Consider the following 57,200-nt stretch of genomic DNA (forward strand, 5'->3'; position numbering starts at 1 on the left):
GCGCCGAGACGCGGGGTAGAAACGCATTGGCACTCCGCCCGGAAGGACCGAAATGGGCGGATGAGCAGTCGATCAAGCGGGTTTTTCAACGAAATCGGCCCATTGCGGACATCCAAACATCTCCTCGGCAATCACCAGTCCGACGTGCTCCTAGCCATCGAACTTAATTTGCAATTACCGTCGAGGCTGGATCGGGGTTCACTGATGTCGTCGGCAGAGGCAAAAACCGCTTTGCCACCACGTGGGCTATCAGAACGCGTCCCGTCAGCAAGACCGAACTGCCCCAGGAACGTCAGTGAGCTATAGTAACGCGATGCTGGCGCATCGCGAGGAAGATTCTCTTCGGATGAAGCTCTAAGGAACCCCCAAATCGGACGTCCATCCGGATCGAGCACGTCTCGCGATTTTGTGGTCGTGCCGCGCTCGAACAGTTGCTTGCCAAGCGGAGTATGCTCGACGAGTTCACCAATAGAACAGGCGTAATCCAGCTTGTTGGTAGTCGTAACGAAGCGGTAGAACCCCACGCCAAACCCAAAGAAGTAGGTTGCGCCGTCACTCGAGCGGAACACAGCCATTCCAGTGTTATATGGCTTCTGCTCGACTTTAATCCGAAGTGGGCGGTGTTCGCTCAAAAGTCTGGTAGGTTGAGAAATAATTAGTCCCTCATCCATCCCCAGCCCCCATCGGACTTGATAAGTGACCGTATAGTCCGTCTCAGGAAGTGCAACGGTCGACGAGCTGGTCGTCAGCGCACTGAGAGCCCAGTAAAGCGCTATGAAGATGACTAGCATTCCTATGACGGAGAGCATTATGCGACGCATGACATCTCGCGAACTTTTTGCCATTGCAGCTAAAGATAGAGCCTCATGGGCTTGATGCAATGTCCACTTCTGGCGCACTCCTGCCATCGAGGCCGCCGCGGCGGCTCGCAGAACCGCCTGCGGCGGTTGGTCGATATGGGAGGAAAACGCCGCTTACGAAGAAGGCGTCGTTGAAGGATTCGAACGATGCGCGCTACGCCCGCACGCTCTCCTCTTTCGCATATTCAGCCTTCGACGCCGCACTGGCGTCCGCCTGCTTGCGCCGCGGTGTTGGCCTCCGGCGGATCAATCCCGCCTAAACCTCGATCATTGGTCGCGTGAAGTTCTCTCGCCGCTACGGCATAAACGTCCACGAGGCCGCATCCGTTACCATCGCCCGACGGGCGATGGGCTGCTCCGAGAGGCTACCCCGCTCCAACGATGGCACCGTTACGGTGCCGCCGAACGGCTCTGTCCATGTCACCCTCGACCTACCCGTGAGGAATGGTTCGAGGCATGTATGGACGGAGTGGAACGGACTGAACAGGGAGTGCCACAAGAAGGCGCTTGCAGCGCAGAGATCGTCGGGGCGAAAGCCTCGACCCGGAAGGCGACCCAAGACGTCGACCGGGCGGAACAGAGCACCGCTTCATAGTCTTTCGGCAGAGGCGGGACGTTCCTACCGGATGCCGCTTCAGTCGCGCGATCCAGGGACTGATCGCGCGCAAGGAAGAGTTTCCTGAACTATCAGTCGTCGCCGTGGCTGAGGCACGCGTGTCAACCATTCGTGACGAATACCCGCAAAATGAGCCAGTCCAACTCCTAACTGAAAACAGAATAAAACCCCGCCAAAAAATGACGGGGTTTGTCAGAGGTCAGAAGTCCGCAGCGCAAAGCCGAGGGACGCAGTTAGACCGGAATCGGCTCGGCAACGAGAGCTTCGTTAAATTTGTTGACGAAGTCATGCTCCTTGGAGCCAGGATTGTCGCGGAGCATCTGGATCGCATCCACGTAAATTTCCTCTTGGTCTGTCGCGAGTTTGGCCATTGTTTCTTTGATAAAGGCGTCGAGCGGCATTGCTCGCGGATCGCCACTCTTCTTGATCAAGTCGGTGTCGACCCACGGCGGAGCGATCTCCTGCACTTTCACCGACGTTTCCCGGAGCGTGAATCGCTGCGACATCGAGTAGGAATGAAGCGCGGCCTTCGTCGCCGAGTACACAGCATTGTAAGCCAGTGGCACGAACGCGAGTACCGAGGTGTTGTTTATAACGACGGCTGAGGGCTGCGCCTTCAGATGCTCGATCAATGCCGAGGTCATGCGGATCGGGCCGAGGAAGTTCGTCGTGACGACGTTCTGCATGGATCGTTCGTCCATCGGGCCAGATGCGTCGTCGAAGGGCATGATCCCGGCGTTATTGACCAGAACGTTGAGCGCTGGGAAATCGGCAACGATCTTCTTTGTCACCGTTTCGATACTCTGCGGGTCGGTGATGTCCATCTCGTAGGCGGCCATGCCGGGGTGTGCTTTGATGGTCTCGTCGAGATTCGCCTTGCGGCGTCCCGAGATGATAACTTGGTTCCCGAGCTTGTGGAACGCCTCGGCAAGGCCGCGCCCAATCCCCGAACCGCCACCGGTGATGAATATCGTGTTGCCGGTCATTTTCATTGTCATTCTCCTTGGTTAGGTTTTTCAGAGGAAGAGCCGCACTGAGCGGCCCCGTTTATTGGGCGGGCGACGTGCTGGAGACCGCAGTTCTCGTGGCGAAACCGCAAAGGAGTATCAGGCCGACAGCCTCGGCTAAGGCGGCGGCGAGACCGAGGTCGCCTACTTGGCCCCGAGAGACGACAACCGCGCCTACCGCGCTGCCAAGAGCGAAGCCGGCGTACATCGACGACGTGTTGAGAGACAGCACGATCGAGGCGGAGGCTTGGCCGCCAGTCTGGATCAGGTGAGACATTTGGGCTGGGAAGAACCCGAATACTGTTACGCCCCAAACTGCGACGGAAATCACGATCGGGATCACAGCCTGGCTCGGAGACAGGAAAAAGGCGGTGAACGAAAGCACCAGGAACGCGCCGATCAGAATGACCAGACTACCTACCATCACGACTTTGGCACCCAGCTTGTCGCTAAGCACTCCCCCCGTGAAAATGCCGATGGCCGCGCCTACACCCCACAGGCAGACGATAAAGCTGATGCCATCCGGGCCAAAGTTCGCGACGGACTGGAGGTACGGTGCGATGTAAGTCCATACGGTGTAGGCGCCGATCGCCCAGAACAGCGTTATGGCAAGGCCGATCAGGATCGGCGGGCGTTTCGCGACGGCGACCCTGGCAGCGAGACCTGGCACGGATATCCCGGCCCCGGCCGACCTGTCGAGGCCTACAACAAGACCGACAACAGCTATCATTGCGAGGATGCCTACGCCCAGGAATGTCACGCGCCATCCGAGCGCATTACCCACCAACGATCCGATGGGCAGTCCCAGCGCAATCGCGATAGTCATCCCGCCGTTCACGATGGCCAGCGCCCGGCCTCGCTTTTCCGGCGCGACCAAGACGCTGATCAGCGCGTTTGCGTTTGGAGTGTATAGACCTGCCGCGATAGCCAACAATATACGGGCCGCGAAAATGCCCCAGTAGCCACTCGACTGCCACGCCACGAGGTTGGCCAAGGCGAAGAAAGCCATCGTCGAAATCAACAGTTGACGCCTATCCACTCTTCCGAAGAGCGTCGTCAGTATCGGCGAACTGAACGCGAGGGTGAGCGTGAACACAGTGACCAGCGTTCCGAGCGTCGCGACAGACAGCTGCAGATCCATGGCCATACTGGGGAGAAGGGGGACAATCATGAACCCCTCCGTACCGATCGCGAATGTACCGAGCGCCATGACCCAGGCTGGGGCGAGGGATTGATTTCGAACTTCTACAGCCATCGATCGACGTCTCCAATGATCTATTGCCTTTTAATCCGACTGGTCGTATTATTCCGTCAATGCAGTTTATTTTTGCCTTGCCGCTCCGAAACGGCCTTGAAACTGGTTCGGCTCGTTCATAATCAAGTGCTGCAGGAGATTGCGATCGTGACAACTATTAGACAGAAGCTCGTTGACGCCGCCCAAGAGCGGTTCAATGCGTTGGGCTACAGCGGTTGCGGAGTACAGGAAATCGCCGACTACGCAGGTGTCCCAAAAAGCAATTTCTACAACTACTTCAAGAGCAAAGAGCGGCTGGCCCTCGAAGTTCTCGAAGGATATGTCGCATCGTCCAGACGAGAAATATTGTCTGATCCGATCCTGTCTCCCTTGGCACGGATCAAGGCCCATTTCGAATTCTTCATTTCGAGATACGAGAAGAACGGATTCGATAGAGGCTGCCTTATCGGCAACCTTGCCGTAGAGAGTTCGGATAACGTGCCCCTCCTCCGGACAGCGCTTAGAGAGGCACTGACATCGTGGACGCACTTGCTCGCAGAGGTCATCGAAGAGGGGCAAGCGCGCGACGAGATCAAACCCGGATTGGACCCGGTGGAGATGGCGCGATTCCTGATCAATAGCTGGGAGGGGGCAGTTTTGCGCATGAAGCTCACGCGGGACCGCCGGCCTCTGGACGACTTCATGTCAATTGCAATGGGGCTTCTTAACGAGCGAAGTGCGCTTTCGACGTGATTCACTTAGATTTATCGCTAGTCATGAACGGCAAAGCACTTGTGGGTCACCGATGTCCACCCGGAGACGCAATGATTGGCCTAGCCTTGCCCGGCACAATTTTCATAGGTCTCGGCCGAAGCAACCGCAGCGATATCTGCCACCACTGAAAGTGCTAGCGACGATGCATCCCGTGCCTTGTCGAATATGCCGATGGGTGCTTTGATTCTTGAGATCTCTGCGTCGGTAAATCCCAAGTTCAGGAGGCTTCGACGACGCCTGTCATGCGTGCGACGGCTTCCAAGCGCGCCGATGTAGAATGCTGGCGATCTCAGTGCGGCTTCCAACGCGGGAAGCTCGGCATCCAAGTCGTGGTCCAGCAGGGCTACTGCGGTGAACATGTCCAGCGGCAAATCTGCGACAGTTTGCCCAAAGGATTTTCCAGCCAGTTGGACCTCGTATCCGGCTGCCCGAGCCACCAGGGCAACGGCGTCGGCTTCCAGCCGGTTGCCCGAGACCACGATCTTGGTGGGAGGGCGGTATGACCTCATGAATCCCACCGGAAGCCACTCAGTCTTCTCTGCGGAAGCCTCCACGAGAGTTTCCGCCTCCGGTCTGTACAGGAGCGCCGCGACCTGTCGCGCTGCCAAGAGATCCAAGACCCGATCGATTGGCTTGATATCCTTGAGGATATGGATGGAAAGCCGTATGCCGCCCCCGCACGGCAAGACGATGTCGAAGAACGGGGAGCCTTCGCCGAGAAGGAGGAAACGGTCGTGACCAACCTTGAGCGCCTCGACCGCCTCTGCTGCGACGGCCGCCTCGGTGCAACCTCCAGAAACGAAACCGCAGTACAGCCCGTCAATCCGAACGCTCATCTGGGCGCCGAGCGGTCGGGCAGCCCCTCCCCGTATATCCACCAGCGTTACCAGGGCTACAGGGATGCCCGCCGCGAAGGAGTCCCGTGCATGGCGCAATATATCGAATGGACTATCGGTCACGAACTGGACACGGGGTCTTTCCTGTTCGGCTATCTGATACTGAGCGTTCATCGATACGGCCTCGTTGAAAGAAACTGCGCAATTGGCCCGCGCGTGAATTCCGCGCGGGCATTCTTGATTTCATCTGCAATCAGCGCGCTTCGGAAACCTGCTTGGCTGTGACGGTTCCCTTGCGCCCGCTGAAGTGCTCAACGACGTAGTTCGACAAGGCGGCGATGTCCTCATCCGTGTAGATCTTCGAGAAAGACGGCATAGTTTTTCCTGGAGCCGCCTCATGATCGGACGACCCTTGCAGGACGACCCTCACCACGTTGCTAGCGATCGGATCGCTAAGGGCATGACCGCCAACGATCGCGGCTCGCTCATTGAACTGCCCTTCCCCGTTCCATCCATGACAGCTCGCGCAAGCGCCGGCGTAAATCTGCTTGCCGATTTGAGTGGTTGAGGAGGTAGGCGTCGACGTAGCCATAAGCTCTCCGTCTTCGCGCCGCACTGCTTTGAGATCAGGGTCTCCCGAGACCGCGGGCACCGTACGGAGGTATGTGACAATGGCATCGATGTCGGATTTGGGCAGCTTGCTCAGGCTGAGATCGATAGCTTCGCGCATCGGGCCTGCGGCAACACCATGATCCTTGGCGTGCCCTGCCGACAGCATTTCTGCGATCTGCTCGTCGCTCCAGCTTCCAAGGCCGAATTCCTTGTCTGAAGTGATGTTCCAGGCCTTCCAACCGTCGACGTCGCCACCGGAAAGGGCGACACTCTGCTTTCTTTGAAACATCAGTCCGCGCGGCGTATGACACTCGCCGCAGTGAGCAAGCGCTTCAACGAGATATGCTCCATTGTTCCACATCTTGTCCTTGCTTGGATCCTCTTCGAACTGGCCCCGCGGAAGAAATAGAAGCTTCCACCCGCGCATCAGAGGTCTCTGATTGAACGGAAACGCCAATGCGTTTTCCGGTGCGGGTTCGGCTACTGGGGTCAGCGTTGTCAGGTAAGCTTTGATCGCAAGAACATCGTCTGTCGAAAGAAGCGCGTATGAGGTGTAGGGGAAAGCCGGATATAGATCTTCACCGTGCTTGCCGACGCCGGAGCGCATAGCCCTAACGAATTCGGCGTCACTCCAATCTCCGATCCCCACCGCCTTGTCGGGCGTGATGTTGGGAGAATAGATTGTCCCGAAGGGAAGCTTGAAAGCCAATCCCCCAGCAAAAGGCTTGCCGCCTTTCGTGGTGTGACATGCTGCGCAGTCGGCCGCTATCGTCAGATATTCTCCGCGAGCGATGAGTTCCGCCCCCGTTGGCTGGGCCTTACTCGCCTGCACATTCGGAAGCGCGTGAGGCCAAAAGAAAAAGAAGACCGCTCCCAGGAGGGATGCAACCAAGATAGAACAGATCCCGATAATGTATTTCCGCCAGCGTGCCATAGGTCTGTATTCCTTCTCGATCCCGTCTCTGCAGACGCGTCACTCGTGTCAAAAAATCTGTCACGCGAACAATCCCGGTGACCGACCAAGAGCCGCTTCGACGTTTGAATTGCAAAGGGACCAAATTTCAGAGCTGTGAGATTGCACAATCCTGCACTCTCATCATTGAAGGCGCTTTGTTTCTGCCTTCCGGCCCCAACGGCGGATTGATGCAAAAAATGGCGATCCCTGCTCGGTCTGGGAGGGGGGCCAGGAGCAGGGATCGCAAGGTCGTAGCCATGGCGGATGGACTACGACTAGAAGGCGACGGAGACACCTTCGAGGAGAGGCGGCCGATGGGAGGAGGAGGTCGACCATGTTTCCTCGCCTGTATTTATAAAGCCTCAAGCTCCGGCTATTTTCTTGCAAGATTCAATTTCCGAACGACGCGTTTTTGTACCATCCGGTCCTGCTTTGCTTGAAAACGTCGGATTCGAGGTCGTCGTTTCCCAAACCTTTTGTTTTTCGACCAGGTCTTCGATGCCTCAGCGCCTACCATCCTTGGTACGAGCCTTCGAGGAAAGCACCGGCTGTGAAGCCGATGCTGGTGGCGCGCGCTAATTCGACAATTCGAACACAACGTTTTCGCTAAAATGGACGGGCGACGCGGATGAGTGCATCTCAATACCAAAAACCATAGTCGCTTACCGACGCACTGTTCTAGGAGACGATTTAATGAAGATCACCTACCATGTGGGCCAGCATGACGGCGGATACGCCTATCGCCTGGACAACGTCTGGTCGGAACCATTCGCCACCCACCAGCAGGCCCTCAACGCTGCCAAGGGCGCGGCTCAGCGCCAGCACCTAGAGGGTCGCGACGCAGAGATCAGCTATCAAACCGCAGACGGCACCTGGCGGAGCGAACACGCTCTTGGCGGCGACAGGCCGGAGACTGCGGTAGTTGATGACACTTGAGCCTGATCACTGCGAAAAGCCCGTCGAGTTTTGCTCAAAGGGCTTTCGAAACTTGTTCGGCTATCCGGATTTTGATGTGGAAACGCACTTCGCTGGCGCATCCCCACGTTGAACTGTCAAAATTCGGACTGCTTCGTCCGGCCTCGCCGGCGCCGCGCGGAACACAAGTCCCGGCCGGCGGCGTCGACGAAGGCGGACGACCGCATGCCCGAGAGACGCGAACGTCCCGTGGACATCGGAATCACGACTGCCTTTCGGCACGTCGGGATGCGGGCGGCGGTAGCCAATCTTCGCCGCTTTGATTGTCCGATGGACGTCCGCCCAGCTCCCGGCATCGACGGGGAGCGGCAAATCCTTCCGTAGGCTTGCCACCGTCCCTTCACCGAAGGCCGGCAAGACGTCCTTTGTTCCAGCCAGTCGCGCTATGCCGCGTCTGGCGATCTCTGCTGCCGACGCGCAGGTGTCGGGTGCCTCGAAGGCAAGGTTTCCGATGGTGGAGGAATATCCTCCCCAGACCTCGAGCACTTCGATGCCGGCAAGTCGCGCGCGACGCTGAAGCATCGCTACGAAGATCGTCCTTGCCCAGTAGTTCAGGAGGCGATTGAGAGAGCGGTTCCTTCCGCTCGATCTCAACTTCCCCAATCCCCTCTCCACGGTGATGACGCTGCAGCGGGGCTTGCGTGCTAGACCGATGGCGCGGTCGACAACGGCAGCCAGTGTCTCGCGCGTCAGTTCCGGCGACGAATCCTTCGGCAGATCTAGCTTGACGAGGCAATGCTCCAGTAGCGTCGAACCTTCGAGCGCCGAAGGATTCGATGTTTTCTCAACCGCTGCAAGGCCGATCCAGTTAGGATTCAAGTCGATGCCAAGCGCTCGACCCTTCACAAGTCGCACTGGTATCCGTCGCTGTGGATGCTGGGGAAGGTCGTTAGCGTCCACCGTCACATGGAGCCTGCTGTCGTCGATGCGGAAGGTCAGGTTAATCTTCTTTTGAGCCGCAAGCGCTGCCGCTTGACGCAGTACCTTGCCAGCATTGCCGAGCATCTCTGGTAGCTCGAGGACGATCTTCCGGCCATACATGCCGACGACACAAGACCGCCCGTCAGGCCTGAGGCGGAAATGCCTGTTGCCCAGAAAGAGCTTGTCGCCGCGAGAACAAAGCGGCCGCAGCCGCATGGTTGTCCAGAGATCTCTGTCGATCAGGCCTTTGCGGCGGCGCTCGAATCCTGCTCGTGTTCCGAAAATCATCTTGCCATCCGGACGAGCCTTACGCAGGTCCATTCCTTCGAGCGTAGCGCAGTGAAGGATCCAGGCGTCCACGACCCCACCGGCGAACCGGCTCTTTACCAGGTCGCGCAAATCTTTCTGTTTTCTCGAAACGCCGTTTCCGTCTTTTGCATTCACGTATGCCGTACGAACCGCCGCGCTAAAGACACGACGCATCTCCCGCAGGAATGCGGCGTCCGTGTGGGAGCATCGGTATGGAATGGAGATGGTTTGCAAGGCGGGAACATCATTGTTTCGATGTTCCAATGGTCCAGTCGAATCCTTGGCGGCGTCAACCGCCGGCGGAAATCAGGAGGCAACTAAAAGGAGAACTCGCAGCCGGCCGAAGCGGAGACGGTCATGCGCCAATCCACACCGAAATCCGGATAGCTACTTGTTCTTAAGGTGCCACCGCGCTCAATTTGAAAACGCCGCTACACCGGCTTTGGCGACCGCTTCGTCCTGATCCTTGTTTCCTCCACTGACGCCGATGGCGCCCACGACCTTGCCGTCAACCTTCAGCGGAATGCCTCCTTGCATTACGACGTAACCCGACGACAGAAGTGCTGCACGGCCGCCGTTCGCCGCGTTTTCCAGATTGCTCGTGCTCTGCCAGAATGCAGCAGCGGCTTCCGCTTTGCCTTGGGCGATTTTGGCGCTAGCCGGGAAAGCTCCGTCCATCCGTTCAGCGGCGACGATGGCCCCAGACGTGTCGACGACGAAGACGCTCGAGGGTGGCCCCTTCTGCGCTTCCACGACAGCTGCGGAAATGACCTTTCGCGCGGCGGCGGTATCGAGATCGTTCGCCGCCTTAACGGATTGCGCGTGAGCCTGCGTCGACAAGGCCAGAGCCAAGCTAACAGATATCGCGAGAATGGCACCTTCTGCTCGCGGCTTGAAAAGCGCGACTGCGCTGAAGTTGCCCACGTATCTTTGCATCGAAATCTCCATGTTTGAAGTAAGGCGTAGGTCGCCTCACAGCATCCCAAATTAACTCTTCCGGATGGAGACGATTGTAACTTTGGGTCACAACCCGTTGAGACGCGACGAGGGTGAGTAGGCGTCAGCAGCTTTCTGGCGAATTGGCCGGCTAGGCGCCCAGGGTCCCCGCATGTAGCGAGTTCTCTTCCTCATCGCCCGCCAACGGCAAAACAATCTCAAAGATCGCGCCGCCTTCTTCATGATTATGGGCTGTCAGCGAACCGCCGTGTGCTTCCACGATCGTTTTGCAAATCGCGAGGCCCATGCCCATGCCGTCATTTTTGGTCGTGAAGAACGGGCTGAAGAGCTTTGCAAGGTTGTCCGGTTCGATGCCAGTACCGTTATCGCGCACTTCCAGTCTAATCAGATCCGATTCCGCAGCGTTCAGCGAGATGGTCAAGTCACGGTGTTCGGCCGGCATGCCGGCCATAGCGTGAAGGCCGTTCGTGATTAGGTTTGCGATGACCTGCTGCATCTCGACCCGGTCTGCCAAGACAACTGGATAATGGCTCGAGAAATCGGTCGTTACCTTTGTCGATGCGGAGATGAGTTCACGATCAAGCAGTCCGAGCACGTCTGTGACGATGCTCTTGAGATCAATTCGCTCAAGCCTTCTCCTTGTGCCTCTGACCTGCTCGCGGGTTCGCTGGATGATTTCGCTGGCCCGCATACTATGTTTGATGGCGCGCTCCGCCGCCGTCGAGGCAGCCTTGATGTCCGGCGGGTTCGACTGAAGCCAACGCATGCAGGCCTGCGCACTCATTACCACAGCGCCGATCGGCTGGTTCACCTCGTGAGCGATCGACGCAGAAATCGCGCCAACAGTTGCGACCCGGCCCACTCTCGCGAGCTCGCCCTGCGCTGCCATCAGCGCTTCCTTTGCCTGCTCCCGCTGGGTCACGTCAATCATCGCACACGCGACACGGTCGAAGGCGTCCTTGTCCTCAGGGAAAGCGATGACAAAGATCACGATGACTTCGTCGCCGGGGCTTCGACTGAGCCGCGCTTCCGTCTCGACTCGGTCTTTTCCCGAGCACATTCCGAGGATGATGGACTCGATCAGCCCACTATTCTGCGGAAGAAACCGGTCGATCGAACCGAGAACCTCCCGCTCGTTCTCTCTCCCCAGCAGTTGAACGGTGGCGTCATTTACGTCCACAAACTTAACAAGTTTAGAGCATTGGTCGACAAACTCCGGCACGCTGTCGAGATACGAACGCAGCTTTTCTGGTGGGAGAGTGCGAACTGTCTCAAGCCGTTTCCACAGGAGTGAAAGACTCACTTCGCAGAGCGAAACATGGTTTTGCGCAAAAATGGAGCGATATCTCGTCTCACTCTGGGCAAGCGCTCCCAGCGCCTTGCGCCTCGAGCTGGCGTCAAATGCGATTAGGCTCAAGCCGCCTGTGATCGCTAGATAGAAGCCGACCGCAACCAGTCCGCTGTACTGAGCAAGGGCCTGGGCGACCACCGGAGTCAACGCCCCTCCGATGATCCCGCCGATATTGAAGGCGACCGATGTGCCAGAATAGCGAACCCGAGTAGGAAAAAGGCCGGGCAGCCACGCACCGAGCGGTCCATTAACAAAGCCCATCACCCAGAGCGAGAAAGCGAGGTACAGGAATATGACCAGTAGCGACCCGCTTCCCAGCATGGGCGCGAGCACGACGCCGGAGATTATGGTGCCTGCGCAGCCGAAGATCAGGATGCGCTCTGGATCGATCCTGTCGGAGAGCCAGCTCGCGACCACGATCCCGGCCGCCATAAAGAGGATTGCGCCAAGCTCGACCATTAGGAACGACGACCGGGTGTACCCGAGCTCAGACGTGCCGTAGCCAAGAGCAAAGGCCGTGACGACGTAGTAGAGCGAGAAGCACGCCACGACGCCGAAGGCGCCGGAAATCACCTCGTCTAGGTGCAATCGAAATATGTCGAGTAGAGGCACCCGTGAAGGCTTCGACTTGCTTATCGCGGCGTGAAAGTCGCGCGTTTCAACGAGGTTGAAGCGAATCCAAATGCCCATCCAGACTAAAGGCGCGCTGAGAAGGAAGGGTACTCGCCAACCCCAATCGGAGAACTGCTCCGGGGAAAGCGTCAGTGTAAGAACCAGGAAAAGGCTGTTCGCCAAAACGAAGCCTATTGGCGCCCCGAGAGGGGCAAACATCGCGTAACGCGCTCGCCATCCCCTGGGGGCGTTCTCGAGCGCTATGAGAGCCGCGCCTGTCCATTCCCCGCCTAGGGCAAGTCCTTGACCGAACCTCAGCAAGCAAAGCAATGCTGGCGCGAGCCATCCTGCGACAGCGTAAGTTGGGAGAAGCCCTATCGCTGCCGTCGATATTCCCATGAGAAAAAGTGACGCTACAAGTGTGGCCTTGCGCCCGACCCGATCGCCGAAATGTCCGAACACTGCTCCACCAATTGGCCGAGCGATGAATGCTATCCCGAAGCTGGCGTAGGCCCCGATCAATTCCATCGATGAGACTGTTGCGGGAAAGAAGAGCGGTCCAAACACAAGGCTGGCTGCAGTGGCGTATATATAGAAATCGTAGAACTCGACCGAGGTCCCGACCAGGCTGGACATCAGGATCCGGAACGTCATTCCGCTTGGCATGGGTTCTTCGCCAGCATAGCGGATGTCGGGCTGAGCTCTGGCATTCATGGCAATGGATCCTGGGATATCGTCGAGAAGTTACGGCCCTCCCAAACCAAGGCAACCCTACAATAACAGCCTGCTTGCTGAACCTATCCTTAGAGCTAGGTCGAGCTTTACGCCTGCACGTAGTACTTAGTTTCGGAAGCCGGCCCCCCGCTCCGTTGCAACATCGATGGCAGCCGGCGACCTAATGGAGAATTTGAGGGCTTCGCCGATGTCGGCTCCAGCAAGTAATCGAGCGCATGACGCCATCGCGACCAATGCCGATACGCCTCTTGTTGTCGTCGTCGACGATGACGAGGGAATGCGGGACGGCGTCAGAGATGTCTTGCGTTCGGTCGGTATAGATTCCCTTGGGTTCTCGTCGACTGCGGAACTTTTAGCTGAGCCGCTGCCGGACCGTCCGGGTTGTCTTATCCTTGATGTGCGCCTGCCTGGACTAAGCGGACTTGACCTTCAGGCCAAGTTGAACGGCATGGGCAACAAACTGCCGATCGTCTTTATGACCGGATACGCAGACGTACCGATGAGCGTGCGCGCGATGAAGGCTGGGGCAACCGACTTCCTGACCAAGCCTTTCCGGGATCAGGAGATGCTTGATGCGGTCTCCGTTGCAATCGAGCGCGATCGCGCGCGCCGGCTCGAGTTGGGCGCCGCAAATGAGGCCATCGCGGCGGCGGCTTCTCTTACTCCGAGGGAGAGCGAGGTCATGGAAGCGGTGGCGAAAGGACTGCTTAACAAGCAGATTGCGCATCTTCTTACAATTTCGGAAGTTACTGTGAAAATCCATCGGGGAAATGTCATGCGGAAGATGAACGTGACGTCGCTCGCCGATCTTGTCCGCAAGGTCGAGATTCTCAAGTCTATCGCCTGAGCTCGTCACGCAGCTTCGCAGTTTGTCACCCTACCAGAAATGCCCCTGGATTCGCTGCTGACAGGTGAAGCGGTGGCCACTCATACAATCGTATTATTACAAATTTCCGCCAGTCCATCTAACTAGATGTCATATCCCGCATCTAGGGCAAAAGGAACAGCAAGTGTCTGGCGACAAAAAATCAGTAGCCATCGTTGACGACGATGAAGCGCTTCTTGAGGCCACATCCGGATTTCTCGAGTCCGTGGGCTACGAAGCCCTCCCGTTCAGTTCTGGGCGTTCCTTCCTGGCTTATGAAAACATCGACCTCGTCACGCTGCTGCTTACCGACATCAACATGCCAGGGATGACGGGCCTCGAGCTTCTGGATATTGTCAGAAAGCGCTGGCCAGACATGCCGATCATTATGATGACGGCGCTCAAGGATGAGATAATCAAGAGACGTGCTATCGCAGGTGGAGCACGTGAATTGCTTCAGAAGCCGATCTTGGCCGACGATCTTATCAGGTGTATCGAAGAGGTCTGAACCAGTCCGAACGGCGGCCGGCGAGATCCGCAACGACGCCGCGCTGGCATTCGGTGCCTCCATCATGGCGTCGGTAACTGTCGGGTCGGTCGCCCACTTCAATCATTCGTCACGTTGAGTTCGCTCACCGATACGGCCTGCACGTGCGGGATTCCGCTTCCATCACCATCTCCTGGTTCCAGCGATGGAAGCGGCAGAGTGCCAACGAGCGGCGGCTCTGTTCAAGCCGCCTTTGGCCTACTCATGAGAATGGCCACCCCTGTCGTAGCTGCCGCCTGCCGCTTCCAAGGCTTCAGGCGTGTCCACGTCTACTGAAGCGGCGCGACCAATCTCGACATCGATCACTGGTATTCCGCTAGCGGAGATGATGTGGCGCGCGCCTCTATCGCCGTCTAGCGTCAGCAGAGCCGGAAACAGAGATCTTGGTAAAACAACCGGGTTTCCAGGTGCGCCGAACGCCGTAGCTCGCACCACTGCTACACCTCCACTGCTCGCAAAGGCGTCCATCAGCGATGTCAAATGACCTTCAGTAACAAGGGGCATGTCCGCTAGGTGGATGAGCATGCCACGACAGTTTTCGGGTACAGCGTGCAGCGCTGCCCGTATCGATGACGACAGTCCGGAAGCGTAATCGCTGTTGTGCGCAAACTCCACGGGAAGTCCTGTGAGAGCATTTCGAACCTCCGCGGCCATATGCCCTGTTACGACAATCACCGAGCCCTGCCGAGTGGCAATCCCCTGTGTCGTCGAGAGGCGCACTAATGGCACCCCACCAAACTTGGAAAAGAGCTTGTTGAAATTGCCCATGCGCGTTGAACGTCCGGCCGCAAGTACCACAATCGCCACCCCGGATTGCATCTTGATCGTCCTTCTAGCTTGCCAAAGACGTGCAATATCTAAGCTACGCCGCATTTGCTTGAACGTTTCTGCCAAATCCTCATCCATCGGCGACATCGCCGCGACTAGGAGCAACGGCGTCCCGAAATCCCCTAAACTTAAAGGATTCCTTGACCGAGATCACGCTTTGGCCTGCTGAGTATAACCAGAAGGTATGGTGTCGGCACACGGTGGTCCGAACAGATTTCAGGCCTCAGTACAGGCAACATCTGCTCATTCGAAATTCAAATCACGGAGAGCACCGATGAACGCCAACGCCCCCATCACGGACCTCAAGATTGTCGCAGCAGGACCATTGGCAATCGTTTCGGAGATCGATTTGTCGACCGCCGTCCCTGGCGCTGCCCAGGCTCCGATCGCACTTCCGGACCTATCGTCGGAGGTTGTCCAGCGCGACCTCCTTCTCCCATGGCAGCGACGCAAGGTCATTCAATTCATTGAAGAGCATCTTACCGAGACGATCAAGATCGAGGATCTTGCGATCCTAGCGAAGCTAAGCAAGACCTATTTCTCCAGGGTTTTCAAGTCTGCGTACAACGAAAGCCCCTATAACTATGTTCTCCGCCGGCGCATGGAGCTGGCAAAGGCGCTCATCACGGAAACCGACGGCCCACTCAGTGAGATTGCTCTGGACTGCGGGATTTCCGACCAAGCTCACCTGTGCAAGACCTTTCGCAAGGTATTCGGTATGACACCCAACAATTGGCGTCGTCGTTCCCAGGTCGTACGAGCATCCGTTAAGCGCTTCCCATCGACAGTTCGCACGGAAATGGGAAGTACAGGCGTCAATTAAAGGTCGTTCGGCATGTTTCAGGCGAAGTGAGAAACTGACCCGAGGAAATTAAGAATTGCACCCTCGTTTCTTGGGGTGGGTGGCCGGGTTGATTTCAACGCATCCTGCATTGTCGCGGCTGGATGAGCTTGGTTGCGATGCCAAACGTTTATGGGTTCGTCTGTGGTCGCGACACGATCCGTCGATATTTGCGGATCTCGCGCTTCCTTCACAACACTTATCGACGTAGCCCATAATCCCTGCTCGGACGAAGTTCGGGGAACTGTCGTCCGAGCAACCACTGCGACTGGCGAGGTATGAGCTTCAACGGGCGTCGATCAAGCAACCTTTCGAAATCCCAGTAGGTGGAATCAATATCGGGAACAGTAACGAGCGGATCGACATCGACTATGCCATCGAGGGCGGCCAGAGCGTGCTCAGTTGCTAATGCGCATCTCACCTCAACCTGGCGAAACGTCGAAACTTCACGCGTCCTGCGGACGATGGACGCAAGAGGCTCGACGTCTGCGACGATGGAGGAGACTATCACACAATGGTCAAAGTGCGAGTTTCGGTCCTCAATGAAGCTCGCCCTGAGGTGAACCAACATCTCGCCTGCGGCACCGTCCTGCTCGTCAATGATTGGTGTTCCCAAGCCGCTGAGGTTCGGGTTGAATGTCTGATCCGGCCAGAAGCAGTTGACTGAAATTTTAAAGCGGTGATGCTCTAGCGATGCACAGACTGGCGCAGCGAACTCTTCAAAATCTGCCCCCATACCGACTACGAGCATGGTTTCGTCTAGCTCATGATCAATAATTATCTTGTCGGCCAAGACGATTGCTGCATCCTCGAACGCACCAACCACTTCGTCATAAGACGGTTGAACGACCAACTGTTTGAGACGTCGAATCTGATGCTCGTCCATTCAAAGCCACCTTAACAGGAACCAATCCAAGTCATGAAGTCGGGAAGCGTTTTCGGTAAGTCCTCTGACAGGTAAGCAAGCCATAAAGGCTCGATTGTCTGTGTTTCCAAAGTCATACCGAAGTTCTTCTCGAACCGATAAATCAATCTGTCTCCATTCACCGCAACTTCCAAACCCTCAAGTTTGCTTAGGTGCCGTGGAGGACGAAGGGTCCAGCAGGCTCGCAAAGCATTCTTCATTCGGATAGATGGCTATTGATAAAAGTTTAAGCGGCCTAAAAACGTCCCGTAAATGTCAAGGAGGTAGGTAGTATCGTCGCGAACAAACTGAAAGTTACAAATGTCTGTATCGATTTTTGAAATCCCGGCAAACCAAGGCGTCTACTACCGCCTTTTCATCGACGGCAATCTCTACAGTGAGAGTTTTCGAGACGAGCTGGAAATGAAGCAAAACTTTGCGAAAAACCGCAAACATTTAAAGGGGCACTCCTTGCCCAAGGCCACTATCAAGACTTCAGTAATTTCCCAGTTCGGTCTCCGCGATACCCATCGCGTGCTTGAGGCTGAAACCCCCGAGACCTTTCTCGTGACCGGCCCAGGCGGTATGGTATGGGATCACATCTTTGCGAGTAAGGCAAAGGCCCAAGATTTTGCCAACATCGAAGCAGGCAAGCACGACGGGACCTAGAGGACTGCACCTGTCGCTCTAAGTTTGGCCCATTCGATGTTGGACGGGTGACATGCATCGAGAAGGGCGCCTCGTCCATGGTCGTTCTCATATTTCCAAGCGTGGGTAGCTTCGATCATCATTGAAGCGAATTCGCGCAGGACCTCCTCCGTTGCGTTTTCGGCGATGATGCGCCCGTTATACGTCACGTGCGCGCGCAACCCCTCGTAGTCCCGCCGCTCGATGCAATGGCGCATTGCCTCGATCCTAGATTCAATCGCCAGTGTCATTCGTAAGCCCTCCATCTCGGTTTTATGTTCACTTAACCGGCGACTGAGTGCAATACGTCTAACTGAGCAACCCTACCCTTTGATGTGTCCGCAGGCCGCAAAGTGCTTAGTTGACGGTCGCGGCGTAAAGTATTGACGTCTAAGACGCCAGCAAGCGAGACGAAGCGCTCTTAGCGGCGGCAAACGCTACCTCCCCTGCGGCTCGCTGGGGAGGAGCTGGCGACATTGCGAGGCTGTCGCCGAGACGTCGTTAACCAAAAGCAGGACCACGCCGCTCTGACGTTCTCGGGCGTTAACGCCAAGCGTGCCGCCAGAGTAGTCGGCGCTTCATCTCGCTGCGATCGTCAACAGAGACATAAGCCTTCCAAGACTTTTCGGCGCGTAGGAACTTGACCGTGACCGGCCGACCGGCGTCGATGGCGCGCTGAATGGTGGCGTTGCCGTGCCGTTGAACGACGGGTTTGCAAAGTCGACGCCGTGAGACGGTGGAGCCAGCGAAGGTGAAAGTTCGATCGGCTATGTGCGCCAGAGCCTTCGGCAATCGGGGCTCCAAGTCGAGCCGACCGCCTAACGCTGACGAAGGCGCGCGAACTTATTGCCGCGTTCCTTAGACGAGTTCCCCTCGAGCGTCATCTGTGCCGACCGCGCGCTTACCGTTGCTTCGATCCGACTACTTGAAACGACCATCACGTCTCACTGCTCTTCGGTACGTGAATCGAACTCGCATCTGGCGCATTCCAGCCTCTCGACACGATATCGTCATACCCTGCACGGTAGCCCATCATCGCGTCCTGGATGACCTTCCCAATGTCGTTGAATCCAGCAATGAACTCGGGGTTGTTGACGACGGGGACATCCTCATCGACAAGCGACGCCATTCGTTCCAGACCTGCCAGATCCTGTTCAACGAAGACGGCCTTGCGCTTCTCGACCTCGTAGGGATGAACTCCGAGAGATTGAAGGGCCAGGCCTGCTGCTTGCAGCGATCCTTCGAACAGCTCTCGCACGATGTGGTCCGCTCCAGCCTCCAACAGTGCATAATGGTGAAGACGGTCGTAGGCCCGAGCAATTATACGGATGTTGGGATTGCTTCGTCGAGCATGATTGACGATTTCAGTCGCCCGATCCGGGTCGTCGATCGCCACGACGAGCAACGCGGCCCTGGAGATTCCGGCCGATTCTAGGAGGTCCGGACGACCAGCATCGCCAAAGAATGATTTAACGCCGAACTTCCGGACATTCTCGACGACGTCCGCTCTGTAGTCGAGGACGACAGGTCTGTAACCGTTGGCGAGCAGCATGCGGTTTACTATCTGTCCAAAGCGCCCTACCCCAGCTAGGATGATCGTCCCCTCTTCTGGTTCGTCGGAGATGTTGCCGCGTCTTCCGTGACTCTCGAGTGCCAACGTGATCCGGTCATACAGTTTGAAAAGCACCGGAGTCAGCACCATTCCAAAGGTGACGACCAAGACGCACACTGAGACCGTCTCCGACGATAGAATTCCGCGGTCTCCGCCTATAGACAACAAGACAAAGCCGAACTCTCCGGCTTGAGCTAGTCCAAGGGCGAAAAGCCAGCCAGCTGCCCCACGCAATCGGAAGAACCACGCTAGCGGGACTAGCACTGAAGCCTTGAGCACGATCAAGCCGAGAGTGGCGGCAACGACTGCAGGCCAGTTTGCTAAGAATATCGCCGGATCGATTCTTGCACCGATGGTCATGAAGAACAGACCGAGAAGCAACCCCTTGAAAGGCTCGATATCGTTCTGAAGCTCGTGCTTGAACTCACTATTGGCGAGCACGACACCTCCCAGGAAGGCCCCGAGCGCTGGCGAAAGCCCGACTGCGGACATGAGGACCGCAATCCCGACGACGACAAGCAGCGCGGCTGCGGTGAATACCTCCCTAAGGCCAAGGAGAGCAATTGTTCTAAAGATCGGCCGCGAGAGGTAATGGGCGGCTGCGACAACCAATCCGATGGCTCCAAGGGTAAGGATCGCCGACGCCCACCCAGGTAGGTTTTCCATGAGCGTGGATCCGTGTCCAGCCGACACGCCGTGTCCGCCCCCAGCAATTAGCGGAATGCACGCAAGCATGGGGATTACCGCGAGGTCTTGGAACAGGAGCACAGCGAAACTCGCCTGGCCCCCGTCAGATTTGATTAGGCCCTTCTCCTCGAGCGTCTGCAGTACGATCGCCGTGGAGGATAGAGCTGCCACGAAGCCGAACAAAAGGCCCTGCTGCCAGCTGAAACCTAGAACGATCGCCACAGCTACCGAGGCGCCGACCGTAGCAAGGACCTGCAGGCCTCCGAGACCTAGTAACTTTCCTTTCAGTCGCCAGACCATCTGAGGATCGATCTCGAGACCGATGAGGAATAGCATCATAACGATACCGAATTCGGAGAACTGCTCGAGGTAGTTTGAACCCGCGACCGCGACCTGGAAGACAGGGCCTACCAGGACCCCAGCGGCTATGTATCCCACAACCGACCCGAGCCCCACGCGCTGAGAGACAATGACGGCAATGACAGCCGCAGCGAGGTAGCACAGTGCATAAAATGCCAATCCGTCCAATTGTCAGATCCTTATCAAGTCGTTGAGATCGAAGCTGTTGAACGTCTGCAACTGACGCGCACTCACGAAATCGAAACGTTCGTCTCGCAGGGCCGCAAGAAGCTGTGGGAATGCCGCAATATGATGCTGTGCACTCACTTCAGCGAGGTGATTTGCTGAGTGGAGGACGAACGGTGGAAGACTTTCCATCCCACAGAGAACGGCGGTTTGCTCGAGCGGATATAGAAAATGCTCAATCTGCCGCCGGTTCCCGCCCTTCGTCGAATAGTCAGCCCGGCTCCCGCCGGTGGTGATGCATGGCATCACCAATTTTCCTGCAAGCCTCTTTCCTTCGGGGCCATATGCAAAGCCGTACTCGAGGACGAGGTCCTGCCACTGCTTTAGTAGTGCTGGCGTAGAATACCAAAAGACGGGAAACTGAAAGACGATGACGTCATGCTCCATGAGCCGACGTTGCTCACGATCGACGTCAATCGAGAAGCGCGGATATTCGGCGTATAGATCGACGAAGGTGATCCCGTCCAAATTGCGTGCACCAGACGCCATGGCGACATTGATGCTGGATTTCCGCTGCGCCGGATGCGCAAACAGAACTAAGACTCTCATCGCGTCCTCTTACCCTCAAATCGTTACGCTGACGGGCCGCCTGTTGCCGCCCTAGCGATTTCTGAGCCTCCGTTATTTCAGGGGAGCGCGATGGGTTATTGCAGGATCGTGCTTTCATCGATCGCTAGGGAGCGTTGGGAGGCTGATGTAGCCGCCCTCGATCCATTTCCGGATTTCCATCGCGTATTCGGCGGCCGCGTCCTCCCAGATCAAGTGCCCTCCTTCCAAGAGAACCTGCCGGCAGCGCGGAACGTGTTCCTCAAGCAGCTGCCCGTTGGCAGGCGGCACTAGAGCGTCGTGGCGGCCAGCAAGGACAAGAACGGGCGGCTCTATTTTTGGAAGCAATCGTTTGAGAAGCGGCAATTCATCTGAGTAGGCGCGGACGAAGTTAGTCGCGCGATCAAAGCGTCCCGCGGCCGACGAGTGCCAGTAATCCTCCATCACTGATGGCGGAACCGAAACTGTGGCCGACTGCGAGACAAAATCAACCGCAAGGTCGCCACCCTCCATGGATGCGAATTGTCCTGGGGGCGATGCAATGAGGTCGACCAAATAGCCGGCAGCCAACTCGACGCTTGTGGCTCCTCCGCCTACAACAAGGGCCTCGAACAGATCTGGCCGATCCGCCGCAGCAAATAGCATCGCGAGAGCTCCCACGTCAGGTCCTACGCCATGCATTTTCTTGATCCCGAGTTTCCAGGCAGCTCTCTCGATGAAACGAGCCATAGCCATCGGCGACATCAAGTCCGAACGTCCTTGCGACATTCCAAAGCCGGGCAGGTCAATGGCAACATAAGGTGCGACTGCACCAATGACAGATAGGACATTTCGAAATGCATATATGCTTTCAGGCCACGGGCTGGACAGGACGACAGGAATGCCGTCGGTCCTCCCGCCGGACGCGATGCGTACGTTGACGCCGTCAATCTCAATGTTCGAAATCTCTCCGATATCGGGAAGCGCGCTCGGCATATCACCATCTCCACTCTGTCGGGTGGAACACGAAATGCGCCCATTACCGAAGCCAATGCAGTAGTTTTACCGAAGCGATCGTAATCGGATTGTCCGATCGTGCGCTGCGGACCGCAACCGAGCACGACACTATCCTACAATATCTGATGGAGGCTGCGGTCCATATTCACCTCATACAGGGAAGGGTCCCTGGTGAGCTTGAGGTCAGCGAAGTGAGAAACGCACTTGGCGCATTTGGCGTGATCACGAACATCACACAGCCTCGCCACCCTGCAGACGCACAGCACTCCGACAACACGTATACGGCCCAACTCAAGGGTTCGGGGATCGCTAGCGACCGTGTCTGGCTCTGGAGCGACCGATATTCATGCGGCGAGACGCTGATCATATTCTCGGCTGGCCTTCGCCGAGACCTATAAATCGGCTCCAAGCGAAGGAGCCTATCGTCTGGGCTATCCATGCTTTCGCTGGAAAGGCCCAGTGACACTTTCAATCCGAAAAACCCCAAGGAGACAGAGATATGTCGACTAGCACGAAGACCATCAAGAGCTACCTGCGACCGATTGACCGTGATGGCTTGATCGCTTTTGCCGAGCGCGGTCGGGCAAATCCGGACCGACGTGGAACGAACTTGGTTCGTACCGTCTGCGAAGGACAGTATCGCAGCCTCAGCTATGTCGCTGAACATAATCCGGTGGTCGTCGACGAGCCGCTCCATCTGTTTGGCCAAGACACCGCGCCCGCTCCGGGCGAGATCGTCCTGTCCGGCTTGGGAGGCTGCCTCGCCGTCGGAATCACGGCTGTCGCCACTTACAAGAATGTACGGCTGTCCCGCCTCGAGTTGCATCTTGAGGGAGACGTCGGAAATTCCGCCGCTTGGGGCGCTGGTGGAGCCCCGCGCGAACCCTTGCAGATGGGTTTCCAAGCTATCCGCGTAAAAGTGGAGATCGAGGGCGACGCTACCCGAGAAGAGCTTGAGGAGATCGTCCGCCAAGCGAACTACTTTTCCCCGGTGGCCAACTCAATGCGAAACCCGATCCCGCTTGATGTCTCGCTCTCGTAGGACCGGCAAGCATGCACCTCGTCGATGCCGAGCCACCGCAACGGTTCATAAACAGGTCGGGACGACGTCAACGACCTTTTCATCGAGATGAGTTGCGCGATTAAAGGCCCATGGGTGAAAAATGGAAGCTAAGCTTTATCGGACTTCATGCAAGTTCAGGCAGGTTCCCGTCGGGCGCCTAAGAATGATAGTCGGTTTATACAGGAAGCAGGCGGCCAACGACAATTCCAGGGCTGGCTCGCCGGGTCTCGATGCTACACCTGCCGCCGAGGCGCCATCATTGTCAGATGTCGGCCCGATCTTGTCCCTGGTGGCCATCTCTGCGGCGACGTTCTATCTCGTCTCCAACGTTCTATGTGGGTATCTGAGATCGTTCCCCGCGTTCTATCCTTGAATTAGATCGACTACCGCAAAGACACTGCGGTAGTCGGCAGCGGCGGCCCCGAACGTTCAACCGAAACTACGATAGTGCTCAAAGACGCGGCTTCGAGCTTTTGGTGCTTTGCGTATCCACATGGGCTTCCACCGACATACCAGGACCAAGTCTCTCAAGGTCCCGCTGATCGGCGTCGATATTAATTCGTACGGCAATTCGTTGCGGGATCTTGGTGAAATTGCCGATCGCATTATCAGTACGGAGGACGGAGAACTCGGAACCGGCGGCGGGCGAGATTTCTTCGACAGTGCCTTCGAAGCGAGCCCCCGCCAGTGCGTCGACAAAAAACCATGCTCGTTGTCCCGGATGAATCGCCCCGGACTGCGCCTCTTTAAAGTTGGCAACCACCCAGCGCGCCCTCGGAACTAGAAACATCAGCTGAGTGCCGCTCGTGACGAATTGTCCCCGCCGGACCGTCACATCGCTGAGCTTGCCCTCCTCGGGAGCCGTCACGACGGTATAACCGAGATTGATCTCAGCAAGCTGGAGCTTTGCCTGGGCGCTTTCTACATCGGCCTTGAGGGAGCCCTCGTTGACGCTGGCAGCCTTAAGCGCTTGCTCAGCACCGCCGCGCCCAGCAATAGCCTCCTTAACATCAGCTGCGGCTACGTCCCTTGCTGCACGGGTTGCATCTTCTGCGCTCACGGAGCCGGACCCCTGCGTTGCAAGATTGGCCGCCCTTTTAAAATCGGCCTCCGTTTTCACGAGTTGGGCGTTCGCACTGGCGATCTTTGCATCGGCAGTTGTGATATCAAGCTGTCTCTGAGCAGTGGCTTGTTGGTTGTTTGCAAGGTTTGAAATGGCGATGTCGAGATCTGCCTTGGCTGCGGCGACCTGAGCGCGGTAGATGCGATCGTCGATGCGCAGAAGTACATCTCCCTGCCTGATATTTCCATAGTCCTTGACGCCGATCTCCTGCACGTAACCAGTTACCTGAGGACTTATGACCGTCGTCCAGCCACGCACGTAGGCATTATCAGTCTTTACGACCGCCGTCGAAAAAGGGGGCAGTTGCCACGTAACGAGTATTGCGGTGACTCCCGCTGCAACGAGGGTCGTAGCAAAAGCCTTGGTCAACAAGCTGCTCGCTTTGGGCTGCCACTGCTGGGCCGACGGTGACGGCTGGTCCGGACCGACGGGGGCCGGCGCGTTGGGGATCGGAGAGATCGCGTTCATGATAGCTTGCTCCAGTATTGCCTGAGAGAATTAACGGATAGGACCGCAAGAAGGCTGGCGGCGCCGGCTGTCGCCGCGATCGAGATCGCAGTGAAGACATCAATGTAGCCGGCGACACGAGCGTAGAGCGAAATCTGTTGCGTGAGCGCAGCGACGCCTTCAGCCGACCGCAGCGTGGGATCGGCGATTACCGGCGCGTATCGGGCTGAAAGAGTGCCAAGGAGAGCCGCCACTTCAGGTGCGGACCTTTCAGCCTGCCCGGCGAATGCACGGAGATGGTATTGCTGCGCGTGATACAGATACGTTTGCGTGAAAGCGTTGCCCGTCAGCGTTCCGACCGACTGGGTTGCATTGAAAAGTGCAATGAAGCTCGTCAAGCGCGTCCCGCCTTCGGCGAGCACTTTGCCGAGCCCAAAGATGAACAACGGACCGATGAATAATGTACCTGCGAAAGCAATAAGGGGCTGGCTGAAGAGTAGCTCTGGTGCACGCGTGAAGACGCTCACTCCCGTATCGATATATGCTCCTGCAGCGACGAGCAGTAGGGAAGCGAGCACCATGTAGGGTAGACGTGAAGGCGATATAGTAAGCGCCGCGGCCGCTAGGCCTAAAGCGGATCCGAGAAGAATCGCACAAGTAAGCGGTCGAATGTCGTCGTTGGTAAGGCCGAAGTCACGCAACATCGTCATGACGCCAATTGTCTGCTCGGACTGTAGAAACCTGCACAGCACTGCGAATATCGCCAGCCGGATAAATGCTCCGGCCGAGAGCCACTTCACGTCAATAAGTGGTCGTTTCCGGCGACCCTCGATCCACACGAAGACTGTAAAACAAGGGAGACATGCTGCGAAAAACCATCCAATCCATGAAACGTTGGTCCACCAGAGGTAGCTGCCAAGCCCCATTGCCGATCCGAACATTATGAAGCCGGTGGCGTAGAGGGCGAAACTGACCAAGTCTAGCGGCTCGAAGGTTTTTGACTTCACGCTTGGAGGAAGACGGACGATGGACACTATGCCAAGCACGGCCAAAGACAGTCCGAGCTCGAGAAGGTACAGGCCGCTCCAACTTCCCAAAGCGAGCAGATCCTTAGGGATGAGCCAAGCGATCGGGAGGGAGAGTTGCGGGATGCCAAGGCCGAGGCACACCGCCCTGAGCCGGTGCTCCGCCGTGAAGGCCTGCAACATGTAGAAAACGCCAAGTGTGGTCAGCGCAGATGCCGAGATGCCGCTAGCCGCGCGTACGACAATTGCTCCAGCGAGCCCGTGAACGAAAAGATGCGATGTGATCAACACGGCCTGCAGCGTCAGGAAAATCATGCAGAAGGATCGAATCCCGAATTCCTGGCGATACTTGACCAGTACGCAGCCTGTGACCGCATTAGTCACCAGGTATGCTGCCGGAAGCCACGCGACTTCACTGATGTCCAGTCCCAGTGAGCCTTGTAGGAATGGAAGGTTAGCTGCCACGACGGAATTCCCCAACGCACCCGTTATTCCGACGAGCACCGAGGTGGCGGCGTAGACAATGCGACGCCCGGTGGGATGGCTTGGGAACCCCGGCGCACCCGGAAAGGCCGGGCGCTGTCCTTCGGGATAGTCGAAGTGTTCGTCGTCCTGATAAAAATGCTGCTTAGGCGGCGCCTTATCATGCCCCGCGTTTCGTTGCGTCAGCTTCCAAGGGGCAATTCCCACGGCAATCAGCCTTCCCGGTCTCTTCGGTCGCGCAGGAAACCCACAGGACCGAAAACTCTTCAGCCTCGGTTCGAGTGTGAGGCGGAATCGAAAACTAAAGGCGGACGCAGCGGATATATTGAACGATCCAATCTTTGAGAGGACCGCGACCAGCGCAGACAGCGGCCGGTGAGATCTCGACCCAACGAGTGCGTAATTTCGTTGAGACACGGCCCCATTCCGGCCTGAACGAGTGTGCCCGATCCTACAATAATCATGCGGGCGTCACTCCTAGGCTTCCAGTGCATGCCGAGACCCGGCACGAATAGATGGAGCGACATGTGACCTACGAACTTTCCCGCCGACAAACGCTGATTGCAGGGGCAGCCGTCTCTTTTTCCATGTTTGTGCCGGTCGCCGACGCAGCCGGCAAAAAGAGCACCACAGAAATCGAAGGAGAACTTGAAATGACCGAAGCATTCGTAAAGACCAAAGAAGGCGTCGAGCTCTACTACAAGGACTGGGGTCCGAAGGACGCTCAGCCAATCGTCTTCCATCACGGCTGGCCACTGTCGTCCGACGACTGGGACGCTCAGATGCTGTTCTTCGTCCAGCACGGCTATCGCGTCGTCGCCCATGACCGTCGCGGCCATGGCCGCTCGTCGCAAGTTGCGGACGGCCACAACATGGACCAGTACGCAGCTGACGCTTCTGCCGTGTACGAGCACCTGAACCTCAAAAATGCTGTCCACATCGGCCACTCCACGGGTGGTGGCGAGGTAGCGCGTTACGTTGCCAAGTACGGCGAACCCCAGAAGCGCGTCGCCAAGGCCGTACTGGTCAGTGCCGTTCCGCCGCTGATGCTGAAGACCGATTCCAATCCGGGCGGCCTTCCGATGGAGGTCTTCGACGGCCTTCGGAATGGCCTGGCCGCTAACCGCGCGCAGTTCTATCTCGACGTCGCCTCCGGCCCGTTCTACGGCTTCAACCGAGAAGGCGCAAAAGTGTATCCGGGTGTTATCCAGAACTGGTGGCGGCAGGGTATGATTGGCGGTGCGAAGGCCCACTATGATGGCATCAAGGCCTTCTCTGAAACCGACCAGACTGATGACCTCAAGAAGATCACCGTGCCAACACTCGTAATGCATGGCGACGACGACCAGATCGTTCCTATCGATGACGCCGCACGCCTGTCCGTGAAGCTGCTGAAGAACGGTACTCTGAAGGTGTATCCCGGCTATCCGCACGGCATGCTGACCACCCACGCCGACGTCATCAACCCGGACCTCCTAGCGTTCGTGAAGGGCTAAAGCTCGAACTGCTAAAGCATGCGGCCACGCTGGTCTTTACCAGCGTGGCCGCACTCGAACTACTGAACGCTGCCTTTCTCGAACCCGGCGATCTGATAGCCTAGCTCGATCAACGCCATGGACATCAGATACTGGACCATCGAGGAGTTTGTCTTCTTGGCGAACTCGTACGCCGCTATGCAATGATCGGCTAGTTCGGTTTCAGACGAGGCCTGGAGATTACCATTTGTCCGGAACATCAATCCGGTGCAGATCCCAAGAGACTGCTCTCTATCAAGGAAAGAATGCCCTGCAGCCCGAAGTTTTCCGCCGGGTCCGTTCAATGCCTCGAGCCGAAAAATATGCCTCAGTTTCGATCCCGATCGAGCTGAAGCTTCGATTGCAGCTATAAAACTTCCGCGATCTGCCGGGTGGATGAACGCAGCGAAGCTCTGGACGGAAACACCCTTTTCGCCAATGTTCGGATCGACCCCGATGTATCGACACAAAGTGGCGTCCATTCTGAAGAGATCTGCGGCAATGTCCCAAGCATAAACACCATATTCTGCAGGCATTTCCCGCTCATCGCCACCACCACGCCTCAGGTCATTTCTCAGCATTTAATCTTCATCGCTGCATCGGATGATAGCAACACAACACCCCGACGCCTGCTTGATAACCCTCGAACGGGGGGGCTAGGAGCATTTCCGATGGGCAAAAGACGACAGGTTAGACCATGATGCACTCAAAACCGCCGTCTTGAGGCCCTCCGACCGTAAGGCAGAACGGGTGCGCGCGAAATTCACCGGCATCAACCAGGTGTCCGTTTCGCTGACGGTCTCTCGGATTGCCATCCTCGTCCGTACGGCTTGGATCGGCTCGGCCGCAGCTGGCGAATTCCAATTTGGAACTTGGACCTGAATTGGACGATGGAAAATATCGCCCGAAAAAGCTGCCTTTTCTCCGCTCCAGTTTCCGAACACCGATTGAAGGGACAAGAGCCTTGCCAGTCCCTTTCGGCATTGAACATTCGGCCTTCTGATCGCGGGCGCCCACGAGGTCATATCAAGATTTTGCAAAAAGCCGACAGACGCGCTCGTCGGAGCCAGCCTCGTAGAATCGTACAAGATTTAGAAGGCCCGCTCTGGCTTCCTATTCAGGTCAAAACAATTCAGACGAGGAAATCCTATGTTAAGGAAAATGCTTTCAATCGCTCTGCTAGCCACTTCATTGACTGGAGGAGTTGCTTACGCCGCCGACTCGAAGCCCACGATTGTCTTGGTGCACGGCGCATTCGCCGACGCCTCCAGCTGGACCGGTGTTATCGGAAAGCTCGAAGCAGACGGTTATCGAGTGGTCGCTGTCGCCAATCCTTTGCGCAGCGTCAAGGGTGACAGCGCATACCTCAAGCGGATCATCTCGAACATCGATACGCCAGTAGTACTCGTAGGGCATTCCTACGGCGGCGCGGTGATTTCTGAAGCTGCGACGAAGGGCGACAAGATCAAGTCGCTTGTCTACGTGTCCGCATTCGCGCCCGATCTGGGCGAGTCCGCGCTGCAGCTGAGTGGAAAATTTCCTGGTAGCACACTCTCCCCGACGCTCGACAAGCCGGTCGAACTGGAGAACGGCGCGAAAGACCTCTATATCCAGCAGGACAAATTTCACAAGCAGTTCGCCGCTGATGTTTCCGCGAAGACCGCGGCAGCAATGGCTGCCTCACAGCGCCCCGTGACGGATGTCGCGCTTGGGGAAGCAGCGACCAACGCCGGTTGGAAAGAAATCCCATCGTGGTCGATCTTCGGTTCGGCCGACAAGAACATTCCGCCGGAAGCGATGAAGTGGATGGCCAAGCGCGCCAACGCGAAAGAGACTGTTGAGGTCAAGGGCGCGTCGCATGTCGTGATGGTGTCTCATCCTGATCGCGTAGCTAAAGTGATCGAAGACGCCGCGGCCAGCAAGTAACGAAACCACGTGGGAAAGAACGCGCGTCAGCACCTGGCGGCGCGCGTCTTCTTAGGCTTCGCGTAAAGCACGAACGCCCCTCGCGATCAGCGAGGGGCGCTCTTGTTTTTAGGCCGCCGGCCTTTCATCAAGATGTTTCAGGCGCTGCTTTTGGCTGCAAACTCGCTTCCCCACAGAACCCAATTGATCCCATCCGTCCGCCATCCGGCGTTCGATAAGGACGCGAGAGTTAGCCGTTGACCAAGCCCTTTCCACGTTGTCGACGCCGGCAAACAGGCATCAGCTAGAGCCTGAGCCGTGCAGCGCGCCAGGATTGTACAATACAGACAGGAGCATGCTTCTTAACGGTGCCACCTTCACGTGAATTGATCCCCATTTCACCAACGCGAGAGGGCATTATGAAGGCCGTAGGATATAAACAAGCGGGCGCATTAGATCGCTCCGACTCCCTCGTCGACATAGAGCTGGAAAAGCCGATCCCGACGGGCAGAGACGTCCTTGTGAAAGTCGAAGCAGTCTCGGCAAATCCCGTCGATTGCAAGATCCGAAGCAGCATGTCGCCACCGGAGGGCGCGTGGAAGGTTCTCGGCTGGGATGCTGCGGGAACCGTTGAGTCCGTGGGCGAGGATGTCCGGGAGATCAAAGCCGGAGACGCGGTCTTTTATGCGGGATCACTTACTCGGCAGGGCGCAAATGTCGAGTATCATCTCGTTGACGAGCGGATCGTCGGCAGGAAGCCAAAGACAGTCTCCGCCGTCGAAGCCGCCGCGCTGCCGCTCACCACTATCACGGCGTGGGAAATGATGTTTGACCGTCTGGACGTGCGAAGACCAGTGTCGGGGGCTGCCAATGCTATCCTGATCATAGGCGGTGCCGGTGGAGTCGGATCAATTACGATCCAGTTAGCCAGGGCGCTGACGGATTTAACCGTCATAGCGACCGCCTCTCGACCCGAAACTCAGGAGTGGGTGAAACAACTGGGTGCGCATCACGTTATCGATCATAGGAAGCCTCTCGCCGGACAGGTCAAGGCATTGGGTATTGGCGCTCCAGCATTCGTCTTCTCTACCAATGAGACTAAGTCTCAGCTCTCAGAAATCGCAGAGCTGATCGCTCCACAAGGACGATTCGGGCTCATCGACGATCCGGATAGCTTGGATATCGTGAGCTTCAAGCGCAAGTCGGTATCCGTACATTGGGAATTCATGTTCACCCGGCCGATGTATGCAACCGCAGACATGGCGGACCAAGGCAAGCTTCTAACTGACGTGGCCAGCTTGATCGACAGTGGTAAAATCAAAACCACCGTTACTGAAGTACTCCGTCCGATCAATGCCGAAAACCTCAAGAAGGCGCATGCGACGTTGGAAAGCGGTAAGGCAAAAGGTAAGATTGTCCTTGAAGGCTTTTGATGCATTTCAAACTGCGCCGAGAGACGTAATGGGTCGGGACTCGAGCCACACGGATCACTTCATCTGTAAATGACCGGATGCACGCCGGCCGCGCGAGGGCAGATCTCAGTGCCTCTCGCGCGGCGACTTTCTCTACCGATGCGTCTCTATGAAAGACGTGATGACTTGCGCGCAGAACAAGGGCTCTTGGTGATGAGGGCCATGTCCTGCTTGCGGGATAGTCAGAAGGTGAAGTGACTTCCATTTTGTGGTGAGCGGGAGCCAGTTCCCGATCGGGCATGCAATATCGTGATCGCCACTGATGACAAGGATTGGGTTCCTGCCCTCCGAAAGCGACGCCATTTCTACGCCCTCCGGGTCCGGATAGATCGTACTGCGGTCCTTCGCTTCGCTGAGAAGCTTCATGAAGATCGCCTCGGGAATCGGCGGGGAACGATCCACTTCACGGCTTTCGATACGTTCTAGCGATACTCTAGCAGCCTCACGGCTCTGCTCCGAGTTCGGCTCGAAAAACAGGATGATCTGGTCATCAAGCCCGTTGCTCGGATGCATCGCTGTCTCCATGAACAGCCGCTCTCCGCTCACCTCTGGCTTTCCAGGAGGTGCGGTGCCGATCAGGACGGTATGCGAAACCATTTCCGGATGGGTAGCGGTGAACTTCTGAGCTACGACCCCGCCAAGTGACCAGCCGCCAATTACGACTTTCTCGAAGCCGAGGAAATCGATCAGGTCCTTGGCGTCCTTGACAAGAGAGGCACGGTCGTAGCTTGGATCGCCCGATGAAGCACCGAGGCCGGTGTAGTCGAAAATGATGACCTCGAAATTTTTGGCAAGTTCGTCGAGAAACAGTGGATCCCAAGAATCCATGGTTCCGCGGAAACGGATGCTCAGAACTAGGGGAAGGCCTTTTCCGAACCTGCGATAGGCGATATCGCGGCCTTCGAGGTTGGCAAGTCTCGTTGGTGTCGTTGAGGCTGTTTCGGTCATGTTTGCTCTCCTTTGCTAAACGAGCAAACACCTGCTGCGGCTCTGATTATTGTAGGATTCGCTATTTGCCCGCAGACCATGTTTGAAGGCGAACGGCACCGCGCGAAAGGCAAATGCCGCTCATTTCTTCCCCCTGCGCATCGGCCCTGGCGTGTCAGTGCTACCAGCGAACGTTCGATTTCGCCAAGTCCAGGACGGAGTCTCCGCGACCGCTCATAACGGCCTTCGCCATCCATAAGCTAAAGCCCCCGATCTGCTCCAGTGTAACCTTGGGGGGCATGGCGAGTTCGTCCCGGTTTGTCACGACATCCACGACGACTGGACCATCATACGCGAAAGCGGTCCTCAGCGAGCGCTCCAAATCTGCGGCCTGTTCGACCCTGATACCCATGATTCCACCTGCCTGCGCCATCGCGGCAAAATCCGGGTTGGCGAGCTCTACATTAGACGGAAGGAACCCGGCGGCTTTCATCTCCATATCAACGAACCCAAGCACGCCGTTGTTGATGATGACGATCTTCACTGGAAGATTTAGCTGACGGATCGTGAGGAGATCCCCCATCAGCATTGCGAAGCCACCGTCGCCGGACAAACTGATCGTCTGGCGTCCAGGAAAGGCGACCTGCGCACCAATAGCTTGCACCATGGCGTTTGCCATCGAACCATGGACAAAGGACCCAAGCAGGCGGCGCTTGCCGTTCATTTTAAGATAGCGCGCTGCCCAAACAGTCGGAGTGCCGACGTCGCAAGTGAACACCGCGTCTTCATCTGCGATCTCGCTCACAAGTCTAGCGACGTATTGCGGATGGATGGGCTGGCCGTGCTTTCCTGGTGTGGCGAGCTCGTCAAGTCCTTCACGCGCTTGCACGTAGTTGTCGAGGGCATGCTGCAGATGATCGTGGTTATTCTTGATTTCCACCTTGGCGATCAACGCCTCGACCGTCGCGGCGACGTCTCCGGTCAAGCCTAGGTTCAACCTCGTCCTCCGGCCGAGCCTCGAGCCATCGATATCAATCTGGATGACCTTTGCGTCACCCGGATAGAACTGCCGATATGGGAAGTCGGTGCCAAGCATGAGCAGCGTATCGCACTGCTTCATCGCGTGATATCCGGAGGCGAAACCAATCAGCCCCGTCATGCCCACGTCGTAGGGGTTCTCCCATTCAAGATGTTCTTTTCCTCGCAAGGCGTGAACGACTGGCGCTTTCAAAATCTCGGCCAGTTTGACGACTTGGTCGTGAGCGCCGGCGCAGCCCGCCCCTGCAAGAATTGTCACCCGCTCGGCGGCGTCGAGAAGGGATACCGCTTTGGCGATATCTTCCGAATGCGGCACGACAGTAGGATCGGATGGCACGACCCAACGCCCCGGTTCAATCGCGTCCACCTTTTCCATCGCGATGTCGCCGGGCATTACGATTACTGAAACACCGCGCTTTGAGACCGCTTGGCGTATGGCAACGTCGAGCACTCTCGGCATGACGTGCGTCGTTGAAATCAATTCGGTATAGTGGCTACACTCGGCAAAAATCTTTTCGGGGTGCGTTTCCTGAAAATATCCGCTGCCAATCTCGGAGCTCGGTATTTGAGCTGCAATGGCGAGCACCCTCGCACCGCTGCGATGGCAGTCGTAGAGGCCGTTGATAAGGTGGAGATTGCCGGGACCGCAACTACCTGCGCAGACGGCCAGCCCCCCGGTAAGCTGGGCCTCCGCACCAGCCGCAAACGCAGCCGCCTCCTCGTGTCTCATATGTATCCATTCGATTGTACCCTTGCGCCGGAGGGCATCGCTTAACCCGTTCAACGAGTCTCCGGTGACGCCGTAAATGCGCTTCACGCCTGCTGCTTCGAGCGTGTCAACGATCAACTCAGCTATAGTCTGCCTTGCCATGAGAACCTCATTTCTGCGTGAGCGCTGCCCCTAAAAAGTCGGCTAGCCGGGATGAGCCAGAAAGTTGCTCAGACAATTTAGCATCGCGGCTGCCAACGCGGTCATCACGTTTGCACCGAACTTCGGCGTTAAGCTGAAATTCGAGCTCGACTTTGGAAAAGACGCCGCGCTTTCGAGACGCGGCGAAAGTTCCGCACGTCGGTCTTTCTATTCCATTCGTCCCGATGCCATCGGGTCGCTAGCCGGAAATGATTCCACCAGCGCCTCGTCAAGCAGTTCTTCCGGCTTTGATTTGACGGCTGGCGGTAATTCCAGCGCGATGTCCGCAAACTCCGGCAAGACTTCCACCCCGTCCCTGACCTGCTCAGTCGATGGGTCAAATTTGTTGCTCATGGTGATGTGCTCCATTGATCATTGCGGGACTAGAACGTGGTTGGAGCGACGAATCTTGGATGATCCAATCCTGTTTTCGCACGCAGCGACAACCGATCTAGGCCTGATCGATTCATCACGCACCAAAATCAGCGAGCCCACTTGAGAAACGTGCGCGAGCACGAAGCGCAGTCCGCAAGCGCCGAATTTTACAATAAACTCGCTTGGCGACGCCCTAGACCAACTCAACACATTTGATGGAGGGTCGGTTGAAAGCTGCAATCGAAAAAATCGCCGGCATTGTCCCGGCTCAGGGTGAGGTTCCAAGTTTCCACGAGGGTGACGATGTTTCGATCGCAACCCGTTCGCCGATCGGCCACTACAGGATGCCGACCTACCTCCGTGGCAAGCGCGGAAAGATCGAGGCCATCATGCCGGTAATGGCCGTTGATAATGAGGAAGAGGGATACGGTCGCAACGCGGGCTCCAAGGGCCATTACTACCGCGTCGCCATCCCGATGACCGAGATTTGGCCGGACTACGAGGGCTCGCCCAACGACGGCCTTCGAATTGAGATCTTTGAAAACTGGCTGGAGAAACTGTCCAATGTCTGATCAGCACGACCACGATCATGACCACGATCACGATCATGATCATGACCACCACCATGATCATGCACCTATCACTGCCGACGAGAAGCCAGGCTACTTCGATCTGATGGAGACGTCGGTTCGGGAACTGCTAACGGAGCGTAAGCTTTTCGGAGCCGACGAGATCCGTCGTCAGATCGAAGTGCTCGACTCCCGGACTCCAGCCCTTGGGGCAAAAGTCGTCGCGAGAGCCTGGACAGACCCCGAGTTTAAATCTCGTCTCCTCGCAAATGGGCGGTCTGGATGCGAAGAACTGGGCATCACATTCTATGATGACACTCAGTTGATCGTCCTGGAAAACACGCCGGATGTGCATAATCTGATCGTTTGCACACTCTGCTCCTGCTATCCGCGCCCGGTTCTCGGACTTCCGCCCGACTGGTACAAGCTCAAGCCTTATCGCGCTCGTGCCGTTTACGAGCCACGAGCGGTTTTGGAGGAGTTTGGAACGTCCATACCCGACGACGTCGAGATCCGGGTCAGCGATTCCACTGCGATCATCCGCTATCTTGTCCTGCCCATGCGGCCGGCCGGGACTGAGCATCTAACCGAGGTACAACTAGCCGACTTGGTTACGCGTGACGCCATGATTGGCGTCATCCAAGTCGATTACAAGAAGGAGGCGGCGTGATGGGTTCCGAAACTCTGGTAAGAAAGCTTCCCAACGATATCGGTGGCGACGAAGCGGGTAAGATCGAACGCGTTGAACACGAGCTGTTGCCTTGGGAAAAACGATGCCATGCATTGGCTGACGTCCTCGACTTCCACAAGATCATCAATACTGAAGAGAAGCGACGAGGCGTAGAGGCTCTCGGCGCTGAGATGATCGGAAAACTCTCGTACTACGAACGCTGGATCGTCGCCTTTGCCAACATTCTCTTCCAGAAGGGCATTTTGACCCCTGAAGAGTTGGCGACAAAGATGTCGGAAGTCGAAGCAAGGTTTTCCGATGTCCCAAGCCCGCAACACAGCTAGGTCCGGCGAACCGGGCGTAATTCCCAGCTTCTTCGAGCACAACCCCCAACTGCCAATCTTCAGGCGCGCGTTCGTCGAAGCGGTGGGAACAGCGTTCCTTGTAGCCGCGATGATCGGATCAGGCATAGCTGCGTCCAAGCACGTGCCTGCCGAGTCACTGGCTGCGTCTCTGCTCGTCGCAGTTTCGATCGCAGGGGCACTTGTCGGATTGATAGTTGCCCTCGGGAAAGTTTCCGGAGGCCATTTCAACCCGCTGATCACGCTTGCGCAGTACCTCAATGGTGAGCGTGGCGTCGCCTGTTCGGTTGCGTACATCGTCGGGCAGACAATAGGCGGCATTCTCGGCGCTTTGGTTGCTGCTACGATGTTCGGCTACCCGCTTCGCACTGACTTGGCCGCTGCTCCATCCATGGGGAACTTTCTAAGTGAAGCCGTGGCCGCGGCCGGATTGATGACGATCGTGCTGGGATGCGCGCGCAGTACGAAATGGGACACCGGACCGTTCGCCGTCGGGGCATGGTTGGTGGCGGCTATAATCGCCACTCCTTCCACCTCATATGCAAACCCGGCTGTCACCCTTGCAGCTATCTTCGCGCCGGGCCTTGCTGGGCTTTCGCCAGTCACTGCCGCCGCTTTTGTTGTGGCACAGATAGTCGGAATGTTCATCGCTATGGCCATCAACAAGATAGCATTCGCCGCCGACACGCCCCTTTCCGGGTAGATGGCGGGCTGCCCTCCGAATGCCATCGGCATTCGGAGGCGCGATTATGCCGAGTGTCGCAGGGGCACATCCTGCGACAGAAATGACCTTGAATTCTATCATCCCTTGAACAAACGCCACTCGCTTTGGAGACAGCCATGCATATCGAACCAGGAATAGTAGACAGTTCCAAAATCGTACTCAGCTACGCGACAGCAGGAGCATCGGGGCTGTTTGCGCTGAAGCTCGCAGCGGACGAAATCCGCCGAGGCGGCGTTCTGTCCCTCGCTGTGAGAAGCGTCGTTACGACGGCGCTGGTTTTCTGCTTCTTCGAGGTTTTGCCACACTACCCCGTAGGCGTTTCCGAAGTACATCTCATCCTCGGATCCACTCTGTTTCTGCTGTTTGGCATGGCCCCTGCGGCGATCGGGCTCGCACTTGGTCTGCTCACGCAGGGAATGTTCTTCGCACCGTATGATCTGCCGCAATATGGCATGAACGTAACCACGCTTCTCGTGCCTCTATTTGCTCTGCGGGCTGTGGCCGTTCAAGCTATTGCGCCCGGAATACGCTACGTCGACCTTACCTACCGCCAGGCGCTGACCCTATCTGTCGCCTATCAGGCAGGTATCGTTACATGGGTCGCGTTCTGGGCGCTCTATGGCCATGGGATGGGCGCGGATAATCTAGCTTCGATCGGCACTTTTGGGCTTGCCTACATGGCGGTCATCACAATTGAGCCGCTAGCAGATCTGGTCGTCCTTGCGGTTGCCAAGTCGAGCGCGAATGTCACTCGGAGCAGGTTCTTCGAACCACGGCTGCTCGGACAAGGTTGAAGAACGGCCACTAGTGGCGCGACAGTTATCGAGAAGAGGGCGCGATCGTTTCGCGCCCTCACGCGTTTCCCCGTTCCTCGTTTAGAGGCGTTCGGGATGATCTTCATCATACCAAGGGGTTACCAAACGAAACTTGTATAGAATACCCCACCTTCGAACGGTCCCCTATCCTGGCCTCACTGACGAACCCAATCCCACTGGCAATCAAAGCGAGGAACCACGTATGCACAAGAAAAATCATCGAAGCCGAGGCTACCTGACAACTGCTCTTCTGGTAACTTTCGTGCTTACCGTGCCGATCGGTAGCGCTTCAGCCTCGTGGTTCCCGGACCTTATTTTTCCGAAGGACGAACCGGTGCCAAACACAAAAGCCGACAAGCTTGTCACAGGCACTATCCCTCGGAGCAAGCGTCACGATGAACGCGATTTTCTCTCAAAAGAAACCCCAATGAGACCGTCGCGTGGCAATCGTGCAAATTCGAAGGAAGGTCAACCATGAAGTCTCATTCGTCGAACCAGCGACGCAGCAACGCTGCAAGCAGAGCCAATGCCCTGCCCAGCCTTCATATCGTCGCCAGCCTGTACTGCTTCAGCCTGGGCGTGCTGGCGCTCGTCATCGCTCTGAATCGAGTGTGAAGGGGATCGCTTCTAGCGGACGCCGTTTCTTCGCAGACCGATCTTCAGCCGGGTAGATGCTAGGCGGCCAGCCTACGGGACGAGCCGCCTGCAAGCGTCTACCTTAGTTCCCAAGCCACTGATATTCGGAAACTGCCGCCCTGCCAGTGCGCTTGTCGTAGAGACATATCATGCTGACCCTGGCCTTCGATTTCCCGCGTCCCATTTCTCCTCGCAGTAGAATGGCGATTTTCCCGACGCTGTCGTCGAAAACCACCGGACGAGACGCCTCCGGCGTGTTCAATGTGGATAGGCCAATGCATGTGCCGTTGGCTTTGGCCAACATCGCGCTCCAAGCACCATCGCTGGATGCAAACGCAGGGCTGATGGATGTGGCGACCACTAGCGACACCATTACGGATTTTAGAAGCATTTTCTGCCTTTCAACGGGTTGAGCGCCGTTGTTGACCGCCGGGTTTGGCTCGATCTTGGCGCTGTCTGACCGGGCAACGACCTGAGCCACAATGCTCGATAGGTCGCCTGCGCAGCCAAGCGGAGGGATAGAGGCACGCTATCGCTGGATCTTGTATGATGCAGCTGACTTCGTGTCCGTGCACGAGCGGATACGCCAATTTCAGACACAGATTCCTTGCTAAGAAGTGCTGAGTATCACGGCGGACGTCGCTCAGAGTTTGGCTCAGGGCGGGTTCAAATCATGGAGGCAAAGATGGCCGTTAACGGCGAACTTTTGATTGGGAACGGAAGCTCGATAGGGAAAGGCGCCGCCTTTTTCGCAATCGAACAGACTTCAGGCAACAGGCTTGGAAAAGCCTTTCATGGCGCGACGACCGAAGATGTCGAAAAGGCGCTGGCTTTGTCCTGGGAAGCCTTTCGGACGTATCGCGAAACGCCCCTTCATGAGCGAGCGCTCTTCTTGGAGCGTATCGCTTCGAACATTCTGGCCCTCGGCAACGAGCTAGTGGACAGGGCAAGCGCGGAGACTGGACTTCCCAAGAGCCGGATCGAGGGTGAGCGAGCGCGAACCGTCGGTCAGTTGCGGCTTTTCGCCAACGAAGTTCGCGAAGGCCGCTTCCAGGAGCTCCGCTTCGATCCCGCTGACCCAACTAGAAAACCGCTTGCCAAGCCGGACCTGAAGCTTCGCAACATCGCTCTCGGACCAGTTGCGGTGTTCGGATCTTCGAACTTCCCCCTGGCGTTTTCGGTGGCAGGAGGAGACACCGCGTCTGCTCTTGCTGCAGGCTGTCCGGTCATCGTCAAAGCGCATTCAGCGCATCCGGGGACGTCGGAACTCGTTGGAAAGGCCGTTCAGCGAGCCGTCGCCGACTCCGGCTTCGCTCCAGGTGTCTTTAGTTTGCTGTTCGACGCCGGCTTCGAAGTGGGGCAAGCCCTTGTTGCCGACCACCGGGTTCGCGCTGTTGGTTTCACTGGCTCCCGGCGTGGAGGGCTGGCTCTGGCGGACATCGCCGCAAAGCGGAAGCAGCCGATCCCCGTCTACGCCGAAATGAGCAGCATCAACCCCGTGATTATTTTTCCGTCCGCTCTGAAAAATCGGGGGGACGAAATTGCGAAAAGCTTCATCGGGTCGCTGACACTCGGAGCCGGCCAATTCTGCACAAATCCTGGACTGATCCTCATTGTCGATGGGCCGGGCGCAGAAGAGTTCGTGTCCGCAGCCGCATCGTATATCGCCGAGGCCGCCGCGCAGACGATGTTGACAGCAGGTATCTGTGACGCCTTCAAAGGCCGGACTGCCAAGATGGAAGCCAAATCGACCGTTACTGTGGCTGGACGCGGAGCCGCAGGGACTTCGCTGGAGGGTCAGGCTGTCCTTTTCTCGACGACCGGATCTGCGGTGCTGAGCGACCCGGAGCTTCAGGAAGAGATTTTTGGGGCAGCGAGCCTGGTAGTCAGGTGCGCTCACCAAGAGGAATTCGAGCAAGTGCTCGCCTCACTCGAGGGGCAGCTTACCGTAGCGCTGCAAATGGACGAGGCTGACACTGAGTTGGCACAACGGCTCCTACCCTCGCTCGAACTGTTGGCAGGCCGAATTTTAGTGAACAACTTTGCGACGGGGGTCGAGGTCTCACCCGCGATGGTTCACGGCGGCCCATTCCCCGCGACCTCCGACGGCAGATCGACGTCGGTCGGCACTCTGGCAATCTACCGCTTTCTGCGGCCGGTTTGCTACCAAGACTTCCCGCCAGCCCTGACGCCGGCGGCCTTCCGCGATAAGTGAACCGCGGTTCAGTAGCCACACCTCCTTCGGGGGTGTGGCAACGGGACGGTCTTGTTCTAGGGTCTCGGAGTTACGATCCCTCCCGACCATTTTATCAACTCGGATGTCACCAACTCGCGCAGCTCATTACCCATGCAAATCGATCTTCGACGGTTGGTGACGATGCTTTTGCGGTGCGGGTTTCCCCAGTCATACCGAACCTGGAGTCCGTTCCCACCATGAACGTTTTCGATCTCTTCGACGAAAGCCAACGACCCAAAGCACCCCCGATCCGCGGAGCGACCGAGCAGCATCGATCGGTCGGGCGCAGGCTCGCCGCGATTCACGCGATGCACCTCTCGGCGCTCGATGAAACAAAGGAGATGATGGAACGCGTGCAACAGGGTGAAGCCGCTGCTACGGATCTAGCCGAGCAGGTCACTTCGCTAGAGTTGCTGGACAACTACCGCAGATTTGGAAATCTCTGCGGTCGCGAATGCCAATTCCTCGATTTCCATCATACATCCGAGGACAACGAGATCTTCCCCGCGATTGCACAGAATGGTGGCGAGGAGTTCAAAAGAGTCATTGCGCGCCTTACTGAAGAACACGCGGTCATCCACCGACTTCTGGAAACGCTGGCTATGAATGTCGTTGATCTTCAGACAGAGCCGTCCTCAGCAAATTTCGTGCGAACGCGTAGTACCTTCGAGGCGCTCTACAGGGCTGTCGGATCGCATTTCAACTATGAACAGACCGAGCTCGAAGAGGCCATAGGGTACTATGGCCTCTTATGAGGACGCGGTTAGTTGGCAGAAACGAAGAGCGACAGGGTGGCCGCGCTAGAAACTAGTCTTTTCCAGGGGCAGACGCCCACAGATGAACGCCGGCCGCATGGTACGTTCGGTCAGGCATCTAACGACACGCAGCTTTGGTTCTCTCGGCCGGCGTCACCTTCCGAGCAGACTTTAATGAGTGCACGCAAGCAGTGGGAATCGTGTGCGGCTCGAAAGCTTGATCACCACCAGAGGCTTCCAAAGGAAGCAAAAACGATCCGCTGTTGCTGTCGTCGCGGTAGCGATCGGTCCCCGGAGGCATGCCCTCGAACCGACCGGAGTTGTCTTGGTCGCCAAGCGATTGAGCCCCCGCAAGAGTGGGCAGTAACACGAAAAGTGCAGCAAGTGTCGATGAGCGCATCAAACGGTACCCTTGGATTGTTGAGGTCGCTTTGAGAAGTAGCCTCTGTCGGCGCCACGGGCTTGTATCATTCGGCTTGAACGTGACTTTGCTACGCAGGCGGAGCGAGGCAACCGTCATAGTCAAACATTGCCGAGTAGAGAGTGACTGCGAAGCCGGCGCTCTGCGTTCGCAGCGCGATGTCTCGTCATACCGCTTTGCGCGCGTATAACGGCCGGGGTGGAATCGGCCAAGTCAAACCACGCTTCAGCTTCTATTGTCGAAGACGCTGGCACCCGCGCCGTGTTCGAAATCCGTCACTGCGATTACATAGATAGGAAGGCGTATACTTATGAGAAAGAACGTGGAGCACCTCTCCATTCGCAGCAAGTTCGACCCTGCGGAGACGATGGACAGGCTCGAGCGAGCGGCTTTGGATCGAGGTATGACGATTTTCTGCCGTGTAAATTTTGCGGCCGACGCCGACAAAGTGGGCATGGATCTTGAGGCGACCGAACTGCTGATCTTCGGGAATCCTAAGGTCGGCACACTGCTACTGCAATCCGACCAACGCATCGGACTTGACCTACCATTGAAAGCGCTCGTGAGAGGTTCGGCCAAGGGCGAGACGGTGGTCGACGTGCAAGATCCGATCGACCTAGCGGCGCATTATCGCGTGACCGACCTGGAGGTCGTAGCGAAAATGCAGCAGGTGGTTTATCGAATAGCTCAGGAGGCTACTGGGGAGGCGCTGTAGCTGTCGTTCTCCGAAAGACCATCCACCCGCCCCTGCATCGAGGCACCCGGATCGGCGGCGAGGGACAGATCAGACATCGAAGAACGACCACGGAACGCACAAGGATTCCGTGGTCGCTCTTATTGAACCGCAGTTACTTTGCGACGAACTGAAGTTTGAGTTCTTCTGTGCCGACGGCAACATTGACGCCCTGCTCAGACTGAACGGACACCGGCTGCAGTGCGATGGACTTTCCTTGCCCGCCACCGAGCACGTTAGCGCCGAGACCGACACCGATTGTCGCGTCGGCATTGATACCTACATAGTCGCCGGCGAGCGCGCCCGCATCGAGGCTTGTCGCCCCGTAAACGAACCATACGAGGGATGCTTCGCGGATCTGACCAATTTCCAGGCCAAATTTTGCGATTGTTCCTCGATAGTGCTCCGGCGCCCCCGTGGTCGGCTTGAACGTGCAGTCGACGTCCTGCTGCGCGACCAGGATCTTGCCAATCCCTGCCGACACGTCGCAGGTCAGTGTGCCGGCCTGGATACGGGCTGCTGACGCCGGGTAGAAAGACGAGACTAGGGCGGCGGCTACGAGTGCGATTACTTTATTGCTCACTTGGATCTCCATTGTTCACGGCACAACAGTTGCGCAACTTCACCTGCGCAGATTGTACGAATTGGCCGTATCGTTTGATGCCTGCAGCATCCGTTTCGGCAGTGCTGCCCGCCGATCTAGCCGTTTGGCGAAATGGAGAATGCGCACCGAATGGTACAATATCAGTCCAATGGAGAGTTCTAAGGGTTCTCAGACATCGCCTTTACTTTCGATGTCTTTCACGACCGAACCATTTTTGGAGGAATTCCATGGCAAACTCAATCGCACCTAAAATATCCCGCCGCGGCTTCTGCCTTTGCTGCATCGGTGTCGCGTCCGTCGGCCTTGCAGGCGGTTGGCTCTCGCCCCGCGAAGCTTATGCCGAGGCGCATCAGCTCGTCGGAATGATCCGGGGTGCCGCTGCAAAGGCAGATATAGCGACACACAAACTTCGCGGCGGCGTCTACGTTTTGGAAGGCTCGGGCGGAAACATCGCCGTGTTTGTCGGGAAAGACGGCAAGGTCATGGTCGATGCGGGCATCACTGCAACTCGCCCGAAGATCGTGCAGGCGCTCAACGCCCTCGGCGCCCAGCCAGTCACCAACTTGATCAACACCCACTGGCATTTCGACCATGCAGACGGCAACGAATGGGTCCACGATCAGGGCGCCTCAATCATGGCGCATGAGAACACCAAGAAGCGGTTGATGGAGACCCAGCGAGTGGCAGACTGGGACTTCACGTTCCCCCCATCGCCGACGGGCGCGATCCCGACGGAAGTGTTCTCATCTGACCACGAGGTCACGCTCCAGGGATGCAAACTTCATCTGGTCTGCTACGAAGCAGCCCATACGGACAGCGACGTCGGCGTACATTTCGTTGATCAGAACATCCTCCACACAGGCGACACATACTGGAACGGCATCTATCCATTTATCGACTACTCGACCGGCGGCAGCATCGATGGCAAGATCGCGGCATGCGAGAAGAGCCTCCGAATGGCTGACGACAAGACCATTGTCGTCCCCGGACATGGAAACCCTGTGAGCAACAAGGCTGAGCTCAAGGCGTTTCACGACATGCTCGTCGCGGTTCGTGGCAACGTCGCGAAACTTAAGAAGCAAGGCATGTCTGTTGGAGAGGTGGTCGCGGCAAAGCCGACGTCGGCGTTCGACAAGAAGTGGGGTCAGTTCGTTATAACCCCCGGCCTGTTCACCGAGCTCGTGTACGAGGGTGTCTGAGCAGGCGTGCGTCCGTTAGAGCATCCGCTGCTGGCATGACGCCACAAATCAAGATTTAGGTTTCATTGTCATCGGCACGGAAGCGAAAGCGACCGTGCCGATGACTATTTGCCTCGCAGCAAGGAATGCCTGAATATCAACCGGTCACGCTAGAAAAAAGAGATGGCCGCGTTGCCGCGACCATCTCTAAGAAAAGGTGCCGAGCACATTCCGGCGCGCTCAAAGAATCCAACAAAATCTACCGCACATAGAACGTGATGCTACCGTCAGCGGCCTGATACGCATTGATCACGTCCCTTACCGCGACACCTTTTTGGGTGAGGTTGCCCAGCAGGTCTTTGTTGTCTCGAATAGCGGACCGCATCCGCTGAATTTCTTCCAACGGGCGGTCGGGAATGCCAAGCGGACCATCGGTTCTGTCATTCAACGTGAGGCGATTGTGGACGTACTCGACATCGAAGTGTCCGTTGAATGTGCGAAGGCTCTTCTCGAGGGCGGCCGGCGAATTTGCGCTTAGGCCGTCGGCGTGGACTACTGTGATGCCAAGGGTGGCGGCTACTGCGAAAGCAAGTAGCGATGGTTTTCTAAGATGCATGATGACCTCTCGAATTGTCGGACTATGGCCTGGTAGAAACATCCCGTCATGGGTTGAGGCCCGACAAATCTTTGTCATCGCGATGGTCCGTGGAATTGTAGGATACGGCGCCGGAGTTCGCCTTCGACTGATTTTGATTAACGAGGTGGCCTCTTCGCCGAAGCTCCTGTGTGACGCGCCGGTATCCGCAGCACGGCACCTCGTCCTGGATGTACTCTGCGACGAGCTCGCAATCGCCGACTTTCAAAGCTTTTGCCGTTGATCGGTAATAGTAGGTGCACCTTGGAGATCGATCATTTTGCACTCCCGCCTGACAGAACTAGCTGGGGGCGCTGATAATGGAGGAGCTCGCGCTGTCGGCGGCGATCGGTTGGCGCGGTTTTCCTTTCACCAGGTCCAACTCCATTGTGAGCTGCCGACAGACTGAACTAACTTGGTTATTGCCGTTTGGCGTTCCTGTGTTTCGCAAGAGATCTGAGGTACGCGAAAGCTTCCTTTCTCTCTATTGGATCGACAATGTGGACCGCGGCGCTCACTTTCTCCAGATCCTCGAGCGAAAGACGCTGAAGATTCGCCATGATCCTCTTTTGCAAAGCTTGGCGGTGATCATTCTCTGTCATCATATTGGTAATTCTCCCATTCACGTTCTAAAAAATGGAAACCTTGATCGAGCATGGCGTCAAGCATTCAATGAAGAACTGGATTCTCGTCACCGCTCTCGCAAGATGAACCTGTCAGGCAACTCGATTGCGAACGATTAGTTCTCTATTGCAGTGCTGAGAGCTTTCCACTGGCGTTCAGGACAGATTTGTTGTCTCGCATAAGGGGTGCCGGCCGTCAGCGAATACGTACCCCGTAAAGGGTTCTCACAAACCTGTGGATCGGCGCATTTTCGCCTGCGCTTTCCGTCCGACACTGGCAGTGTCTGATGAAAGCACTCAAAGAGGAACCGATGTCCATATTAGCGCCGCACGATCTCGACACAATGAATGAGGACGACGTCGCGGGCGAGATCGTTCGGCCTTTCTGTAGGGCTCTCGGCTATACGCAGGGCAACCCGGAGGCCAATTTGCGCAGCCAAGTTTCGATCCAATACGGCAGGGCATACCTAGGCCACAAGAACAAGGCGAAGGATCCTGTCCTGCGTGGTCGGCCAGACTTTGTTTGCGAAGTTGTCTCGTTTTCGCGCTGGGTAGTCGAGGCAAAAGCTCCTTCCGTCGTCCTCTCCCAGGAGGACAGCGATCAAGCTCATACCTACGCGACGCATCCTGAGATAGCGGCCGAGTTTTACGTTTTGACGAACGGACGGGAGTTTCGGCTTTACCGTGTCGCCAAGCCGGAAGAACCCATCTGGACCTGGAAAGTCGATGAAGTCGACACGTTGTTGCCGGCGTTGAAAGGAATGCTTGGCCCCGAAGCGATGAAGGCACGCGCTAATGTGATTGTCGACAAGGGAAAGCCAATTGCGCCTGGGCACAAATCATCCGTGAGCATAGTTGGTGGCCACGTCACCTACACGGAGAACCGCCTGAATGTCGGTCCACCCCTCAACATCGATGGTTTGGTGAACACGGTTTCCGATGGTCGCGTCTTTCGAAACGCTGAGGGCCTTATAGAAGCTGAGTTACGCATCAAATCTTCGTTTAGCGTGATGGATCCGATCTTCGACATACTCGGTCTCAATCCTCTTAAATTCCGTGCAGCCGAAGAATTTCTGTCCACTGATCCTGATCGTCCAACCTTGATGCAGAACCTCTTCACGGTTTCGCTTCCGCCCGGCACCGAGCTTCCTCATACTCCGCTGAGTCCAGGAGGCGCTCTGCCGGTTGGGATCGAGGCCGAATGCTACGTCGATGCGCTCATTTTTATCCAAGGCCGAAATGCACGCGGCTCGTTTTCCTTGAGATGTGAATACACCCTTTCACCAGCTATTCCTGGGTTACCTAGGCCAATTGTGCTCGAGACGATTGGAAGCTGCGAGATTGCACTCGGCTAAAGGACGATCTCGAAACCATACTCGATATACTTGAAGAACAGATCACTCTAACGACATCGAACGCCGATCTGGCTTTTGACGCGATCGCGAGTGCTTGTAAGCCGGCACCAGAATTCGCTTCCCATGTGCTCGTCACCTGCAACAGTCAGTTCCGTCCGCGCCTCCATGCCCGCACAAGCCTATAGTGGTACTCGATTGGTATGCGAAGTAGGCCGCCGCGGAAGGAGATCGCGGGAATGCCAGTCGATTTCATTCTTCTCGACACCAGCGTTTTGAGCGAAGCGCGCAAGACGGCTGAAGAGCTGAATGAGAGTATCGTCACTTTTCTTAGAAACATCCCGATCGGAGCGGTCGCGGTTCCATCTGCTGCGATCTTCGAGCTCAGGCGTGGCGCGCTCATCCTCTCAAAGACAGATCCAGTTCGTGGGAAGGCTCTCGGGCGCTGGCTCGATCAACTGCTTGAGACCGACATCTGGCTCCCTTCCGTGAACATCGAGGTGCGACAGCTTGTTGCGGTGATGTCGATCACTCCCGAGCTGGCCGGGTTCTGGATGACGAGCAGCTACCGAAGCAGGATGAAGTTCGGATGCGATCCCGAGATTGCTGCGACCTCGATAGTCCATGGCATCCCGATCGCCTCGACGGACGTCTCGGACTACATGCGGATAAACCGTTTTTTCCAAATTCCGGGACTTTACTGCCCGCTTCGAGGCAAGTGGTTTATAGACCCGCCGGAGGGATGGCGCCTGCGTGAGCACATTCAACCGGTACGCAGCGATTGGCGAAGGATGATCGGGCCGATAGATTGGCGATCCGGGGAAGACGACCTTGATGACGTGAACACACCAAAGATGTAGATGACTTCGGCGTGCCGCTATTCGGTGCTGTCGGTCTTGGTATTGGTCACCCGCAGGTCTTCAAACAACGAGGATCTCGCCATTATCACGGCGACCTCTCGCCGGGCTGAGGCATCCATGCGCTCAAAAGCAGTCCCGGCCGCGCGGTCATGAATCAGCCGCTCCAAACGCTTTAGAACCGCTCGCGAAATTGGCGCCGAGCTTGAATCAATCGATCGTACCGTAGGCTCTTCCATTTCTCACCTCGCGCAACTCAATAGAGAGCGTGTGGCAAGGCGGCGATCCGGTCAACGTCATCGCCACGTATCAAGAGATTATTGGCTGTCGTCCGCTGGCCTGCCCTTTGAAAGGAATTCCTTGGCGCTCCCTCGCGGGCCGCGAGGCGAAAATGAGACTGTGTAGATCCCGTCGTGATCGAAGACGACCTGTTCACCTGTGGACTTCGCGCTGGCGAAGATGCGCCGAAAGTCCTCGCTATCTTCGGGCAATTCCCATCGATCGTCAGGCGTCATCGCGAATCTCCGTGCGCTCGAATCTTTATACTACCGCCTGATCATTTTGCGAACGGAATAGCATCGAATCCATATTTCCTTTTCCCAAGCTGAAACGTAACGACGCCGGTGAATCCTTTCAGTCCTCCGCTTAAACCGGAGGAAAAGTCTCGCGGTACTTCGCAGGGCGGCACAAAATTTGTCGACGGTCGCAGCGCTCTGCTAATCCTCTCTCTGCGCATGTGGAACCTACTGGGACGGAGCGGGTTCTTACTCAGCCGAGCGGGTCTCCTATGCTTTCTCGGCGAGTGGAGAGCCTGAAGGTCCCTCAACGCTGGTTGGCTCTCCACATTTCCCCGCTCAGCGCATGACGTACCAAGCGGACAAAGTTCTCGACTAAAATCCCGCTGCGCCCGTCGTCATTTTGCTGGTCATGTTTAGGCATGGCGGGCCAGTCCCTGCACGTTTAGGCGAACGGTAGTTGCTCAAGGACTCATTAACCATATCCGCTCAAAGCTAGCCATTTTGGCGGATAGTGGCGATTAGGCGTCTTGCAATGGATCATGATCGGCGCCTAACTGCACGACCACAGGGTAACCTGATCGGAAACAATCCAACCAATGAAGTACTCGATGTCACAACCGCAACACCAACAAAGTTGCCGCACAGCGGCCTAGGCCGGTGATATCGATCGCCGCGGCCCAGGGCGCCCGGCAACTCCTTCGAAGTCTTTATCTTTGATTTGAGGAAGTACGAATGGCCCGCATCTATCTCAACATAATCCATCTCCAACGACTCTAAGCGGGGTCGAGGTCCGGCTCGGTTATTTTTGCGATTGTTCGCAAGGCTGCCGGCCCTCTCGTCTCTGTGGAAGTTTGCAACTGCGTAGATCGCGGTCGTGACGTCGTGCGCCGACGCCGCCGGATCATAAAGAAAGGCAAGTGCCATGAACAAACTTACTATCGATCTGAAGGCGTTCGCGACCAAGGCCGACCGGCCTGCCGCAATCAGCCGTGCATGGTCTGGAGAAGAGCTGAAACGCCTCGAAGCGGAGGTCGTCTTTGGGGTCGTATCTCGCTACGGCTCCCTGGAGCGGGCACGTATCAAAAGCCGCGGAGGCAAGAAGGATCGTCGCTCCGCCGCGGGCGGCGCCGGGAAGTAAGTCAGACTTTTAAGCCTTCGAAAGCTGCTTGGAAAAGGAAGGGAATACAATGACCAAGATTACAACGATCGCAATGACGATGGACCGCGGCGCCCGCTCGGAAGACCTTGTAGCGGTAGAGCGCGCTACGTGCTTCGAGTTTGTCGCGACGTATCGCAACGGTCAGCGTCGCGCATTCACGGTGAAGCCTTTTGGCTCCGCAAGCCTCGTTGATCTGCTCTATGCCAACTGGCTGAACCGCCGCTCGCGTTAGAGACAGCCCCGGAATATCCATCACCTGTTTTGCGTTAGGAGACAATTATGAGCAAGATCAAGCTCGCACTTCAGTACTACCGCTACGCCGAGAATGGCTACGATATCCTAGATATCGCGCATGGCTACGAGACGTCGTTCGCCAATGCTGACCGCCAGATTGGTAACCACACTCGCCGGAGCGCGCAAGGATAAAGACGCTGAACCGTGCATCGAAGAAAAGCTCGGCTTCAAGGTAGAACTCGACCCAGTTTCTCCTTACGACCGTGCAGTCTCGATGAAGTCGGGCAAGAACTGCCGCGTGTTCCTCAACAATCCGTTGGGAACCGGACCGCTTCGTTGCGAGAGCTGGTTCGAGGCGCAGTGCGCGATCTACCTAATGTCACGGCGTGACGTCGTCGATGTTTCTTGCCAGTACGAGGTCGAATACGCGCAGGGCAACTTCCACTACTTTGACTTCCGCGTGACCTACAAGAGCGGACTTATCCGTCTTCTTGCGGCACGTCCCGCCCGGCTCGATCGCTACGGGAAGCTGGCAGAAAAACTGGAACTCATTCGTAACTATAGTTTGCGTCAGCACGCCGACAAGTGCGGAATCATGACGGACGAGCTGGTCACGAAAGCAGTTTTTTTACGGTCAGCGGAGATCCTCCGGGCGCGCTCGCTCAAGAACCAGGAGAACTGCAATCGCATGCAGTCTCTTCTCTCCCGCATGAACGAAGTGATCAAGGTTAGCGATCTCCTGCAGGAGTTCGGGAACATTGGCGCTGCTCGCACGGCGATGTGGAACTTGATCGACGAAGGCGTCCTGGCACATGCATGCAGCCGTCCCGACCGCATGAAAATGACAGACGTATCGTTTTTGCGCCAGTGCGCGTGAGGAAGGGAAAGAGGCATGGGCGAACACATACCGGAGCACGTCTTCACTAATTTTGCAGTGGGGGAATGGGACCGTGTGCTGCGTGATGGACACTATTACCAGGTCACCCACATTCCCGGTGGCTACCGTCTTCTTGAAGAAGACGGACCGCGTAAGCACGAAGTCAACAAGAGTAAGATGTCGCAAGATATTGCGCTTGGTCTAGTTGAGGTCCAACCCGACTATTACACCTTGGCAAAAAAGAACGATCGCGAACTTATGTTCGCGCTCGACTCCGCCGATATGCCCTTGGATATCCGTGTTCGTATCCAGGCGTGTGCTGCGTTCCTGCAGGGCGTGAAGGAAAAGAAATGGGCCCGCTCGAAGCCCAAGGTAGAAGCCTTCCTAAAAGAGTTCGCTGCGGAACAAGCAGCAATCTTGCACAAACACGCCCCGAAACAGGCACGGGGCGGCACCATAGTAGAAGTTGTAAGCGACCGACACCCGGTACAGTGGCGCCAGTTCGTCCGTATCGTGAACCTCTATGAATCTCATGCAAACTCAGCCAACGCCCTGATGAAACGCTACAAGGGCTCGGCCCGCGGCACCAAGATGCCGAAGGAGACGCAGGCTTTCCTCAGAGGGGTTTTCCTGAGGCACGCCAAGCCATCACCAACGGCCGCTTTACAGTTGCTCGAGACAGAGAACTTTAAGCGCAAAGAGAAGGGCATCGACCAGATACCGGTCCCTGAAATCCGGACTACCCAGCGCTTCATGAAAGCGATTTCGGATATTGAGAAGCTTGGCGCCCGGATGGATGCAAAGAAGGCGCGTCTTGATTTGGCGCTCAGCTACGGCGGCCCAGGTGCAGAGGCGCCGCTCGAGCGGGTCGAGATGGACGAAAAGTTCCTCGACGTCTTCGTCTTCCTCACGGAGACAGGGCTCATAAACGAGATACATCCGGACATCATAGCGCGGCTCGAGCGAATGGCTTCAGAAGTCGACGATGATGAAGACGAAGAAGTTGAAGAGGGGAAGTCGGGCAAACGCAAGCGGAAGAAGAAAGCGAAGAAGTCCGAAGACAATCGGAAACGTCTCTGGTGGTCAGTTGCGATGGACGTAGCGTCGAGGTCCGTTTTGGGAATGAAGATCCTGCGGACTGTTCAGCCAACTCCCCGAGACGCCGTCGAGGTCCTCGAAATGGCCTGCACATCGAAGGCTCACATCGTGGAGGCGCTCCGAACCAAAAATCCTTGGCCCCAAGAGGGCAAGCCTTGGTTTGTCGTGGCCGACCACGGTGGTGCCTACGACAGTTTCGAGTTTCAGCATTGCGTTGTCGCGCTCACGGGAAACGTTCTGAGCCCACCGGCCGACCATCCGTACATGCGCGGCACGATCGAGCGCTTCTTCCGCACGATCGACGGCAAATACATGCACCTACTGCCGGGGCAGTCCTTTGGGAATATCATCGCGAAAGGTGCCGGCTACAATCCAAAGAAGGCCGCCCGTCTGACTGACATCGAACTGGCAGAGTGCCTCTCGCGCCTGATTATCGACAGCTACCACAACACGCCCCAAGATGAAGCGCTCGGCGGTCGGACCCCCTTGCAGATGTGGGGATTCCTTAACAAAACCCACGAGGTCCGGCAGGTCGACGAGGAGACGAGAAGGAAGGCCTTCGCAATTTCCGTGCCCAACAGGCACATAACCGACAGTGGGCTTGTCTTCCTCGGACTCCCTTACGGTGACGAGCGAGTCCAGGAAATTCGCAACCAGAGTACCAAAGGCACATTCACAATTAGAGTATCGCCCCGCGATCTCTCCAAGATCTGGGTAAAGACGCAGAACGGACGCGGCTACTACGAACTGCAGTGCAATCTCTCAGGTACCGAGCACCTTACACTGAACCAGTGGAAAGCCGCTTTGCATCATATGCGCAAGACCGTGAAGAAGTCCCAGGAGGGATCATGGGAGATTGCTCTGCGGGCGATTTACCAGGTCCAGAAACTTGTGAAGGCCGCAGAGGACCGCGCCGGCATCGCCATCGCGACGTGGACGGTCGAGGACCTGCAGAACCTCGAACGCGACGTCGTACAGGGCGTGATCTACAAGCGGCCCTACGAGATGGATTACGGTCAGCAAATCCACCAACAGCTCAACCCAGGCGACGGAAGCGCGAACGCACCTATCGAGGATCTTGCAGAGCCGCAAGCTGATCTCGACAGCGAGTTCGGTGACGTGGACGATGGCATCAAACGCGACCCGAACCGTTTTGCCACGCCTGAAGAGGGTGTGCGTCGAGAGGGTCGCCCGAAACCAGATCCATATAGAGACGAGCCTCCCCAAGCCGAACCCAATTCAAGCTCGTCCGGAAGACGATCGAAGAGCCGCATCGGCGGCCCAAAACCATGGCAAGGAATTAAAGGATAATCGCAATGGCAAGAGAAGATAACGCTGTCACCCGCACTATGACCGAACGCCTGTCTCCGGAGCAGCGTCGGATCCGCAATATCATGGAGAAAGTCGAGGCTTTCTACCTCACGACTCACAATGACGCGGAGGTGAAGCGCGAAATCGACGTCGTTGTCCGCGGAGCTTCTCGCGCAGCAAAGGACGGACACATCCTTTTGATCACTGCCGAGTCCCAGTCAGGGAAGTCCACGATGGTGAACCACTATCTTGACGAACATCCATCACTCGTTCCCTTCCCCATCGAGAACGACAACACGGCTTATCCATTATTCAAGGTCACAGCCCCGCCGGATTGCACAATGGCAGGTCTTGGTCGTGAGATGGCGATGCGTTTAGGCTATCAGTTGCATCATCGCAGGGGGAGCGAACCGAGCATATTCGAGAAAGTTCGTGCTCAATTACAAGTGCAAGGGACCAGGCTTGTCGTTGTCAACGAGATCCAGCACGTGTTGGATGCACCGAGCATAAAAGGTCTGCGCCACTTCTCCGACGCCTTCAAAAACCTTCTTCAGGAGGAAGATTGGCCGATCCATATTATCTTCATCGGCCTCCCCGAAGCCAAGGATATGATCAAGCGGGACAAGAAGGAGCAGTTGGAAGCGCGTGTGATCCACCTTGCTCTCGAACCTCTTTCCTTGATTGACCATGGCGAGGCGATAGCCGACATGATCGAAGAGGTTCTGGCGATCGCGGGGCTTGTATCCGCCACTCCCTTCACCAACGAGTTCTTAGCTCGCCTGTTCCACGGCGCGCGGGATCGTCTCGGTTTGATCTTCAAGATGCTCCACTTCGCAATCGAAGACGCGCTGGACAGCGGCGACACCGACGTTGTCATCGAACACTGGGAGGACGCCTACATGCGGCTGGCAAAGGGGGGCAGAAACGTCTTCGTTGAGCCGGAATGGCAGACCATCGTCCGTGGTGTCCGATCCGATGGATACCTCACAACGGAGGAAGAAGAAGCTGACCGTGTAGCCTCAAAAGGTGGCGCGGGCGCATCTCAGAAGTCGGGGCGGCGATGAGAGGCATATACAAAGTTCCTTTCCACGACGACGAGACCGCAACCAGTCTTGCAATTCGTCTAGCGGCTGCTAACCGCATTCCTGCAATTCCGTTTTTCGACGACCTCGGGTTTTCTCTCAAGAGCGTTATTGGTGGAGAGCACGACGCGTTAACGCGCTTAAGCGAAATTTCCCAAATTTCACCCGAACGCATTTTCCGAAATGCCTTCACCATCACGAAACCGGGCCACGGTATATTGAGAGACGAGAAGGTGCGAGCCCCATGGCTGGCCCGTTATCCGGCGCGCGCTTGTGCGACATGCCTTCATGAGGACCTTCGTCGCGAACACGGCCCAAACTCAGCACGGCGGTATTACCGTATTCATTGGCAATTGGCTTCGATCCGATCGTGTGAGATCCACGATGCTCCCCTGATCGAGCTGCCCTCCGGTAGTAACTACCGGAATTTTGACCTGGACTACAGAGCTACAAAGAACACAAGGGAACTTAACAACGCTCTTGCTTTAAAGGGGACCCGGCCGTTCACAGACTACGAAAGGTTCATAATCGATCGCCTTGAAGGGCGGAGGCGGGCAGGCGAATTGCTCGACAGCATGTCAATGCTCTCAGGCATGGACGTCACAGAGCTCATCGGGATGTACGCTACCTTCGGAAAGTACGCCAATCTCGATCATTATAATGATAGCGACTGGCATAATGGAGCGCAGGCTGGGTTCAGTCTAATGCGCCAGGGACGGTCAGGGATAAGGCAGTTTCTTCAGCAAATGACCGCTGATAGGAACAAGAAAAGATCAGCCCGCGGCGGAGCCGCGATCCTAGGCGGCATCAATCTTGGACTAAGTCCTAGGTATCACTTCCGGTCGGGTCCGGATTACGACCTGATTCGCGCTGAAATGATGGCTTACATTAATGAACACGTAGGACTCACCTACAAGCAAAAGGTCTTCGGCAAAGCGTCGTCAGGAACACATGTAGTGTTTACCGATGCAATAAAGACTATAGGAGGAGGAGACATGGCTCGTGGATTATTGTTGCATTTCTCTGGTGAGCGAGATGAAAAGACAACGGTGTTTCCCCTCTCAGCGTACGAGAAGGCTCAGGAGTATTTCGACGACCTCGTGTTCCCAATAGACGCGTATCCGCTGCTCGGGATAACCAGGCCCCATTTTGTTCAACTGGTTGATCGCGGCGTCATTGCCAAAGACGAACTCTACAAGAAGCTATTCCCATCTTGTATGGCCAAATATTCCAGGAGCAAACTTCATACACTGGTCGACGCAGCTCGCAGTTCCCCGCCAGTTGCTAAACACGATGGCCTGGTCTCGCTGTGGAATGTCATCGTGTTAGTCCGCGTGCCGTTCGCAGACATCATCAACCTTCTCATGGAAAGAAAGCTGTCCCAGGTACACTACAACCTGGAGCTGCCCGGACTAGCGTCGATCTTGGTCGACCCTGCAGAGGTGACAAGTCATTTTCCCTTAGACGAGCGCTGGATGATGGCAAGCGAGGTTGCGACGCTAATGGGAGCTTTAAAGCGAGAAATCTTCGACATGACACGGGGAGGCATCTTGCCTTTCCACAAATTCCGAGTCCCTGGACGTAGCCAATCGATTTTCTTCGATCGAAACGAGATCCAAGAATTTCATGCAAAGTATACCCACGCAAAAGCACTAGCGACAGAAACCGGACTGAAAAGCCACAAAGCAGCTCAGCTTCTAAGATTGGCTGATATCCCAAAACTGCGAGCGCGCCTCTCAGTGTATTACGAGAGAACTGCCGCCAGGGCGGCACTCGCTGAGGCTGGATACCCCTAAATCTCAGGTTTCTGACGAAGGTTTTAGCCCTCCGCTTCGCAAGAGGCGGAGGGCTTTTTTATGTCATTTTTTTAGTCAAATAATCCAATTAAATCAATGATTAACGTGACTTCTCCCTACGGCGCTCTAATATGTAAGTGTCAGTTTGGCGTGACGTTTGTGTCATGTGAGATGTCGCGGAGGCTGGCTAAGTATCTGTTTTTCTTGGACTGCCGGTGTCATTTCTAGTGACGCGTAATAACCACCTCGGAATGCCTTTTTACCTCCATCTCCGACGACACCAACCGCATGGCGCTCAATGTTTACGCCACAGAGATCATACTTGACTAATTTTATCCTGTTTTATAAGTGACCGGCAGAAAAGTTGGCCAACGGGTCCCGTTAGGTTTTGTCCCCATGAATACCCGAACTGATGGCACGAACATTCAACGCATGGCTCTATCAGCTTTATAAGCTCCATCATCGTGACGCCGTACGCTTTGCATCACGGCTTGTCGGCAATCGCGACAATGGTGAGGAAGTCGTTCAGGATGCCTATATGAAGCTCGCGGGGCGCCAATCGACGACACCCGTCGAGCATCCGAGGAGCTATCTTTTCACGGCCACACGTCATGCCGCGATCGACTTTACCGATCGGCAAAGGCGCGAATGGCTCCGACGGGTGGATTTCGAGAGCGTAGACGAGGCAAGCCTTGCCGACAATTCGGCCGAACGCATGGAGATGCAGCGCGATCTCGCCAAGCTCGCCGTCTATCTCAATGCACTCCCCGCCCCGTGTCGGCAGGCATTCGTCATGAATAAGCTGCAAGGCTACAGTCACCCGGAAATCGCGTCCAGTCTCGGCGTCTCAGTCAGCATGGTAGAGAAGCATATCGTACGCGCTCTGCTCCACTGCCGTGAATTCCTGCGCCGTGACGAGGAATTTTGAGATGGGACGGATTGTGGATATTCCCCGCTTTTCCGGTCTAACCAGATGAACGGAACTCCAAACCCGGATGCACCGATGACCGAGCCACAAAACGAGAATCCGGACCTTGCCGAACGGGCGCTACAATGGATCGTTCGCCTGAACTCCGGAACGACCAGCGATGGCGAAGTTGCAGCCTATGAGGCTTGGAAGCGAGAAAGCACCGCCCATGCTGATGCTGCCTTGGAGGCGGAACAACTCTGGGCAGTGATGGGCAAGCTTTTTGTTGATCGCAAGAGTGGGCGCGTACTGGCCGCAGCGCCTTCAAAGTCCGGGATGAGCCGTCGTGGTGCACTTTCTCTGTTGCTCTGTCTCGGTGCGGTCGGCACTTCGGGAGCGCTGTGGAGTTCTGGCCTGGTTCGGCGGATGGCAGCGGACTACACGACGGAAACGGCGAGTCCGGAGCTAATTACACTTCCGGACGGTTCCCGAGCCTATCTAAATGCTCGTTCCGCTCTCGATGTCGATTTCACCGAGCAAATGAGACGTGTGCGGTTGCTTGCCGGGCAAGCCTATTTTGAAGTGAATTCGGATGCGGCCCGTCCCTTCGAGGTCATGGTCGACGATACGTCCTTCCGTGCGCTAGGCACGGCCTTCGACGTTGCGAGAGATCTGCCCGGAGCAAGAGCCGAGCTTTCGGTCACACAACACAGTGTCAGGGTCGGCAGCGGCCTTGGCGAGACATTGGTCGTACAGGAGGGCGAGATCCTCCGTGTCGATCGGCAGGGCCATATCGGGCAGGCGATCAAGGCGGATGTCTCAACGTTTGCTTCGTGGCGTGATGGACAATACGTCGCCGAGGGACGCTCGCTGGAAGAAGTTGTTGCTGCCCTTGCGGCGTGGCACCGCGGATTT

Annotated in this window: 56 protein-coding genes (1 of these 56 running past the window's edge); 33 read left to right on the plus strand and 23 right to left on the minus strand. The window is 56.6% G+C overall.

The window, feature by feature from the left end:
- Window positions 1–131: 131 nt before the first annotated feature.
- The 3 genes from J5286_RS29360 to J5286_RS29370 all read right to left on the minus strand — a co-directional run bounded on the left by J5286_RS29360 (window position 132) and on the right by J5286_RS29370 (window position 3,738).
- Window positions 132–908: a hypothetical protein gene (locus tag J5286_RS29360; RefSeq protein ID WP_209193513.1), complete on the minus strand. Its 777-nt coding sequence runs from the start codon at window positions 906–908 to the stop codon at window positions 132–134.
- An 801-nt stretch (window positions 909–1,709) separates the two neighbouring features.
- Window positions 1,710–2,468: an SDR family oxidoreductase gene (locus J5286_RS29365; protein WP_209193514.1), complete on the minus strand. Its 759-nt coding sequence runs from the start codon at window positions 2,466–2,468 to the stop codon at window positions 1,710–1,712.
- Window positions 2,469–2,523: 55 nt separating this feature from the next.
- The gene (locus J5286_RS29370; protein WP_209193515.1) at window positions 2,524–3,738 is read right to left on the minus strand and encodes an MFS transporter; all 1,215 of its coding nucleotides are present in this window, start codon (window positions 3,736–3,738) and stop codon (window positions 2,524–2,526) included.
- Window positions 3,739–3,885: 147 nt separating this feature from the next.
- Between J5286_RS29370 and J5286_RS29375 the strand changes: the two genes are divergently transcribed.
- Window positions 3,886–4,470, plus strand: coding sequence for a TetR/AcrR family transcriptional regulator (locus J5286_RS29375; protein ID WP_348529303.1), 585 nt, complete (start codon window positions 3,886–3,888; stop codon window positions 4,468–4,470).
- 80 nt (window positions 4,471–4,550) lie between these two features.
- On the opposite strand, the gene J5286_RS29380 is transcribed toward J5286_RS29375, so the two are convergent.
- Both J5286_RS29380 and J5286_RS29385 read right to left on the minus strand, forming a co-directional pair.
- Window positions 4,551–5,501 carry an XdhC family protein gene (locus J5286_RS29380; protein WP_209193516.1) on the minus strand — a complete coding sequence of 317 codons (951 nt, stop codon included), beginning with the start codon at window positions 5,499–5,501 and terminating at the stop codon, window positions 4,551–4,553.
- A 79-nt stretch (window positions 5,502–5,580) separates the two neighbouring features.
- Window positions 5,581–6,873, minus strand: coding sequence for a c-type cytochrome (locus tag J5286_RS29385; protein WP_209193517.1), 1,293 nt, complete (start codon window positions 6,871–6,873; stop codon window positions 5,581–5,583).
- A 714-nt stretch (window positions 6,874–7,587) separates the two neighbouring features.
- Here J5286_RS29385 and J5286_RS29390 point away from each other — a divergent pair.
- Window positions 7,588–7,830: a DUF2188 domain-containing protein gene (locus J5286_RS29390; RefSeq protein ID WP_209193518.1), complete on the plus strand. Its 243-nt coding sequence runs from the start codon at window positions 7,588–7,590 to the stop codon at window positions 7,828–7,830.
- 60 nt (window positions 7,831–7,890) lie between these two features.
- On the opposite strand, the gene J5286_RS29395 is transcribed toward J5286_RS29390, so the two are convergent.
- The 3 genes from J5286_RS29395 to J5286_RS29405 form a co-directional block, all read right to left on the minus strand.
- Window positions 7,891–9,333: a hypothetical protein gene (locus tag J5286_RS29395; RefSeq protein ID WP_209215401.1), complete on the minus strand. Its 1,443-nt coding sequence runs from the start codon at window positions 9,331–9,333 to the stop codon at window positions 7,891–7,893.
- 180 nt (window positions 9,334–9,513) lie between these two features.
- Window positions 9,514–10,023, minus strand: coding sequence for a GlcG/HbpS family heme-binding protein (locus J5286_RS29400; RefSeq protein ID WP_209193520.1), 510 nt, complete (start codon window positions 10,021–10,023; stop codon window positions 9,514–9,516).
- Window positions 10,024–10,186: 163 nt separating this feature from the next.
- Window positions 10,187–12,733 carry an MFS transporter gene (locus tag J5286_RS29405; protein WP_245206658.1) on the minus strand — a complete coding sequence of 849 codons (2,547 nt, stop codon included), beginning with the start codon at window positions 12,731–12,733 and terminating at the stop codon, window positions 10,187–10,189.
- 208 nt (window positions 12,734–12,941) lie between these two features.
- On the opposite strand from J5286_RS29405, the gene J5286_RS29410 reads away from it, so the two are divergent.
- Both J5286_RS29410 and J5286_RS29415 read left to right on the plus strand, forming a co-directional pair.
- Window positions 12,942–13,601, plus strand: a complete 660-nt coding sequence (locus J5286_RS29410; protein ID WP_209193570.1) for a response regulator transcription factor — start codon at window positions 12,942–12,944, stop codon at window positions 13,599–13,601.
- A gap of 163 nt (window positions 13,602–13,764) precedes the next feature.
- The gene (locus tag J5286_RS29415; RefSeq protein WP_209193521.1) at window positions 13,765–14,127 is read left to right on the plus strand and encodes a response regulator; all 363 of its coding nucleotides are present in this window, start codon (window positions 13,765–13,767) and stop codon (window positions 14,125–14,127) included.
- Between the two features lie 237 nt (window positions 14,128–14,364).
- Here J5286_RS29415 and J5286_RS29420 read toward each other — a convergent pair whose 3' ends face one another.
- Window positions 14,365–15,072: a nucleotidyltransferase family protein gene (locus tag J5286_RS29420; RefSeq protein WP_245206659.1), complete on the minus strand. Its 708-nt coding sequence runs from the start codon at window positions 15,070–15,072 to the stop codon at window positions 14,365–14,367.
- Window positions 15,073–15,268: 196 nt separating this feature from the next.
- On the opposite strand from J5286_RS29420, the gene J5286_RS29425 reads away from it, so the two are divergent.
- On the plus strand, window positions 15,269–15,817 hold the full coding sequence (locus J5286_RS29425) for a helix-turn-helix domain-containing protein (protein ID WP_209193522.1): 549 nt from the start codon (window positions 15,269–15,271) through the stop codon (window positions 15,815–15,817).
- Between the two features lie 217 nt (window positions 15,818–16,034).
- On the opposite strand, the gene J5286_RS29430 is transcribed toward J5286_RS29425, so the two are convergent.
- Window positions 16,035–16,721 (minus strand): hypothetical protein, encoded by a 687-nt coding sequence (locus J5286_RS29430; RefSeq protein WP_209193523.1) that lies wholly within the window; start codon window positions 16,719–16,721, stop codon window positions 16,035–16,037.
- A gap of 339 nt (window positions 16,722–17,060) precedes the next feature.
- Here J5286_RS29430 and J5286_RS29435 point away from each other — a divergent pair, with 339 nt between their 5' ends.
- Window positions 17,061–17,408, plus strand: a complete 348-nt coding sequence (locus J5286_RS29435; RefSeq protein WP_209193524.1) for a hypothetical protein — start codon at window positions 17,061–17,063, stop codon at window positions 17,406–17,408.
- On the opposite strand, the gene J5286_RS29440 is transcribed toward J5286_RS29435, so the two are convergent.
- The 4 genes from J5286_RS29440 to J5286_RS29455 all read right to left on the minus strand — a co-directional run bounded on the left by J5286_RS29440 (window position 17,405) and on the right by J5286_RS29455 (window position 21,831).
- On the minus strand, window positions 17,405–17,677 hold the full coding sequence (locus J5286_RS29440; protein WP_209193525.1) for a hypothetical protein: 273 nt from the start codon (window positions 17,675–17,677) through the stop codon (window positions 17,405–17,407). The genes J5286_RS29435 and J5286_RS29440 overlap by 4 nt on opposite strands.
- Before the next feature lie 686 nt (window positions 17,678–18,363).
- Complete coding sequence (locus J5286_RS29445) at window positions 18,364–20,253, minus strand: cation:proton antiporter domain-containing protein (RefSeq protein ID WP_209193526.1); 1,890 nt, start codon at window positions 20,251–20,253, stop codon at window positions 18,364–18,366.
- Window positions 20,254–20,256: 3 nt separating this feature from the next.
- Window positions 20,257–20,859: an NAD(P)H-dependent oxidoreductase gene (locus J5286_RS29450; protein WP_209193527.1), complete on the minus strand. Its 603-nt coding sequence runs from the start codon at window positions 20,857–20,859 to the stop codon at window positions 20,257–20,259.
- A gap of 114 nt (window positions 20,860–20,973) precedes the next feature.
- Window positions 20,974–21,831 carry an alpha/beta fold hydrolase gene (locus J5286_RS29455; RefSeq protein ID WP_209193528.1) on the minus strand — a complete coding sequence of 286 codons (858 nt, stop codon included), beginning with the start codon at window positions 21,829–21,831 and terminating at the stop codon, window positions 20,974–20,976.
- Between the two features lie 520 nt (window positions 21,832–22,351).
- Here J5286_RS29455 and J5286_RS29460 point away from each other — a divergent pair.
- Window positions 22,352–22,894, plus strand: a complete 543-nt coding sequence (locus tag J5286_RS29460; RefSeq protein ID WP_209193529.1) for an OsmC family protein — start codon at window positions 22,352–22,354, stop codon at window positions 22,892–22,894.
- A 472-nt stretch (window positions 22,895–23,366) separates the two neighbouring features.
- Here the strand turns inward: J5286_RS29460 and J5286_RS29465 are convergent, their stop codons facing one another.
- Both J5286_RS29465 and J5286_RS29470 read right to left on the minus strand, forming a co-directional pair.
- Window positions 23,367–24,506, minus strand: coding sequence for an HlyD family secretion protein (locus tag J5286_RS29465; RefSeq protein ID WP_209193530.1), 1,140 nt, complete (start codon window positions 24,504–24,506; stop codon window positions 23,367–23,369).
- Window positions 24,503–26,200: an MFS transporter gene (locus tag J5286_RS29470; protein ID WP_209193531.1), complete on the minus strand. Its 1,698-nt coding sequence runs from the start codon at window positions 26,198–26,200 to the stop codon at window positions 24,503–24,505. The genes J5286_RS29465 and J5286_RS29470 overlap by 4 nt, the downstream gene beginning before the upstream one ends.
- Window positions 26,201–26,646: 446 nt before the next feature.
- On the opposite strand from J5286_RS29470, the gene J5286_RS29475 reads away from it, so the two are divergent.
- On the plus strand, window positions 26,647–27,489 hold the full coding sequence (locus J5286_RS29475; protein ID WP_449090076.1) for an alpha/beta fold hydrolase: 843 nt from the start codon (window positions 26,647–26,649) through the stop codon (window positions 27,487–27,489).
- A 59-nt stretch (window positions 27,490–27,548) separates the two neighbouring features.
- On the opposite strand, the gene J5286_RS29480 is transcribed toward J5286_RS29475, so the two are convergent.
- Window positions 27,549–28,088 (minus strand): PAS domain-containing protein, encoded by a 540-nt coding sequence (locus J5286_RS29480; protein WP_209193533.1) that lies wholly within the window; start codon window positions 28,086–28,088, stop codon window positions 27,549–27,551.
- A gap of 580 nt (window positions 28,089–28,668) precedes the next feature.
- Between J5286_RS29480 and J5286_RS29485 the strand changes: the two genes are divergently transcribed.
- The gene (locus J5286_RS29485; RefSeq protein ID WP_209193534.1) at window positions 28,669–29,433 is read left to right on the plus strand and encodes an alpha/beta fold hydrolase; all 765 of its coding nucleotides are present in this window, start codon (window positions 28,669–28,671) and stop codon (window positions 29,431–29,433) included.
- Between the two features lie 398 nt (window positions 29,434–29,831).
- Window positions 29,832–30,845, plus strand: a complete 1,014-nt coding sequence (locus tag J5286_RS29490; protein ID WP_209193535.1) for a zinc-binding alcohol dehydrogenase family protein — start codon at window positions 29,832–29,834, stop codon at window positions 30,843–30,845.
- A gap of 132 nt (window positions 30,846–30,977) precedes the next feature.
- Here J5286_RS29490 and J5286_RS29495 read toward each other — a convergent pair whose 3' ends face one another.
- The 3 genes from J5286_RS29495 to J5286_RS29505 all read right to left on the minus strand — a co-directional run bounded on the left by J5286_RS29495 (window position 30,978) and on the right by J5286_RS29505 (window position 34,113).
- Complete coding sequence (locus J5286_RS29495) at window positions 30,978–31,832, minus strand: alpha/beta fold hydrolase (RefSeq protein ID WP_209193536.1); 855 nt, start codon at window positions 31,830–31,832, stop codon at window positions 30,978–30,980.
- Between the two features lie 160 nt (window positions 31,833–31,992).
- On the minus strand, window positions 31,993–33,720 hold the full coding sequence (gene poxB / locus J5286_RS29500) for a ubiquinone-dependent pyruvate dehydrogenase (RefSeq protein WP_209193537.1): 1,728 nt from the start codon (window positions 33,718–33,720) through the stop codon (window positions 31,993–31,995).
- 207 nt (window positions 33,721–33,927) lie between these two features.
- Window positions 33,928–34,113, minus strand: a complete 186-nt coding sequence (locus J5286_RS29505) for a hypothetical protein (RefSeq protein ID WP_209193538.1) — start codon at window positions 34,111–34,113, stop codon at window positions 33,928–33,930.
- A gap of 248 nt (window positions 34,114–34,361) precedes the next feature.
- Between J5286_RS29505 and J5286_RS29510 the strand changes: the two genes are divergently transcribed.
- The 10 genes from J5286_RS29510 (at window position 34,362) to J5286_RS29555 (ending at window position 42,037) form a co-directional block, all read left to right on the plus strand.
- A complete protein-coding gene (locus tag J5286_RS29510; RefSeq protein WP_245206660.1) occupies window positions 34,362–34,706 on the plus strand; it encodes an SH3-like domain-containing protein in 345 nt (114 codons plus the stop codon).
- Window positions 34,699–35,373: a nitrile hydratase subunit alpha gene (locus J5286_RS29515; RefSeq protein WP_209193540.1), complete on the plus strand. Its 675-nt coding sequence runs from the start codon at window positions 34,699–34,701 to the stop codon at window positions 35,371–35,373. The genes J5286_RS29510 and J5286_RS29515 overlap by 8 nt, the downstream gene beginning before the upstream one ends.
- A complete protein-coding gene (locus J5286_RS29520; protein WP_209193541.1) occupies window positions 35,373–35,717 on the plus strand; it encodes an SH3-like domain-containing protein in 345 nt (114 codons plus the stop codon). The genes J5286_RS29515 and J5286_RS29520 overlap by 1 nt, the downstream gene beginning before the upstream one ends.
- Window positions 35,692–36,438 (plus strand): aquaporin, encoded by a 747-nt coding sequence (locus J5286_RS29525; protein ID WP_209193542.1) that lies wholly within the window; start codon window positions 35,692–35,694, stop codon window positions 36,436–36,438. The genes J5286_RS29520 and J5286_RS29525 overlap by 26 nt, the downstream gene beginning before the upstream one ends.
- 137 nt (window positions 36,439–36,575) lie before the next feature.
- On the plus strand, window positions 36,576–37,253 hold the full coding sequence (locus J5286_RS29530; protein ID WP_209193543.1) for an energy-coupling factor ABC transporter permease: 678 nt from the start codon (window positions 36,576–36,578) through the stop codon (window positions 37,251–37,253).
- 495 nt (window positions 37,254–37,748) lie between these two features.
- Window positions 37,749–37,889: a hypothetical protein gene (locus J5286_RS29535; RefSeq protein WP_209193544.1), complete on the plus strand. Its 141-nt coding sequence runs from the start codon at window positions 37,749–37,751 to the stop codon at window positions 37,887–37,889.
- Window positions 37,890–38,059: 170 nt separating this feature from the next.
- Complete coding sequence (locus J5286_RS29540; protein WP_209193545.1) at window positions 38,060–38,323, plus strand: hypothetical protein; 264 nt, start codon at window positions 38,060–38,062, stop codon at window positions 38,321–38,323.
- Window positions 38,324–38,595: 272 nt separating this feature from the next.
- Complete coding sequence (locus J5286_RS29545; protein WP_209193546.1) at window positions 38,596–40,125, plus strand: aldehyde dehydrogenase (NADP(+)); 1,530 nt, start codon at window positions 38,596–38,598, stop codon at window positions 40,123–40,125.
- Window positions 40,126–40,343: 218 nt separating this feature from the next.
- Complete coding sequence (locus tag J5286_RS29550; protein WP_209193547.1) at window positions 40,344–40,901, plus strand: hemerythrin domain-containing protein; 558 nt, start codon at window positions 40,344–40,346, stop codon at window positions 40,899–40,901.
- 731 nt (window positions 40,902–41,632) lie between these two features.
- Window positions 41,633–42,037 carry a DUF302 domain-containing protein gene (locus J5286_RS29555; protein WP_209193548.1) on the plus strand — a complete coding sequence of 135 codons (405 nt, stop codon included), beginning with the start codon at window positions 41,633–41,635 and terminating at the stop codon, window positions 42,035–42,037.
- 133 nt (window positions 42,038–42,170) lie between these two features.
- Here the strand turns inward: J5286_RS29555 and J5286_RS29560 are convergent, their stop codons facing one another.
- Entirely contained in the window at window positions 42,171–42,638 is a 468-nt protein-coding gene (locus J5286_RS29560) for a DUF992 domain-containing protein (RefSeq protein WP_348529305.1), read from the minus strand.
- 248 nt (window positions 42,639–42,886) lie between these two features.
- Here J5286_RS29560 and J5286_RS29565 point away from each other — a divergent pair, with 248 nt between their 5' ends.
- Window positions 42,887–43,858 (plus strand): MBL fold metallo-hydrolase, encoded by a 972-nt coding sequence (locus tag J5286_RS29565; protein ID WP_209193549.1) that lies wholly within the window; start codon window positions 42,887–42,889, stop codon window positions 43,856–43,858.
- A gap of 238 nt (window positions 43,859–44,096) precedes the next feature.
- Here the strand turns inward: J5286_RS29565 and J5286_RS29570 are convergent, their stop codons facing one another.
- Window positions 44,097–44,453, minus strand: coding sequence for a hypothetical protein (locus J5286_RS29570; RefSeq protein WP_209193550.1), 357 nt, complete (start codon window positions 44,451–44,453; stop codon window positions 44,097–44,099).
- 338 nt (window positions 44,454–44,791) lie between these two features.
- Between J5286_RS29570 and J5286_RS29575 the strand changes: the two genes are divergently transcribed.
- From J5286_RS29575 to J5286_RS29585, 3 genes are all read left to right on the plus strand, one after another.
- Window positions 44,792–45,214: a hypothetical protein gene (locus J5286_RS29575; protein WP_209193551.1), complete on the plus strand. Its 423-nt coding sequence runs from the start codon at window positions 44,792–44,794 to the stop codon at window positions 45,212–45,214.
- 167 nt (window positions 45,215–45,381) lie between these two features.
- Window positions 45,382–46,449: a type I restriction enzyme HsdR N-terminal domain-containing protein gene (locus J5286_RS29580; RefSeq protein ID WP_209193552.1), complete on the plus strand. Its 1,068-nt coding sequence runs from the start codon at window positions 45,382–45,384 to the stop codon at window positions 46,447–46,449.
- 236 nt (window positions 46,450–46,685) lie between these two features.
- The gene (locus J5286_RS29585) at window positions 46,686–47,306 is read left to right on the plus strand and encodes a PIN domain-containing protein (protein ID WP_209193553.1); all 621 of its coding nucleotides are present in this window, start codon (window positions 46,686–46,688) and stop codon (window positions 47,304–47,306) included.
- Window positions 47,307–47,620: 314 nt separating this feature from the next.
- Here the strand turns inward: J5286_RS29585 and J5286_RS29590 are convergent, their stop codons facing one another.
- Window positions 47,621–47,818, minus strand: coding sequence for a hypothetical protein (locus tag J5286_RS29590; RefSeq protein ID WP_209193554.1), 198 nt, complete (start codon window positions 47,816–47,818; stop codon window positions 47,621–47,623).
- 925 nt (window positions 47,819–48,743) lie between these two features.
- On the opposite strand from J5286_RS29590, the gene J5286_RS29595 reads away from it, so the two are divergent.
- From J5286_RS29595 to J5286_RS29635, 9 genes are all read left to right on the plus strand, one after another.
- A complete protein-coding gene (locus tag J5286_RS29595; protein ID WP_209193555.1) occupies window positions 48,744–48,959 on the plus strand; it encodes a hypothetical protein in 216 nt (71 codons plus the stop codon).
- 49 nt (window positions 48,960–49,008) lie between these two features.
- Entirely contained in the window at window positions 49,009–49,212 is a 204-nt protein-coding gene (locus J5286_RS29600) for a hypothetical protein (protein WP_209193556.1), read from the plus strand.
- A gap of 47 nt (window positions 49,213–49,259) precedes the next feature.
- Window positions 49,260–49,406: a hypothetical protein gene (locus J5286_RS29605; RefSeq protein WP_209193557.1), complete on the plus strand. Its 147-nt coding sequence runs from the start codon at window positions 49,260–49,262 to the stop codon at window positions 49,404–49,406.
- Window positions 49,357–50,091: a hypothetical protein gene (locus tag J5286_RS29610; protein ID WP_209193558.1), complete on the plus strand. Its 735-nt coding sequence runs from the start codon at window positions 49,357–49,359 to the stop codon at window positions 50,089–50,091. The genes J5286_RS29605 and J5286_RS29610 overlap by 50 nt, the downstream gene beginning before the upstream one ends.
- 15 nt (window positions 50,092–50,106) lie before the next feature.
- Window positions 50,107–52,500: a TnsB C-terminal domain-containing protein gene (locus J5286_RS29615; RefSeq protein ID WP_209193559.1), complete on the plus strand. Its 2,394-nt coding sequence runs from the start codon at window positions 50,107–50,109 to the stop codon at window positions 52,498–52,500.
- Window positions 52,501–52,505: 5 nt separating this feature from the next.
- On the plus strand, window positions 52,506–53,564 hold the full coding sequence (locus J5286_RS29620) for an ATP-binding protein (RefSeq protein WP_209193560.1): 1,059 nt from the start codon (window positions 52,506–52,508) through the stop codon (window positions 53,562–53,564).
- The gene (locus J5286_RS29625) at window positions 53,561–55,378 is read left to right on the plus strand and encodes a TniQ family protein (protein ID WP_209215402.1); all 1,818 of its coding nucleotides are present in this window, start codon (window positions 53,561–53,563) and stop codon (window positions 55,376–55,378) included. Before J5286_RS29620 ends, J5286_RS29625 begins: the two co-directional genes overlap by 4 nt.
- A 412-nt stretch (window positions 55,379–55,790) precedes the next feature.
- On the plus strand, window positions 55,791–56,306 hold the full coding sequence (locus J5286_RS29630; RefSeq protein WP_209193562.1) for a sigma-70 family RNA polymerase sigma factor: 516 nt from the start codon (window positions 55,791–55,793) through the stop codon (window positions 56,304–56,306).
- A 75-nt stretch (window positions 56,307–56,381) separates the two neighbouring features.
- Window positions 56,382–57,200, plus strand: the 5' portion of a protein-coding gene (locus J5286_RS29635) for a FecR family protein (RefSeq protein WP_209215403.1). 153 nt of this gene lie beyond the right edge of the window; the window shows 819 of its 972 coding nt (coding positions 1–819); the start codon lies at window positions 56,382–56,384; its stop codon lies beyond the right edge, outside the window.

Origin of the sequence: Rhizobium sp. 16-488-2b (genome assembly GCF_017741815.1) — a bacterium.
GTDB lineage: Bacteria > Pseudomonadota > Alphaproteobacteria > Rhizobiales > Rhizobiaceae > Rhizobium.

Coding starts and splice junctions, on each gene's coding strand:
- J5286_RS29360 (WP_209193513.1), bottom strand. CDS start 908: ATGGCAGGAGTGCGCCAGAAGTGGACATTGCATCAAGCCCATGAGGCT.
- J5286_RS29365 (WP_209193514.1), bottom strand. CDS start 2,468: ATGAAAATGACCGGCAACACGATATTCATCACCGGTGGCGGTTCGGGG.
- J5286_RS29370 (WP_209193515.1), bottom strand. CDS start 3,738: ATGGCTGTAGAAGTTCGAAATCAATCCCTCGCCCCAGCCTGGGTCATG.
- J5286_RS29380 (WP_209193516.1), bottom strand. CDS start 5,501: ATGAACGCTCAGTATCAGATAGCCGAACAGGAAAGACCCCGTGTCCAG.
- J5286_RS29385 (WP_209193517.1), bottom strand. CDS start 6,873: ATGGCACGCTGGCGGAAATACATTATCGGGATCTGTTCTATCTTGGTT.
- J5286_RS29390 (WP_209193518.1), top strand. CDS start 7,588: ATGAAGATCACCTACCATGTGGGCCAGCATGACGGCGGATACGCCTAT.
- J5286_RS29405 (WP_245206658.1), bottom strand. CDS start 12,733: ATGAATGCCAGAGCTCAGCCCGACATCCGCTATGCTGGCGAAGAACCC.
- J5286_RS29410 (WP_209193570.1), top strand. CDS start 12,942: ATGTCGGCTCCAGCAAGTAATCGAGCGCATGACGCCATCGCGACCAAT.
- J5286_RS29420 (WP_245206659.1), bottom strand. CDS start 15,072: ATGGATGAGGATTTGGCAGAAACGTTCAAGCAAATGCGGCGTAGCTTA.
- J5286_RS29425 (WP_209193522.1), top strand. CDS start 15,269: ATGAACGCCAACGCCCCCATCACGGACCTCAAGATTGTCGCAGCAGGA.
- J5286_RS29430 (WP_209193523.1), bottom strand. CDS start 16,721: ATGGACGAGCATCAGATTCGACGTCTCAAACAGTTGGTCGTTCAACCG.
- J5286_RS29435 (WP_209193524.1), top strand. CDS start 17,061: ATGTCTGTATCGATTTTTGAAATCCCGGCAAACCAAGGCGTCTACTAC.
- J5286_RS29440 (WP_209193525.1), bottom strand. CDS start 17,677: ATGACACTGGCGATTGAATCTAGGATCGAGGCAATGCGCCATTGCATC.
- J5286_RS29450 (WP_209193527.1), bottom strand. CDS start 20,859: ATGAGAGTCTTAGTTCTGTTTGCGCATCCGGCGCAGCGGAAATCCAGC.
- J5286_RS29455 (WP_209193528.1), bottom strand. CDS start 21,831: ATGCCGAGCGCGCTTCCCGATATCGGAGAGATTTCGAACATTGAGATT.
- J5286_RS29460 (WP_209193529.1), top strand. CDS start 22,352: ATGTCGACTAGCACGAAGACCATCAAGAGCTACCTGCGACCGATTGAC.
- J5286_RS29465 (WP_209193530.1), bottom strand. CDS start 24,506: ATGAACGCGATCTCTCCGATCCCCAACGCGCCGGCCCCCGTCGGTCCG.
- J5286_RS29475 (WP_449090076.1), top strand. CDS start 26,647: ATGACCGAAGCATTCGTAAAGACCAAAGAAGGCGTCGAGCTCTACTAC.
- J5286_RS29480 (WP_209193533.1), bottom strand. CDS start 28,088: ATGCTGAGAAATGACCTGAGGCGTGGTGGTGGCGATGAGCGGGAAATG.
- J5286_RS29485 (WP_209193534.1), top strand. CDS start 28,669: ATGCTTTCAATCGCTCTGCTAGCCACTTCATTGACTGGAGGAGTTGCT.
- J5286_RS29490 (WP_209193535.1), top strand. CDS start 29,832: ATGAAGGCCGTAGGATATAAACAAGCGGGCGCATTAGATCGCTCCGAC.
- J5286_RS29495 (WP_209193536.1), bottom strand. CDS start 31,832: ATGACCGAAACAGCCTCAACGACACCAACGAGACTTGCCAACCTCGAA.
- poxB (WP_209193537.1), bottom strand. CDS start 33,720: ATGGCAAGGCAGACTATAGCTGAGTTGATCGTTGACACGCTCGAAGCA.
- J5286_RS29505 (WP_209193538.1), bottom strand. CDS start 34,113: ATGAGCAACAAATTTGACCCATCGACTGAGCAGGTCAGGGACGGGGTG.
- J5286_RS29515 (WP_209193540.1), top strand. CDS start 34,699: ATGTCTGATCAGCACGACCACGATCATGACCACGATCACGATCATGAT.
- J5286_RS29520 (WP_209193541.1), top strand. CDS start 35,373: ATGGGTTCCGAAACTCTGGTAAGAAAGCTTCCCAACGATATCGGTGGC.
- J5286_RS29525 (WP_209193542.1), top strand. CDS start 35,692: ATGTCCCAAGCCCGCAACACAGCTAGGTCCGGCGAACCGGGCGTAATT.
- J5286_RS29530 (WP_209193543.1), top strand. CDS start 36,576: ATGCATATCGAACCAGGAATAGTAGACAGTTCCAAAATCGTACTCAGC.
- J5286_RS29535 (WP_209193544.1), top strand. CDS start 37,749: ATGAAGTCTCATTCGTCGAACCAGCGACGCAGCAACGCTGCAAGCAGA.
- J5286_RS29540 (WP_209193545.1), top strand. CDS start 38,060: ATGCTGACCCTGGCCTTCGATTTCCCGCGTCCCATTTCTCCTCGCAGT.
- J5286_RS29545 (WP_209193546.1), top strand. CDS start 38,596: ATGGCCGTTAACGGCGAACTTTTGATTGGGAACGGAAGCTCGATAGGG.
- J5286_RS29550 (WP_209193547.1), top strand. CDS start 40,344: ATGAACGTTTTCGATCTCTTCGACGAAAGCCAACGACCCAAAGCACCC.
- J5286_RS29555 (WP_209193548.1), top strand. CDS start 41,633: ATGAGAAAGAACGTGGAGCACCTCTCCATTCGCAGCAAGTTCGACCCT.
- J5286_RS29565 (WP_209193549.1), top strand. CDS start 42,887: ATGGCAAACTCAATCGCACCTAAAATATCCCGCCGCGGCTTCTGCCTT.
- J5286_RS29570 (WP_209193550.1), bottom strand. CDS start 44,453: ATGCATCTTAGAAAACCATCGCTACTTGCTTTCGCAGTAGCCGCCACC.
- J5286_RS29575 (WP_209193551.1), top strand. CDS start 44,792: ATGGAGGAGCTCGCGCTGTCGGCGGCGATCGGTTGGCGCGGTTTTCCT.
- J5286_RS29580 (WP_209193552.1), top strand. CDS start 45,382: ATGAAAGCACTCAAAGAGGAACCGATGTCCATATTAGCGCCGCACGAT.
- J5286_RS29585 (WP_209193553.1), top strand. CDS start 46,686: ATGCCAGTCGATTTCATTCTTCTCGACACCAGCGTTTTGAGCGAAGCG.
- J5286_RS29590 (WP_209193554.1), bottom strand. CDS start 47,818: ATGACGCCTGACGATCGATGGGAATTGCCCGAAGATAGCGAGGACTTT.
- J5286_RS29595 (WP_209193555.1), top strand. CDS start 48,744: ATGAACAAACTTACTATCGATCTGAAGGCGTTCGCGACCAAGGCCGAC.
- J5286_RS29600 (WP_209193556.1), top strand. CDS start 49,009: ATGACCAAGATTACAACGATCGCAATGACGATGGACCGCGGCGCCCGC.
- J5286_RS29605 (WP_209193557.1), top strand. CDS start 49,260: ATGAGCAAGATCAAGCTCGCACTTCAGTACTACCGCTACGCCGAGAAT.
- J5286_RS29610 (WP_209193558.1), top strand. CDS start 49,357: ATGCTGACCGCCAGATTGGTAACCACACTCGCCGGAGCGCGCAAGGAT.
- J5286_RS29615 (WP_209193559.1), top strand. CDS start 50,107: ATGGGCGAACACATACCGGAGCACGTCTTCACTAATTTTGCAGTGGGG.
- J5286_RS29620 (WP_209193560.1), top strand. CDS start 52,506: ATGGCAAGAGAAGATAACGCTGTCACCCGCACTATGACCGAACGCCTG.
- J5286_RS29625 (WP_209215402.1), top strand. CDS start 53,561: ATGAGAGGCATATACAAAGTTCCTTTCCACGACGACGAGACCGCAACC.
- J5286_RS29630 (WP_209193562.1), top strand. CDS start 55,791: ATGGCACGAACATTCAACGCATGGCTCTATCAGCTTTATAAGCTCCAT.